The following is a 56,768-nucleotide window of genomic DNA, read 5'->3' as shown; positions in this document are numbered from 1 at the left end:
GACGACGTGGTGCCCATCGGCGCCGAGCCGCTGTTCTTCCTTGATTACGTTGCGATTGGCAAGCTGCGTGCCGAGCACGTGGCCAAGATCGTGGGCGGCATCGCCGAGGGCTGCCGCAAGAGCGGCTGCGCCCTCGTGGGCGGCGAGATGGCGGAGCACCCCGGCGTCATGGCCGAGGGCGACTACGACCTGGCAGGCTTTGTCGTGGGCGTGGTCGACCGGCCCAAGATGATTGGTCCCGACAAGGTGCGCGAGGGTGACGTGATCCTTGGCCTCCCGAGCTCGGGCATCCACTCCAACGGCTACTCGCTCGTGCGCAAGGTCGCCATTGAGGGCAGGACCGTGGAGGAGCTGGAGACGCCGCTTCCCGAGCTGGGCGGCGAGTCCCTCGCCGACGCCGTGATGCGTCCGACCACGATCTACGCCGGCGGCCTGCTCAAGGCGCTGCGCGCCGGCGCCCCCGTCCATGCGATGGCCCACATCACGGGCGGCGGCATCACCGAGAACCTGGACCGCGCCATGCCCGAGGGGCTCGATGCGCTCGTGTACCGTGGCGGCGAGGCCGGGCCGACATGGGACATTCCGCCCGTCATCACCTACATGGTCGACGCCGCCGAGCTCACCCTCGAGGAGGCGTACCGCACGTTCAACATGGGCGTCGGCATGAGCGTCATCTGCGCCGCCGAGGACAAGGACGCCGTGATGGCGGCGCTCGCGGACGCGGGGTTTGCGCCGTTCGTCATGGGTGAGGTGATTGCCGGCACGCCGGGCGAGAAGGGGAAGGTCGTGTACGACGATGAGCGTTAGGATTGGCGTTCTCATCTCCGGCAGCGGTACCAACCTGCAGGCGCTCATCGACCGCATCGCGGACGGCTCGCTCGACGCCTCCATCGAGCTTGTGGTGAGCTCGCGCCCGAGCGCCTATGGGCTCAAGCGCGCCGAGGCCGCTGGCATCCAGACGCTCACGCTCTCGAAGGATGTCTACGCCGACCCCGAGCAGGCCGACGAGATCATCGCCGCCGAGCTCAAGCGCCATGGCGTGGAGTATGTCATCATGGCGGGCTACATGCGCAAGGTGCACGACCCCATCCTGGCGTCGTTCCCCAACCGTGTGGTGAACCTGCATCCGGCATTGCTGCCGAGCTTCCCGGGCGCGCACGCGATTCAGGACGCCTACGATCGCGGCGTCAAGGTCACGGGGGTGACCGTGCATTTTGCGAACGCGGACTACGACGCGGGGCCCATCATCGCGCAGCGCGCGCTTCCGGTGGAGGAGGGCTGGTCGGTCGACGAGCTCGAGGAGCACATCCATGCGATCGAGCATGAGCTCTATCCCGAGGTCGTGGGCCTCATCTCCGTTGGTCGCGTCCACGTGCGGGATAACCTGACGGTTGCCATTGACCCGGCGTAGCGCGGGTTCTGGACTCTGTGGGGCGGGCCGTCGCCATGCTGGCGACGGCCCGTTTTTTGCGCAAACAGGCCCTTGGTGCGAAAGAAATGCCCACTGTTGCGCAGTCAGGCCCTTGGTGCGAAGCCTTTTTGAGAGAGGGGAAAAGATGGCGCTCTCGCTACCTGTGGAAATATAAACTCGAATCACTCGCTACCCGGCGTGCGGAGCAAATTGAGCCGGAAAGGCTCCGCACCAAGGGCCTGACTGCGCAGCGGGGTCGGACTATTTCGCACCAAGGGCCTGTTTGCGCAGGGCGCCGTCCGGCTACCGCCTCGCGAGCGTCACGACGGACTCTACGTGCTTGGTGTGCGGGAACATGTCGACCGGCACTACCCGCTCGATGAGATATCCCCGCTCGCGAAGCACCTCGAGGTCACGGGCCTGCGTTACCACGTTGCATGAGACGTACACCACGCGCGCGGGCGCGAGTGTCGTCACGCCATGTAGGAACTCGGGAGTGCTCCCCGCCCGCGGCGGGTCCATGATGACCGTATCAAAGCGGCCCGCCGTGCCCTCGCGCGTCATCCACTCGGTGGCGTCTTCAGCAATGAGGCGGCATCGCTCCGCCACGCCGTTGGCCTCGGCGTTCCTGCGCGCACATGCCACGGCGCCCGGGACCCGCTCAACGCCCGTGATCCGTGTCTCGCCGCCCCGCGCCGCGGCACAGATGCCAATCGTGCCCGTTCCGCAGTATGCGTCGAGCACGTTCTCCCCATCGGCGATGCCCTCGATTGCAAGCCGATAAAGCTCCTCGGTCTGCCGGGGGTTGGTCTGATAGAAGCTCGTGGGGCCAATCTCGAAGCGGCATCCCAGCAGCTCGTCGTACATGACGCCGGGGCCAAAGAGCGTGTGGCACCTCCGCCCCAGAATCGCGTTCGTCCTGCGGTCGTTCACGTTCTGCACGATGGTCGTGACCTCGGGACAGGCCGACCTCAGCTCGCCCACCAGCCGCTTGCGGTCCCGCAGCTCGTCCACGCGCGTCACCAGAACGAGCATCACGTCATCGGTCGCGTACCCGCAGCGCACGACGGCGTGGCGCAGCACGCCGGTGCCGCGATCCTCGTCATAGGGCGGGATGTGCATCCTCTCGGCCACTCGGGCAACGGCGTTCAGAATGCGTCGGGCGCGCGCGTCCTCGGCGAGGCAGTCCGCGCAGGGGACAATCCGATGCGTCCCCGCCGCATAGAAGCCGCTCAGCACGCGCCCGCGCGCCGCATGGGCAAATGGCGTCGCCGCCTTGTGGCGGTAGCGCAGCGGCTCGTCCATCCCGCGAATGGCCTCGAGCGAGCCGCCGTCTGCGCGGGCCATCTCCCCGAGGAGCCCCTCGACCTGCTCCTGCTTGCGCCTCAGCTGTATGGGGTAGGGGACCGCGAGCCACTCGCAGCCTCCGCACTCGCGCGCAATCGGGCAGGTGTACGTCTTGTATCCCATGCGGACCAGTATACCTGCCGTTTGCTGACTCGTCTCCACCGGGTCTTGCGCTGAGACCAATGTGATATCACAATGACCTCAGCGCACCGCGACCCACAGGGGGCCGCAGCGTCGTTGAAAGGAACGGAAATGACCGTAGAGAAGCAGGCCCGCGCCGCGTCAGGCTGGCCCATGCTCTTCATCACCCTCGCCGCCTACGCTGCCTCCATCTGGGGCATGGTCCAGGGCATCATCATCCTGGCCACGTCTGAGGAGGCCGGCGTCCCCGCACCCGTTACGGGTCCCGTGCTGCTCGTCGGCGGCATCGTGCTGCTCATCGTTGCCATCATCCTCAGCAGCGGCTTCTTCTCGCTCCAGCCGGGCCAGGCCCGCGTGCTCGTGCTCTTTGGCAACTACGTGGGCACCGTCCGCGACTCTGGCTTCTACTGGGCCAACCCCTTCTATAGCCACAGCCTGGGCTCGGATGGCACCGGCGCCTCCGTTGACATCAGCCTGGAGGAGGGCAACCCGTCCGTGAAGGCCGCCGCCGCAAAGGCCCTCTCCACCAAGGTCTCCCTGCGCGCCCGCACCCTCAACGGCGACCGCCTCAAGGTCAACGACAAGATGGGCAACCCCATCGAGATTGCGACCGTAGTGGTCTGGCACGTGGCCGACACCGCCAAGGCCCTCTTCGACGTGGACCACTATCCCAGCTACGTGGCCATGCAGACCGAGACCGCGCTGCGTCACGTGGCCAGCGTCTACGCCTACGACCACATGGAGGACGACGACGCCTCCAACCAGTCCATCACGCTGCGCTCCAACATCGAGGAGGTCTCCGCCACCCTTAAGGAGGAGCTCGACCGTCGCCTCGCCCCCGCCGGCGTCTCCGTGGACGACGCCCGCCTCACGCACCTGGCCTACGCGCCTGAGATCGCCCAGGCGATGCTGCGCCGCCAGCAGGCCGAGGCCATCATCGCCGCGCGCAAGAAGATCGTCGAGGGTGCGGTCTCCATGGTGGACATGGCCCTCAAGGAGCTCTCCGACGGCGGCGTGGTGGAGTTTGACGAGGACCGCAAGGCCGTGATGGCCTCCAACCTCATGGTCGTCCTCTGCGGCGAGTCCGAGGCCCAGCCCGTCCTCAACACCGGTTCCCTCTACCAGTAGGGCTCTGACGACGTGGCCGCGCGCAAGCAATATCCCCTGCGTATAGACCCCGAGGTCTGGGCTGCGGTGGAGCGCTGGGCCGCAGACGAGATGCGCTCCGCCAACGGGCAGGTCGAGTGGATCCTGCGCGACGCCCTGCGTCGCGCAGGCCGCCTGCCCAAGAAGGGCGAGAAGAACCCCGAGTCGTGACCTGACAAAGGCGATGACAAACGACCCTGTCGCCTTTGTCATCGCCTTTGTCAGGTCACCGCCCTCACCGTTCTTCTCGCCCGTTGCCCGATATGTGCGTAACGCCGCCCTCAAACGTGGGTAAGGTGAGTCACATCGTGCATAAACCCCGTCCAAGGGAGGCATCATGGCTGCAAAGGGAACGGAGAAGGTCAAGAACGTGGTCCTTGTGGGCCAAGGCGGCGTGGGCAAGACCATGCTGGCCGAGGCCATGCTTCACCTGACGGGGCGTACCACCCGTCTCGGCGGCCACGCCGGCACCAAGCCCACGCTTGACTACGACGGCGAGGAGGGGGAGCGCGGCTTCTCCATCTCCACCTCCATTGCCCCGATCATCTGGGAGGGTACGCGCCTGAACGTGCTCGACGCCCCGTGCTACCCCGACTTCGTGGGTGACGCCTACGCCGCCATGAGCGCCTGCGAGACCGCGCTCTTCATGGTCGACGCCGCCTCTGGCCCGGGCACCATCACCACCCGCCTGTGGTACGCGGCCGAGGAGCAGAGCCTCGCCCGCGCGCTCTTTGTCAACCGCATCGACCGCCCGGACGCGGACTTTGACGTGGCCATGGCCGCGCTCCAGGACCGCTTTGGCAACAGCCTCGCGCCCGTGACCATCCCGATGGGCTCCGGCGAGGCCTTCAAGGGCATCATCGACGTCGTCCACATGACGGCGCGCCACCTCGAGGGCGGCAAGCCCGTCGTTGAGGACGTCCCCGCCGAGTTCAAGGACGCCGCCGAGGCCGCCCGCGCGCAGCTCACCGAGCTCGTCGTGGAGGCGGATGACGAGATTATGATGAAGTACCTCGAGGGCGAGGAGGTCACGCAGGAGGAGCTCGAGAGCCTGCTGGCCAAGGCCATCCGCGACCGCGTCTTCGTCCCCGTCTTCGCCGGCAGCTGCGTGCGCGAGGAGGGCGTCATCTCCTTCATGGACGCCGCCGTGGCGTGGTTCCCCACCATGGCCGACTTTGGCCGCATCCCGCTCGTGAACGGCGAGCAGCTTGACATCTCCGAGGACGACGAGCGTCCCGTGGTCTTTGCGTTCAAGTCCCTCAACGACCCGCAGAACGGCCGCCTCTCCTTCCTCAAGGTCCTCGCCGGCACCGTCACGCCGGGCATGGAGCTCGCCAACGCCCGCACCCGCAAGTCCGAGCGCCTGGGCCACCTCTACCAGATGTGCGGCAAGGAGACCACCGACGTCCAGTCCGCAGCCGCTGGCGACATCGTGGTGGTTCCCAAGCTCGAGGCCATGACCGGCGACACGCTCTCCGTGACCGGCAAGGTCGAGGCGGCCGAGTTCCGCTTCCCCAACTCGCTCTACCGCATTGCCATCGAGCCCGACGCACGCGGCACCGAGGGCAAGCTCTACGCCTTCCTCGAGAAGTCCGCGGACGCCGACCCCACCCTCAAGGTGGAGCGCGACGAGGACACCGGCCAGACCGTCATCTCCGCCATCGGCGAGGCGCAGGTCAGCGTCCTTCTCGACCGTCTTGAGGACCGCGCGGGCATCACCGCCCACACCGTGGCGCTCAAGATTCCGTATCGCGAGACCATCCGTCGCGTGGCCTCCGCCCAGGGCCGCCACAAGAAGCAGACCGGCGGCGCCGGCCAGTACGGCGACTGCTGGCTGCGCATCGAGCCCAACCCGGGCGCCGGCTACGAGTTCGTGGACGAGGTCGTGGGCGGCCACATCCCGCGCGGCTTCATCCCGGCCATCGACAAGGGTGTCCAGGAGACCATGCGCGAGGGCGTGCTCGCCGGCTATCCCATGATCGACGTCAAGTGCGCCGTCTACGAGGGCTCCTACCACCCGGTCGACTCCAACGAGATGGCGTTCAAGACCGCCGCGCGCATCGGCTTCCAGAAGGCCGTCGCGCAGGCCGAGCCCGTGCTGCTCGAGCCCATGGCGCACCTCAAGATCACCGTGCCGGAGAGCTATGCCGGCTCCGTGATGGGCGACGTCTCCGCCTCCCGCGGCCGCGTCGAGGGCATGGAGGCCGGCACCGGCGCCACCGCCGGCGAGACCACCATCTCCGCCACCGTCCCGTACGCCGAGGTCACCGACTACGCCACCCGCCTGCGCTCGCTCTCCCGCGGCACCGGCGAGTTTGAGATGGAGGTCTCCGGCTACGAGCAGGTCCCGCACGACATCCAGCAGCGCCTGGCGGATGACTACGCCGCCCGCCGCGCCGCCGGCGAGAAGTAGCGCGCAAAAGGGACGGCCGCTTTTGCGCGCCCCACCATCGTGACCCCCACGCGGGCGGTCGGTTCCCCGGGGCCGACCGCCCGTTCTGCTAGGATTGAGGCCGTTCCGTCACAGCTCATCAATAGGAGGTAGCCATGCTCTCCGCAGTTCAGATCAAGCCGGATGTCTACTGGGTCGGCGCGCTCGACTGGAACGCGCGCGAGTTCCACGGGTACACCACCGAGGCCGGCATCACCTACAACGCCTATCTCATCCTGGACGAGAAGGTCACGCTCATCGACACCGCCAAGATTACCTTCAAGGACGAGCTCCTCGAGCGCATCTCCTCGGTGATCGACCCGTCCAAGATCGACGTGCTCATTGCCAACCACGTTGAGATGGACCACTCCGGATCCACCTCCGTGATCCACGAGCTCGCGCCCGGGGCGGAGATCTACTGTTCCGCGCCGCAGGGCGTCAAGAACATGACCGCGCACTTCGGCGACCTGGGCTACCACGGCGTCAAGACCGGCGACACCCTCTGCATTGGCAAGCGCACGCTGACCTTTGTGCAGACGCCCATGGTCCACTGGCCGGACAACATGGTCACCTATGACGCCTACGACAAGATCCTCTTCTCCAACGACGCCTTTGGCCAGCACTTTGCCAGCTCCGGCCGCTTTGACGACGAGAACGACATGTGCGAGGTCATGCACCAGGCGCGCAAGTACTACGCCAACATCGTGCAGCCGTACCGCGCGCAGGCCACCGCGGCCGTGAAGGCCGTGCGCGGCCTCGGCCCGGACGCGCTCGACATGATCTGCCCGGCGCACGGTGTGATCTGGCGCTCTCACGTGGAGGACATCCTCAAGGCGTACGAGGGCTTTGTCTCCGGCGAGGTGCGCGAGCGCGCCGTGGTGGTCTACGACTCCATGTGGCACTCCACCGAGAAGATCGCCCGCGCGCTCGTGGACGGCTTCCTTGCCGCCGGCATTCCGGCGCAGCTCATGGACCTCAAGGAGAACCACATCTCCAACGTCTTGGACGTGTTCCTGGACTGCAAGTACGTCTGCGTGGGCTCGCCTACGCTCAACAGCCAGATGCTGCCCACGGTGGCGAGCTTCCTCACGTACATGAAGGGCCTCTCGCCCAAAAACGAGAACCGCGTGGGCCTGGCGTTTGGCTCCTACGGCTGGGCGCCGATGGGTCCCAACAACGTGGCCAAGGAGCTCGAGGCCGCGGGCTTCCAGATGCCGGTGAAGACCATTGCCATCAACTGGATTCCCTCTGACGAGCAGCTCACCGCCGCGACCGAGGCCGTGAAGGAGCTCACGGCGTAGCAATCGCAGAAGCTGAGAAGAACGACCGCCCGGGCGCCCCGCACGTCCGGGCGGTTTTTTCTGGCATTCCCTTTTCAAATATAATATATTAAGAATACTTTATTAAAGAAAAGGGTGATGGCATGGCGGAACAGAAGCTGATCATTGGCTACCAAACGGCGCTCGACTTCTGGCGCGCGGCCCGCGTGGCCTCGTCCGACCTCCAGGAGCCTGAGGCGGTGGGGCGGACGTACGGCCGCCTGCCTCAGGACGTGGGCTCGCGCGCGCGGCGCGCCATCGAGCTGCTTGGCGCCGCCGCCCCGATAGACGTTGTTGCCCCCAAGAGGTCCGAGCGGGCAAGGAACCCGCTCGTGACCCCTCATTCCTGCTCCGCACCCATGTCTTTCCCCAATCTCTTCTATATAGATGACGACGTGGCCGTCTGCCGGATGCCGGTCGTCCTGGTGCAGCTCGCGTATGTGGCTTCCCTCGTGGACCTGGCGCGTATTGCCTATGAGATGACGGGGTCCTACGGGTTCGACGCGGCGGGCGAGCTCGTCAAGGACCTCCGCCCGCTCGTCGACCTCGGCGAGCTGAGGGGGTATGCCCTCTCAGGGCGCGCGATGCGCGTTCGCGGCGCCACGCGGGCCTGCCGCGCCCTGGAGCTTGTTGCGCCCAACTCAAACTCCCCGCGAGAGACGGACGTTGCCATCTCGCTCATGATGCCCCGCTCGATGGGCGGGTTCTTCATGCCGGGGTTTGCGATGAACCAGCCCATCAAGCTGTCCGGGCAGCTCGAGGCAATCGTTGGAACGGACACCCTCACGCCCGACTTCTATTGGCCGGACAAGAAGATGATCGTGGAGTACGAGAGCGACGAGTTTCACGCAAGCGCCCAGGCGATAGGCAGGGACGAGCGACGCCGCCGCGCCTTCGAGCGGGAGGGATATCACGTCATGAGGCTCATGAACGACGACCTCATGGCAAACGACCGGCTCAACAGCTTCATGACGCAGCTTGCGGAGGGCATGGGGCTGCGCCGTCGTCCGGCGTCTGAGGCCATGCTCGGGAGGCGGCGCGAACTGCGCGAGATGTTGTTCGGCCCCGTGAGCAAGGAGGTCGCCGACTGGGAGCGCGAGCATCCTTACGAGGGGGTTGTTCTCTGACCCTCGCATCGGTCGAGGACGCTCCGTGCGCAATCAGCCCCTTGGTGCGAAATGACGGCCTTCCGGTGCGCAGTCAGGCCCTTAGTGCGAAGGCCTTTTTGGCCTATGAGGCGATTCGGGGGCCGTAGGGGGCGAGCGGGTTCTGCAAAACGCCTGTTGGCGCGACGGCGCTACTCGTCTACCCCTCAAAAACCCTTCGCACCAAGGCGCCGACTGCGCAGCGCTGCTCAACTTTTTCGCACCAAGGGCCCAGCTGCGCAGACGCGACCGGGAGGGGGCTAAGCCTTCGGTAGCATCAGGTGCGCCCACACCCCGGACCTGCTAAAATCAGTCCATTGTGCCGATGACTCCATCGTCCCTGTCGGAGGCACGCATCTGACCCAGGACCAAGGAGGTCGCGCACAAGCGCATGGACGTAGCCATTAGTATTGTCGTCACGTTTCTGCTCACGCTCGCCAACGGGTATTTCTCCGCGTCGGAGCTGGCCGTCGTATCCGCAAAGAGAGCGATCCTCGAACCGGAGGCAGAGGAGGGCGACAAGCGTTCGCAGGCCGTCCTCAAGCTCTCCGCTGACTCGGGGCAGTTCCTCGCCACCATCCAGGTTGCCATCACGCTCGTCGGCTTTGCCTCCTCGGCCTTTGCCAGCACGAGCCTTTCCGATCCGCTCGGCGGATGGTTCATGAGCCTCGGCATGCCGGAGGCCATCGCCCAGCCGCTCGCCCCCGTCATCATCACGCTTGCCGTCTCCTACCTCTCCATCGTGGTCGGCGAGCTCGTCCCCAAGCGCATCGCGCTCGCGGACTCCGAGGGCGTGGCCAAGTCGGTCTCGGGCGTCATCCGCACGTTCATGCACGTCGCGCGCCCCTTCGTCTGGTTAACCTCCAAGTCCGCCAACGGCCTCTCCGCCCTCCTGGGCATCGCCTCCGCCGATGAGCGCGAGGGCGTCTCCGAGGAGGAGATCAAGTACATGGTGACGGACGCCGACGAGCTCTCCGACCAGGAGAAGTCTATGATCCACGAGGTCATCGACCTCGGCGACACCATCGCCCGCGAGGTCATGGTCCCGCGCGTGGACATGACGGCGATGGAGGACACCTCCACGCTCTCCGAGGTCCTCACCGTCATGCGCCGCACCGGCTACTCGCGCATCCCCATCTACCACGACTCCGTGGACCGCATCGTGGGCATCGCGCACATTAAGGACCTCATCAGCCCCATCCTCGACGACGGCCGCGGCGCAGACCCCGTTGCCGCGCATGTCCGCACGGCCGACTACGTGCCGGACACCAAGGACATCATCCCGCTGCTCTCCGAGATGCAGTCCAGCCACGACCAGATGGTCATCGTCGTTGACGAGTACGGCGGCACGGCCGGCATCATCACCGTCGAGGACATCGTTGAGGAGGTCGTCGGAGAGATCGAGGACGAGTTCGACCCTGACAACAAGTACCTCACCCAGCTCTCCGACCGCGAGTGGCTCGTCGACGGCCGCTTCTCCATCGATGACGCCATCGAGCTCGGCTGGCCCATCGAGGACAACGAGGAGTACGAGACCGTGGCCGGCTTCGTGCTCGAGCTCGCCGACAAGCTCCCGCGCCCCGGCGACGTCATCGAGAAGGACGGCTACCAGTTCCGCGTGCAGTCCATGCGCGGCCGCCGGCTCTCCATGCTCCGCGTCATCGCCCCCGAGCCGCCCGCCGAGGATGCCCCGGAGGACGCTGAGGGTGAGGAGAGCGTTGACTCGTCGAAGGAGTAGAACCTCCGCCGCCGAGTTTCACTACAATGGGTGAATCACAGTCGCCCGCGTCCGCCGCGGACCAAGGGAGGGAGCTCGATGGCCCAGCTCTTTGACATCCAGAAGGTGACGGTCGGCCCGAGGAACCTCGAGGCCGTGGTTGCCCTTGCCCCGAGCGCCCCCGTCATGACGAGCGATGACATCGAGGCCACGGCGCACGTGTTTGACCTGCTGCCCGGCCTCGTCGACCACGTCTGCCTGGGAGACTCCTCCGAGCGCTTCACCGAGGTGGCCGGGGACACGGAGCTCGCGCACCTGCTCGAGCACGTGACCGTCGAGCTCCTCGCCCAGACGGACATCGCCGGGGACATCTCGAGCGGCCGCACCACGCAAGTGGGGGACCGCCTCTATCAGATCACGCTGGCATGCCCGGATGACGTGCTCGTTGCCGGCGCGCTCTCGAGCGCGGTGTGGATTCTCCAGTGGGCCTTCTCCGGCGCCGGCGACCCGCGCCCGGACGTGGCCGCCACCGTCGAGGGCCTGGTCGCGCTCGTGGAAAGCCTGGGCGAGAAGGACGAGCAGCCCCAGGAGCCCGCAGCTTCTGCCGAGAAGGACGAGGAGCCCGCGACGCCCTCCGTTGAGGAGCAGCCTGTCGCGGCGCCTGCCCCGGCGCCTGCGGAGCCCGAGCCGTATCCCAGCCCCGAGCCGCTCCCCCTCGAAGAGGAGCCGGTCGAGATGGAGGAGCCGCTCGTGCCCGAGGGGGCGGGGGAGACCGGCATCCTCGAGCCGATTGCGGAGCCTGCGCCCGTTCTTATCGCCCCGGAGCCGGTTCAGGCTGAGCTCCAGCCTGAGTTCGCACCCGTACCTGCGGAGCCCGTGCCCGCGCCGGATCCGGAGCCCCAGCCTGAGGCGGAGGAACCGGAGCCCCAGCCCGAGGCCGAGACGGAGCCCGAGCCCGCCAAGCCCGCCGACCCCTGGGACTCCATCGACGCCCCTCGCCCGCACCTCGTCCGCTAGCAGCAACAGACGCAAGTCGGCGCAGCACGCGCGCCCCGCATAGCACAGACCGACAGGAGGAAGACATGAACAAGAAGACCGTTGGCTTTATCCTCGGCAGCATCGTGGGCGCCGGTGCCGGCGTCATCGCTGGCCTCATGCTGGCTCCCCGCTCCGGCGCCGAGAGCCGCGCCATGGCCGCCGATGCCATGAACGACGCGTGGGACTCCGCCGTTGACACCTACGAGCGCGGCGCCTCTGCCGTGAACGACAAGATCAACGACTTCCGCCCCACCGTCGATGCCAAGACCGACGAGCTCCGCGCCAAGGTCGACCTCGCCCGCGAGCGCATGGACCAGCTCCGCGAGTCCCTCTCCAACGCCGTCGCCGACGCGTCCTCCCAGGTGAGCGACGCCGTCTCCTCCGTGAGCGACCGCGTGGCCGCCATGGCCGAGGACGCCGCGCCCGAGTCCGCGCCCGCCGAGGCCGTGCACGTGGAGGTCGTCGACCCTGAGGACGACGACGAGATTCCCGCGGTCTAGGCGCTGCCCGTGCTCAAGGTAAGCCAGCTCGTCGGCCAGAAGGTCTTTCTCCCCAAGGCGCCCAAGACCCAGAAAGACGGCACCGTGACCGAGCGCTTCCAGCGCCTCGGCAAGGTCCACAACGCGGTCTTCTCGCCCGATGGGAGAAGCGTCGTGGGCCTGCTCGTCAAGCGGCCGGACGTCGTCGGCGTCATCAAGCGGGAGGACGCGTTCGTCGCGCTTGACTCCTTCAGGCTTGCGGAGGACGGTACCGTCACGGTGACCCGCCCGAAGGACGGCCTTGATGACGCTGCCATCCGGCGCCTTGGCCTCAACTGGGACGCCTGCATCATCTGGTCCGGCATGGACGTGCGCACCACGGACGGCAAGCCGCTCGGCTACGTCTCCGACGCGGAGTTCAGCGAGAGGACCGGCGAGGTCGTGCGCTTCTCCTCGACGGACGGCGGCATGGCGCACGCCCTTCTCGGCTCCTTTGTCATCACGCCTGATATGATGCGCGGGTATCGGGATGGCTATATGGTCGTGGACGCCGGCGGGCGTGCCGTGCCGCTTGAGGGCGGCCTCGCGGGCGCGGCCGGCGAGGGATACGCCCGCGCCAAGGTCAAGGGCGCCGAGGTGGGAAAGAAGGTCGGCGCTGCGGCGGGCGAGGCCGTGGACAAGGGCTCCTTTGCCCTGGGCAAGATGATCGGCAAGGCCCAGCGCACCATCAAGGACGCCACCGAGGAGGGCGATAAGAACGAGCCCGCCCCGCAGCCGCCTGCTGTTGAGGCTGCGGACGTCCAGGTGATCAAGCCTGCCGAGGGGCTGCCGGAGCATGCGGCTGAGGCCCCCGTCCAGGAGCGCCCCGCGCCGAAGACCTACCGTCCCGCTCCGGAGCGCCCCGCCGCCCCCGCCAAGAAGCCCGCGCCCATGAAGAAGCCCGCAAGCGCCGGTGACCAGGTGGCCCGCGCCGCAGGCAAGCAGCTCGGGGCCTTAGGCAAGATGTTCGGCTCCTTCAAGGACGAGTTCGACAGGGCAAGCAAGGGCGAGTAGCCGCACCCAGCCAGATTAGTGCGCACCTCAGTCATACCCGCTCGTGGACGTGCTTGCATGGCGCACGGGGGACTGGCTGGGGTGCATGCTGTTTGTCGATTGACTATCATCTTCCTCTAAGGCTCATCGGGGAGGGGGGTAGGTCATGAGTGACAACAAGAACCTGCCGGAGGACGCGCAGCCAACTGACGCGCAGGTGCCGCTCGACGAGCTTGCCTCCTCGCGCGCCGAGGGCATGCGTCCCTCCGTGGCCCCGCGCCGCCGTGCGCGCGACCGCTTTGAGACCGCCTTCCAGCAAGACCTCGAGCCCGATTCCCCCGCATCGGCACGTCGTGCCCGCCATATGAGCGCCGTCGAGCCCGCGGAAGACGGTGACTCCGGGCCCCGGACTCAGGACGAGCCCACCCCTGCGGGCGAGAAGAACGTCTCGTCGCGGCCCGAGCGCCGCCGGGTGCCCCTTGCCGCCAAGGTGCTCCTTGGCCTGATTGTCTGTCTGGGAATGGTTGCCGGTGCGGCGGCCCTTTGGGTGGGCGGCCTTGACAGCTCCATGCGCGTGAGCGACGACCAGCGCGCGGAGCTCGACGAGGCCCTCGCGGACCCCGCGCCTGCGGCTCAGGAGGTCCAGGGCAGCGTCTTCTACGCGCTCATCATCGGCTCGGACGCGCGCCAGGTGGACGTTGCCTCGCGCTCGGACGTTATCATGCTCGCTCGCGTGGACACCGCGCACGCAACCGTCACGCTCATCTCCATCCCGCGCGACACCATGATCAGTGCACAGGGAGGCGTCGAGAAGATCAACGCGCGCTACAACTACGGCCCCGCCGCCACGGTCAGGGCCGTGTCCGAGTTTGCCGGCGTGGACATCTCCCACTACGTGGAGGTCAACTTCGAGGGGCTGGAGCACGTGGTCGACGCTCTGGGCGGCGTGACCGTCACCATCCCCGAGGACATCCCCTCCGGCAACGGCGGGATGGCGTTCTCGGCGGGCGAGCAGACCCTCACCGGCGAGCAGGCCCTCGCCTACGCGCGCGAGCGCTACAACGTCTCTGGAGGCGACTTCGGCCGCGCCCAGGCCCAGCGCCAGATCGTGGAGGCCATCGTGCGCGAGGTGCTGGCCAGCAGCCCGGTGGAGCTTCCCGGCCTAGTGGGGCAGCTCGCGGAGTCCATCTCCACGGACCTCTCCGTCGCGGACATTGCCTCGTATGCCCTGGAGATCCAGCGTTCGGGCGCCGCGCTCACCATATATTCTGCGGCCACACCGAGCTACAGCCTCTCGCAGGGCGGCGTCTCCTACGTCGCGACCATGTACGACGAGTGGCGCGCCATGATGCAGCGCGTGGACGCGGGGCTCGACCCCAATGACGCGGCGGTCCAGGTGCCGGACGAGCAGCTCCAGAACGAGCGCCTCGGCGCGGCGACCAACGCCGCCGGCCCGCGGGACTACGCGGGGCTCGCCGCCTCTGCGGGGCTCACGACGGATGACGTTGCAAGCCTGGGATAGCCGCGTGCGACATACCCCGGGCCGCCATTCGCATAACTGATGCATTTATTTTTTTGTAAAGAAACGGTACGCATGTCCGGTTCTATACAAATGATATCGACCTCCCCCCTCCCCTAAGGCTAGAGTAAACTACTGTGGAAAATGGGGGAGGGGGTCGCTCATGTGGTGCTTCGCGCCCGGGCGGGCCCCGGCAGCGCGGCGGGGTGGTCCCGCCGCACGCGAGAAAGGAGACTGGGCCGCATGACCCTGCTCGAACTGCTTCAGCTGCTGAAGAAGCACCTCAGGCTGGTGATTGTGCTGCCTGTGGCGTGCGCGCTCGTCATGGGCGTGTACGCCTACGCGTTCATGGGCAACACCTACACCGCTTCCACAAGCATGTACGTCCTCGCTCAGGCCACGGAGTCCTCGAGCGGGAATCTCTCAACGGACCTCAACGCGTCTCAGATGATCTCAAACGACGTCTCCACGCTGCTCACCAGCGACCGCGTCAAAAACGAGACCGCGTCAGACCTTGGGCTTGAGAGCCTCAGCGGCTACGACATCTCCGTCGCCAGCGAGACCACGTCCCGCGTGGTGAGCCTGTCCGTCACCGGGCCTGACGCCCAGACTGCGGCGGACATCGCCAACACCATGGTGGAGAAGGTCTCCGCCATCGCCCGCGAGGTCATGAGCATCGAGAGCGTTAATGCTATCGACCAGGCCCAGGCGCCCGAGAGCCCCAGCGGCCCCAACCGCCCGCTCTACGTGGCCGTGGCCCTCATGGCCGGCCTCTTTGCGGCCGTTGCCATCGTGGTTATTGCTGACATGCTCAACACGCGCGTCTGCAGCCAGGAGGAGGTCGAGGAGCTCCTCGGCATCCCCGTGATCGGCCGCATCCCCGCCATGAAGGGAGGACGATAATGGCTAGGCGCTCCAACAGGGGGACGAGCGATACCGTCTTCCTCCAGAACGCGGTCAAGACGCTTGCCGCAAACATCCGCTTTGCGTCCGTGGACAACCCCATCAAGACCCTCGTGGTGACGTCTTCGATTCCCAACGAGGGCAAGTCCACCATCTCCATCGAGCTCGCCCGCGCCCTCGCGGCGGGCGGCAAGGAGGTCCTTATTGTCGAGGGAGACCTGCGCCGCCGCACCCTTGCCGGCATGCTCGGCGTGCACCCGCGCAATGGCATCTACGGCGTACTCTCCGGCCAGGTGGCGCTTGACGAGGCAGTGGTGACCGTGGGCGGCAAGTCCAGCCTCTGGTTCCTGGACGCCGAGCCCCACATCCCCAACCCGGTGGACATCTTCTCCTCGCGCCGCTTCCACCGCTTCGTGGACAGCCTGCGCCGCATGTACGACTACGTGATCTTTGACACGCCGCCGCTCTCCGCCTTTGTTGACGCGGCCGTGCTCGGATCGGTGGCGGACGGCACGCTGCTCGTGGTGCGCGAGGACTTTGTCAAGCGCGAGGACCTTGTCGCCGCCTACGACCAGCTCCGCAAGGCCGAGGCAAACGTCATCGGCACGGTGCTCAACTACTGCGACACCAAGCGCGGCGAGTATTACTACAACTACTACGAGCAGGGCGCGCCGCAGGCGGGCGAGAAGGGCCAGGACGCCCCGGTCATCAGCCGTGCGACGGCGGAGCCCGCGCCCAAGCCCAAGCCCGCGCCGGCGGCCCAGGGCTCCGGCCTGCGCCCCCTGCCGCAGGACGCCCGGATTGCCCCGGACAGCACGGCGCAGTTCCTCTCGGGCACGCACTACCAGCCCCGCGGCTACGAGGACGAGTAGCGTCAGGCAGCGTTGCCCGCCCAACCACGAGACGCGGAGAGGAGGACCACATGAGGGACATGCACTGCCACATTCTGCCCGGTGTCGATGACGGCGCCCAGAGCATGGACGAGAGCCTTGCCATGGTGGAGGCCGCCCGAGCCGCCGGCGTGACGAGCATCGTGTGTACGCCCCACGCGCGCAGCCCGTACTTCGACTACGACGCCATGTGGTCCGCCTTCCACGCCTTCGCGCCGCGCGCCCGCAAGATGGGCATGCCCGTCACCATGGGATTTGAGGTGGCGCACTCCAAGCTCATGCAGCTGGGCGTGGAGCGCTGGGCCGAGCGCCTGGCCTTCGAGGGCACGGGCGAGTTCCTGCTGGAGCTTGACTCCCGCTGCGCTGAGGGGGACTTCCAGCAGTACGAGCGCACCATTTACGAGCTGCAGGGCCTGGGGCTGGACGTGATCGTGGCGCATCCGGAGCGCTATCGGGCGGTTCAGCGAAACGTGGAGCTGGCCGCGCGCCTCGTGCGCCTGGGCTGCAAGCTGCAGGCGTCCGCGGACTTCATCGCCGGCGGGCGCCTGGGGCGCGAGAGGCGCCCCGCGAGAAAGCTCTTCGAGCGCAACCTCTACCGCTACATCGCGAGCGACGCGCATCGCCCTGAGCACTACCGCTACCTCGAGCGCGCGGTGCGCGAGTACCCGAGGAGGGGGGCGCACATGAGGGCGTAGCCGCGCTGGAACCCTCTCTTCCGGGCTCGCCCCAAGGTGGAACCCGGAAGAGGAGGCTCCGGCCTCCTGCCCGCGCAAGCGGGTGCGCATATCCGCAAGGCCAACAATCGTCGCCTAGGGCGCGTTGCTGAAAGGCTTACGGGGAATGAATACGTCGCTTACGGCGGGACGGGGGTCCCGGTGGCGAAGCATGCCGCTTCGCTGCCGACCCTGGGTTTCCCGCTTCTGCCTGTGCCAGGCGACTCCCGGAGGGGAGGCGCAGATGGCCCTTTACGTTATACAGGTTGTTGGCGGCAAGGAGCAGCACGTCTGCGACCTCGTCAACAAGCTGTTGAGTGACGGCATCAAGGAGTGCTTTATCCCGCGGCGCGAGGTCATGCGCCGCGTTGAGGGTAGCTGGATTAGCATCCGGGAGACGCTCTTTCCCGGATACCTTTTCGTAGAGACAGACAATATCCAACACGTGATGGAGCGCCTGGCACGCATCCCGGCGTTCACGCGCCTGCTGGGCGTAAGCGACGAGAAAGTCATTCCCCTGAGCCAAGACGAGGTCGCCTGGCTTACCGCGCTCATGCAGCCGCTCGACAAGGTGGTTGAGATGAGCGTGGGCGTCATAGAGGGCGACCAAGTCATCGTAACCGACGGGCCCCTCAAGGGTCACGAGGCACTCATCAGCAAGATCGACCGCCACAAGCGACTGGCCTTCCTGGACATGCGCATGTTCGGCAGGACCAAGACGATCAAGGTGGGGTTGGAGATTGTCAGAAAGAGCGCTTGAGGTCGAGGCACGCTTTGGCGAGAAGGACGTTGCGCCTTCGAGTGAGGCGGTTTTGAGGGACCTCTCGCATGCCGCGCAAAACGCAGAGAACACGCAGGAGTTCAGGCGCGTTTATGCTGCGGTGAGCCACACTCCCGGACTCACGGAGAGCGGCATCGCGGCGGATGTCCTATCCAGCCTATTGCCTGATGAGGGCGTAGTGGAGCTTCCGCGCGTGAAGCGCATCTCGGGAAGTCTTGGATATCGGTTTGTTAAGCGGGCATTCGATGTGTGCTCGTGCAGCGTTGCGCTCGTTCTGCTGGCTATCCCCATGGCCGTCATTGCCGTGAAGATTCGCAGGGAGTCTCCCGGGCCGGCCATCTATGCCCAGAGGCGCGTGGGGCTTAATGGCAGAGTTTTCAACCTCTACAAGTTCCGCTCCATGTATCAGGACGCCGAGGTACGCGGCGCCCAGTGGGCCAAGGACGAGGACCCGCGTGTTACGCCGCTCGGTCGATTTCTGCGCAACAAGCGCCTGGCTCCGGTAATAATAGGGACACCGGGCGACGGGGAGCCGACCAAATCCTTATCGCATCCAGTAAATTCCTCACTTGACCTGCACAAATGCGAGCGTCGCCCGGAACCTTTCCTGGTTGCGCAAACCCATTATACCAGCTTCCAATTCTTGTCTTTTGCCGTTTTCGGGGGTCTCGGGGCCGCCCGGGGACGGCGTCGCTGCGCCCGTGGCGCGGCTTCCCTCCGAGGCCTCAGGGCGGTGGCGTAGATGGCAGACAACGTGTCGGGAAAGGATGTCACAGCCGTGACGAGCGAGGGTGCTGACAACCCAATGACATCGAGCATCTTTCGTGGTGGTGTGACTGCAAGACTTAACAAGACTACTTTCAAGAAGCGGTATATGTACCGCTTCTTCAAGCGGGTATTTGACATTGTCTTCTCGGGCGTCGTCTGTCTCGTCGCTCTCGTGCCGGGTGCAGTGCTCTGCGTCGCCATCCGCCTTGATTCACCTGGTTCGCCTTTCTTCCGGCAGAGCCGCGTGGGCAAGGACGGTAAAGAGATCCGCATCTTCAAGTTCCGCTCAATGTATGCGGACGCGCACGAGCACCCAGAGAAGTACCTGGACGAGGACCAGCTCGCTCATTGGCTTCGCGAACAGAAGGTGGACGATGACCCGCGCATCACGCGCATCGGCCGCTTTCTGCGGTCCACCTCAATTGACGAGGTGCCCCAGTTCCTGAACGTGCTTCTGGGCGACATGTCCGTGGTGGGGCCACGTCCCGTCACGGAGGAGGAGACGCACGAGTTCGGCACGCGACGCGATTTCGTGCTCTCGGTGCGCCCCGGCATCACCGGGCTCTGGCAGGTGACGGAGCGTAACAACGCCACGTGGGAGAACGGCATGCGCCAAAGGCTCGAGCTTGCCTACGTTGAGCGCTGCGGCGTGCGCATGGATTTCGCGATCATTCTGAGAACTTTCGGTGCTATGTTCGGCAAGCACCGGACGGGGAGGTAAAAATGACCACTCCGTTGCGAGTCGCCCAGGTAATGGGCTATATGAACGGCGGCGGCGTCGAGTCTGTCGTCATGAACTACTACCGACACATCGACCGCACTAAAGTGCAGTTCGACTTTATCGTGTGTGAGAGATCAGAACATGTTCCCGCAGAGGAGATTGAGTCGCTTGGTGGTCGTCTGTTTCTCGTCCCTGAATACAAGGCGCTCCCCAATTTCATCAATAGGCTGATTGATCTTTTCCGCACTGAAGGTTGGCACATCGTTCACAGTCACTTGAACACGCTGTCGGTATTTCCGCTTTTTGCTGCGAAGCGTGCTGGCGTGCCCGTGCGTATAGCACACAGCCATTCAAGCCTTGGCGGCGGAGAGGGGGAGGGTGCGCGTGACGTAATCAAGTCTGTGCTAAGAAGATTCTCGAATATATACCCTACGCACCGCTTTGCCTGTGGGGACTTGGCGGGAAGCTGGCTGTTCCGCGGCGCTCCCTTTGAGATCGTTCCCAACGCCATAGACCTCGTCAGCTTCCGCTCGGACTCTGACGTTAGGAACAAAGTTAGGTCCGAGCTTGGGATTGCCGATAACACTTTCGTGGTCGGTCACATTGGACGAATGGTTCCTGTTAAAAATCACAGGAGGCTCCTCTCGATATTCTCGGTGCTCTCGGGGCTTTGCCCTAATTCGGTTTTGGTTCTTGTCGGCGATGGTGAACTGTCGGATGAGGTTAGAGAAGAGGCAGAAGAGCTTGGGCTGCAGGACAAAGTCCTCTTTCTAGGCCTGAGGCTGGACGCTGCGCGCCTATACCAGGCGTTCGATGTGTTCTGCCTGCCGAGCGCCTATGAGGGATTTCCAGTGGTGTCGGTTGAAAGCCAAGCTTCAGGGACTCCTATCCTTGCGTCTTCCGCCGTGAGCCGTGAGACGGCGATTACATCCCTTATGCAGTTTGAGTCACTGGAGTCACCGGATTTGACATGGGCGCGCCATCTTCTTGCCATGAAGGATGCTGCCCTCACGGAAGCTGACGCCAAGGCGCTGCTCTCTTATGACATAGACACGTCAGCGAGAAAGCTCGAGGAAGCTTATGCCTCCCTCTGCGAGGCAATTCCAGCAGTCGGAGATGATGCGGAATGAGCACTCCTCTTCGTGTTCTTCAGGTGCTCACAAGCCTTGATCGTGGCGGCATGGAGACGATGACCATGAACTACTACCGCCACATCGACCGCGAGCGCGTACAGTTCGACTTCTTGCTGCACCGCAGCAAGAAGGGGGACTACGAGGAGGAGGCTCGCTCCCTCGGAGCCCACGTGTTCCGCGTCCCTCGCCAGAACCCCCTCAGCCCGGGATACTGGCGCGCCCTCGGCGATTTCTTCTCCGATCATTCCTACAAGGTGGCACACGTGCAGCTCGATTGCCTTAGCGCTATTCCGCTCGCTGTGGCAAGGCGCCACGGGGTTCCCGTGAGGATCGCTCACTCGCACAACAGCCGTCAGGACCGGGATATCAAGTACCCGATGAAGATGCTCTGCAAGCGCTTCATTCGTCGGGAGGCCACCGACCTGTTCGCCTGTGGCGTCGAGGCGGGCAGGTGGATGTTCGGCACCGACGACTTCACGGTCGTGCGGAACGCCATCGACGTGGACGAGTACGCCTTCGACGGGACCAGGAGGGAGCGCACGAGGAGAGATCTCGGCGTTCCCGAAGGAACGCTCGTCATAGGCCACGTCGGCAGGTTCATGCCGCAGAAGAACCATGCGTTCATTCTCGATGCCTTTGCGGAGGTTTTGAGGCTCCGACCGGATGCGGTCCTGCTGCTCATCGGGGACGGCGAGCTGCGCGCGGAGCGAGAACAGCAGGCAGCTGATCTTGGCATTTCGGATTCGGTCAAGTTCCTCGGCGTTCGCACAGACGTGCCCGACCTGATGCAGGCGATGGACGTCTTCCTCATGCCCTCGCTCTACGAGGGGTTGCCCCTCGTGCTCGTGGAGGCACAGGCGGCGGGGCTTCCGTGCGTGCTCTCCGATTCGATCCCTATAGATTGCGATTTGGATGGGTCGAACGTCGCTCGCCTCTCTCTCGGTGATGATCTGAGGGAATGGGCGGGAGTGCTGATAAAGCAAATCAGCCACACGGAGCGCCAACTTGGAGCACGGATCGTACGCCAGGCTGGTTTCGACGTTGCAGATGTCGCGGCAAACCTTGAGGAGTTCTATCTGAGGAGAGCCGGGGTGGAACAATGAGCAGTGAACCGCTTGTAAGTGTCATAATTCCAGTTCTCGATGCCGAGAGGGTCATTGGAGACAGCGTCGCTTCGGCTCTGGGACAGACCTATCGCAACATCGAGGTCATCGTCGTGGATAACGGCTCCACCGATGGCACGTGCGCCGCGGTGAGCCTGCTTGCGCAGCAGGACGCGCGTGTGCGCCTTCTCGACTCTGGCCCCACCGGCGTCTCGCATGCCCGGAACATCGGGCTTGAGAATGCGAACGGCAGGTATGTTACGTTCTGTGACGCTGATGACCTTATGGAATCGAGTGCGGTTGCCGATCTTCTCGCCTTTGTAGAATCTACAGACATGGTTGCCGGAGGAATTGCATTCGATTCCATCGACGAGAATCGGAACGTGCTGTCTACGTCAATAAGACGAGTTGATGATCCGGTTAGTGCGCAGGGTGAAGGCCTTCGTGGTGTCTTCGAGTATCTCTGGGAGAGAAACTGCCTTCAAAGCTGCTGTTCAAAGCTCTATTCGCTCGAGTTCATTAAGAATAGCAATGTATGCTTCGACGAAGCCTTGAGCTCTTACGAGGACTTGGTGTTCAATCTAGACCTTCTGTCCCATGGAGCTAGATTCACGGCGGTTCCCGAGCTCTGCTACAGATACCTATGCGTACCGACGGGAACGAACTGGTCTAAATACAGAAAAGACAAAACCTGTCAGATGGAGTTCGTTGCCGAACGCGTCTCGAAGTTCTATAAGGAGACGCTACGAGATCCGGAGACGGCCGCCTGCATGCAGCACATAATCCAGTTCCTCGTGATCGCAGTTAATAACGCGCAGATGACACCAGGCGGCTGGGAGTCAATCAAGCGGGCGATAGCGGACGTATTCGTCAGAGGGGTCTTTCTTGCGGCTGCGGCTCAGGCATCGAGGTATCCAAACGTTTATTCGCGCTTGCTGGTTCGCTTAGGTGTAAGCCGGCACTACCGCGCCGTAGCCCTGCTCTCCATGATTAGAAACGCGATTAGGGATAGATATGTTGCGCGATAGAGGTCGGTCTTCATTACCCAAAAGTATTTCGGTGAGGAGCACAAGGTCAAAGATCGCGCCATTCCTTCTTGGGCTCTCAGTGTCAACAGGGGTAATCTACGCTCTGACTATTGGCAACACGCCCGTTTACGTCGGTTACTTTGTTGCTGCACTGCTACTTGTCGCTTTGCTCATCAGGAATTCAAAACTGGTCATTAGTGCCGTTTCCGCTATCGATAGCAGCATCTTGGTGTTCTTTGGCATAGCAGCGCTTTCTATAAGTTTCTCCCTCGCATATTGCATGGCGGGGCTGCTAAGTCTTGACGCTCCCATAATGGTGGTAAAAGGACTGTTCATCTTAGCGGCAGGTATTGCCATCTATGTTGCTGGAGTTACGCAGCGAAAAAATAGTGGCGCTATCTTTTGCGGTGTGGCAGTCGGAATTGTTGCCAACGCAGTGATTTCTTTTGCTGCGCAAATGGCGTATGACTCCGGTTCTGTCCTATCACTTATCTCCTTTTTTCCGCAGGACTCTTTTGTTGTACCGCTTAAATGGGGGACGCCAGAGCCAGTGGGAAGTCATGCAATATACGTGTTCAGGGCTCAGGGTCTCTTTCTGGAGGCATCACACCTTATGGTGTTCTTGGTAACCTGGGGCGTGTTATGCATCGCCAACCTGAGAAGCATATTAATGCGGGCTCTGGTTCTAGTCTGCGTCTGCTACATGGCTGCCGAAGCCCTGTCTCCCAATATAGCTGTCCTCATCCTTGAAGTAGCGTTGGCCCTGCTGTTTAGCAGGGCTGGAAAGCTTAAGAAGCGCCAGCGCACAACGGACAAGGTCATACCTTATTCGACCATCATCGCGTTTCTTGTGCTGATGTTTATAGGCTCTCTCGTGCTCATCTCGTTCGGGAGCGCCATCTCGGATGCTGCGAGCGCCGCGATGGAGTCCCTTACTGACCTCAACCCGTTCACATCTACCGATACGGGTACGACCGAGCGGTTCGATTCAATGATGTCCGCTCTCTCTGCCTTGCCGAACTACCCGTTGGGATCGGGATGGAATACGGAGAGCCTGGCTTTGATGTCCTGCTCAAATGGAACAGTGTACGCGTCCCACAGCTTTGCGCTGCGACTCTTAATCGAGCTTGGACCGTTGGGGCTTGCCACCTATTGCTGGGTCATCTTTCGGCACACCAAGGGCGCCTTTCAATCGTCGAAACATGGCCGCTTCGTTGCGGCTGCCATTGTCTGCATGGCGATCGCCCAGTTCATGAACGGCATCACCCTGCTTCCCTATGTCTGGTTGATTCTAGGCGTTGCAAGGGGTTTCGAGCTTGATCGGCAGGAGGCGTTTGAGGCCAAGGTGTCCACGAAGAGGAAATCTTTGGGCGAAAAGGATCTAGAGAGGTCATGCTAGTGAACGACAGCGTTGTGAAGCAAAAGAAAAAGGTCGGCATCCTTACCTTTCTGCACACCCTGAATTATGGCGCCATGCTGCAGGCTTACGCCCTTGAAACAGTTCTGCGGTCGGCCGGTTTCGACGTCGTGCAACTCGATTACAGAAACCCGAAAGTCGATGCCTTCGAGTTCAAGCATGCCACATCGCTGAAGGGGCGCCTCGCCAATCTGGTCCGCATGCCCGTCATCCGTCGCAAGGCCGCGAGGTTCGAGGAGTTCCGCCGCGCGCACGTGCCGTCCACCGTCCCTCTCTCACGAGAAGGCCTGATCGATGAGTGCGCATCTCTCGACTACGTCGTGGTGGGGAGCGACCAGGTGTGGAACGGGCTGGTCACGGGCTTCGACGCCACCTACTTCCTCGACTTCATCGGCGATGCAGGGAAGAAGAGGACGTATGCCGTGAGCATCGGCCAGGACCAGGTGCCCACCTCGACGGGGGTCGACTACGCGCACTTGCTGGAAGGCTTCCCATGTGTCCTCGTTCGCGAGAAGACCGCCTCCAGAGAGCTTGGGCTCATTTGCCCAGGTATGAGATTTGAGGTCGTGCTTGACCCCACGCTCCTGCTCGGCAGGGACGAGTGGCTCGGCTTAGCGGCCGAGAGCCAGGTGAGGCACGAGAGGCCGTACGTCTTCGTCTACGCCGTGGGTGAGACGAGGAACTCCGTCGCAGCGGCGAAGGAGATAGCCGGGAAGAGAGACCTCGAGGTCGTGGTGCTCCAGCAGAACGGGTTTCTGCCTATTCCGGGGGTGACGAACCTGCTCTCGATTTCCCCGACCGACTTCCTCTCATATATTGCGAACGCGGAGGCCGTGGTGACCTCGTCCTTCCATGGCACATGCCTTTCCATCCAGTTGGAGCGCGACTTCTTCGTGTCGTATGCGACGGATGGCGTGAAGAGGAACTCGCGCATGAGCGACCTTCTCGATGCTTGCGGACTTGAGAGAAGGACGCTGGCCGGATCGTTAACGGATGCTTCAAGCATTGATTGGGCGGAGGCGCGCGAGAAGCTGACAGCGATGAAGAGAGAGTCCCTGCGCCTGCTCTTTGCGTCCCTAAGGGGTGACAGAAGCTGATGGGGTCAAAACAAAAGCAGCTTTATGAAACGGATCGGGTTCGTTTTGGGAGGGAAAGGTTTGCACTGTTACGCGAGCCTGGCTTGCGATTCATGTGGGTATTCAGGCGGTGCAAGTCGTCGAAGAATCCGCTATGGACGATGCTTATGTACCGGATGAGGATGAAATATGGACTGGAGATCGGTCCACGCGTAGACATAGGGCCAGGGTTCTATATCGGCCATGCTTTCAACATCGCAATCAACCCCGCAGTCAAGATTGGAAATAATGTCAACATCCACAGGGGTGTCGTCATAGGGCAGGAGAACAGGGGTACACGGAAAGGCGTGCCCGTAATCGGTGACAGGGTATGGATTGGCATAAACGCAGCGATCGTGGGCAGGGTGAGCATCGGGTCTGACGTGATGATTGCGCCTAACTCGTTTGTGAATCGTGATGTGCCGGACCACTCAATCGTATTTGGAAACCCCTGCAAGGTGGTTCCGCGTGCTGACGCGACTAAGGGCTACATCGACAACATCGTGTAGTGCCTCTTTCGATGTCCTGCTCAGATTTGTACAGGTTGATTTCTATATGGAAAGTGCAGGAATGACCAAGGGAAAAGGTCGCTCGATTGCGTTCGTCAGTAACGCGATCAGCTCGCTGCTGTTGCAGGTAGTGAACATTGTCGTCGGGTTCGTTGTCCCCCACGCGCTGATAGGAACGTACGGGTCCGAGGTGAATGGCCTTGTCACATCGCTCACCCAGTTCGTGAGTTACATCCAGCTCGTCGAGGCCGGGATATCATCGGCGGCCGTGTTCCAGCTGTACTCGCCGATCGCCCGGGGGGACACCGTCGAGGCGAGCCGCGTAGTGTCCGCCGCGCGCACCTTCTATTACAAGTCCGGCGCGGCCTTCACCGCTCTCATGCTCGCGCTCGCGTGCCTCTACCCCGTGTTCGTGCAAGTGGAGGGCATTGGCTCGCCCGGCGTCTTCGTGCTGGTGCTTGCGCTCGGCGCTACGGGCTTCCTCGACTTCTTCACGCTCGCCAAGTACCGCGTGCTCCTCACGGCGACGCAGCGGAACTGGGTGATCCAGCTCGCCTCCATCGTCTACAAGGCTCTCTATACCGCCGTGGTCCTGGTCGGCACCTTCGCCGGCGTCTCGGTGGTCGCACTGTTCGTCATCGCCATCCTCCCCATAGTCGTCAGGACACTCATCCTGATCGCGTATGCGAGGAGGAGCTACCCTGATATCGATTTCTCCGCAGACGCCAAGGGGCTCAAGCTCGACCAGCGCTGGGATGCCTTCTTCCTCCAGGTCCTCGGCGCCGTGCAGTCTGGCGCTCCGACCATCATCGCGACGTTCGTGCTTGGTGACCTCTCGCTCGTGAGCGTATTTTCAGTGTATATGCTCGTTGCCAATGGCCTGCAGAACGCGATCAACTCGCTCAGCCAGGGGACGCAGGCGTCATTCGGGGATGTGATCGCACGCGGGCAGAGCGACGTGCTCAAGCACTCCTTCCGGGAGTTCCAGACGCTCACCTACGGTGTTACGGGCGTCGCCTGCGGCGTGGGCATCGCCCTTATCGTCCCGTTCGTGCGCCTCTACACCGCCGACATCGCGGACGTGGACTACATCTACCCGCTAGTGGGGGTGCTCGGCATGGCGAATGTGCTGCTCTACCACCTCAAGACCCCGCAGGGGCTGCTTGTCATCTCTGCCGGCAGGTACCGCGACACCAGGGTCCAGACGACGCTGCAGACCGTCATCCTGCTCGTCGGCTCCATCGCCCTCGGCGCGGCCTTCGGCATGCCCGGCATCCTCGCGGGAATGCTCCTGTCAAATCTCTATCGCGATATCGACTTAATGCTCTACATCCCGCGTGAGGTCACAAAGACCGCACCGAGCGAGACCCTCAAGTTCATGGTGCTTGCGGTGGCGGTCTGCGCGCTCGTCGCCGTGCCGTACTTTGTCGTCCAGCCGCCGTGCGCGGGGTGGCCCGAGTGGGCGCTCTCGGCCATCGTCCTCGCGCTGTGGGGGTGCCTGCTCACCTTGGCGCTCTACCGCGCGTTCGCCCGGGAGCAGCTGTCGGGGCTGCTCTCTCGCGCCAAGCGGCTCGTGGGCGCGAGATAGGAGGATGCCTTGCTCTACACCTGCGACCTGATCTGCTGGGGCGCCGCGTCCCCGGCCGCCTTCCACTCCTTCCTGTCCATGCTGGAGCGCCGCTCGGGGAGGCGCGTCACCTCATACGCGCACCGCGGGGCCGGGATGCGCCCGCACGGTTCCGAGATCGCGACCTACGCGGACGGCTCGGCGGGGTCCGGGACGACGGCGACGTCCGCATGGCGGCGCATCTGGTACGACCGCCTCTGCCGGGAGTCCTGCTACCGGTGCGGGCACCACTCGACCGAGCGCCCCGGCGACATCACCATCGGCGACTGGTGGGGGCTGAGGCGCTTCATGCCCGAGCTCGAGGACCCCTGGGGCGTGTCGTGCGCCGTCGCCAGCGCGCCGCGCGGCCTGGCGCTGCTGCGCGACTCGTCCGACGCGCTCGAGCCCGCGGCCACGCCGGTTGCCGACGTCGCGAACCCCGCGCAGCCCATGCTCGAGCATCTGCCCGAGCGCAAGGGGCGCGACGCCTTCTGGCCGGAGCTCTGCGCGGACGGCTTCGAGGCTGCCTGCCGCTCCGTGGGCGCGCTCGGTCCGGAGCGGGCGGCGAAGGAGCTCGTCAAGAGGGCCGCGGCCGCATTCAGGGGAGGCCCCGCGAAGGATTCCGACGCATCATCATCTGTGGGCAACGCATGGGAGGAGGTCCCAAAGGTGGACTTCGATGGGCTTGAGTCGCGCGGCGAGTACCCCGTCGCGTTCGCCGCGAGGAACCGCGACGACGGCGTGCGCCGCCGGAGCTCCTCGGGCGGCGTGTACCACGCGCTCGCATCGCACGTGATAGAAGACTTGGGCGGCGTGGTCTACGGCTGCGCCTTCGACGGGGACCTGCGGGCGGTGCACATCCGCTGCGAGACCATGGCGGAGGCCGAGCGCTGCATGGGGTCCAAGTACTCGCAGAGCGACATGGGGGACTCGATCGGAAGGGTTCGCGAGGACCTGGGCTCCGGGCGCGCCGTCCTCTTCACCGGGACGCCCTGCCAGGTGGCGGCCGTTCGCGCGGCATGCGCGAACCCCCCCGGGGGTGTCCTCATGACCGCCGACATCATATGCCACGGCGTGCCGTCCCCGGGGGTGTTCCAGGGGTGGCTCGCCGAGCTGGAGCGCGCCCGCGGCGCAAGGGTGATCCGCTACGAGCACCGGCCGAAGTCCATGGGCTGGGGGCACTTCGAGCGCGTCACGTGGGAGGGCGGCCATGCTGAGCAGGGCACGCGCCTCTCCGAGGCGTGGAAGCGCCTGTTCTACGGCAACCGGATGCTGCGCCCCTCGTGCTGCCGCTGCCCCTACACCGTGGCGGAGGGCCGCCCCGGCGACCTCACCATAGCCGACTTCTGGGGCGTTGGGGCCACGCCGCACGCGCGGGGGGACGACGGGGCCCTCGGCGTGTCGCTCGTGCTCGCCAACGGCCCGGCGGGGCTGCGCGCCCTATCGGAGCTCGACGTCGACTGCGAGCTCGCGACGATGGGCGAGGCGCTGCCCGGGAACCCCATGCTGGAGCGCCCGTCGGCCTTCGAGGGCGACCGCGACGAGCCCTGGCGCGAGCTCTACGGAGGCGGTCTGCTCGCCATGGCCAAGGGCGAGTGCTACCTGGTCTCGCCCGCCCGCGCCCTCGCGTCGCGCGCAAAGCGAGCCGTCAAGCGGATTCTCGGGAGGTGATCGGATGAGCAGGAACTTCACGCCGCGCAGGGGCTTCACGCCGCCGGACAACGCCCCGTACCGCTACCGAGACGGCTCTCAAGTCGATGCGTCCCCCGGCTACCACCCGCACGCCTCGACGCGCTTCCGGAACTGGGGCGCGGAGGTACCGCCCGCCGTCGCCAAGCGCGACCTGCCCAAGCTCTACCGCGACCGCTCGGAGTGCTGCGGCTGTACGGCGTGCGAGTTCGCCTGCCCTAGGGGCGCGATCTCCATGGAGCCCGACGAGGAGGGGTTCCTCTACCCGGTGGTTGACGCCGCCGTGTGCGTCCGCTGCGGCAGGTGCGAGGGTGCGTGCGCTTTCAAGGCGACTCTCGTGGACCGTTGGGAGCCGTGATTGTGAGCATTTTTGTCAGTAGGCGGTCTCGAAGCTCAAGTGCCATTGTCAAGCGTCTACCCTTGAGTCGTGATTGGACGATGCCCACGCTTATTCCTTTAGATTATCGAATTGTAGTAAAGTGATATAAATGCTTTGTTTCAATCGCGGCGGAACACCCAATAGCAGATAAGGTGACGTTGGATAGGGGATACATCTTTGGTTTGAAAGCTCGATGACAATGTGATCAGTATCGTATGAGCCGGTGCAAGCTCAAAAACTCCTGTGGTTTCATAAAGTCAACAATAAATTTGCTGTTAGTTTGAGATAAAAAAGGTATCTAGATGAATAAGAAACAGCTTATGTTGTTTCTCCTCAATTTCTGGAGAGTTGTTCCGTTTGCAGCCCTGTTTTCATGCTCGGGGGGGGGGTTACTCACTAATTCGAGAGGATGTGAACTATTGGGCGAAGCGCTATGGAATGAGTGAGCGTCTTTCGCTTGCGTTCAAGTTTTCGAATTTGATTATGACTTACCCAGAATTCAGAAATCTCATCGATATACGATTGAGCGCCGAGAACGATGTCATACGGGCCCTTTTCAGATTTTTCTTTCCATTGTTTCAAAGCCTTACAATCTACACGAAGGACATCGGCCATAGATTGTTTATACAGCATGGTAACGGCTCTGTTATTTCAGCAAAGTCTATTGGAGACGATTGTTGGATAAACCAGCAGGTTACTATCGGATACGGTTTCGCGGATGATCCGCCCGTAATTAAGGATGGCGCTCGAATATGCGCCGGGGCAAAGGTTATTGGAGATATCACCATTGGAAAGAATTCCATAATTGGAGCGAACGGTGTTGCTGTCAAGAGTGTTCCTGATGGTGAAGTTTGGGGTGGCGTGCCCGCAAAGAAGATAGGTGTTAATATCCACCCATTGTCAATGGATGATACCAATCTCTAAAAATGAGCCCAAATCAGAGGAGGCAATGTAATAACTGCCAATAGTTTTGTCTGTAAGGATCAGGGCGGTGTACGTTGATGCAGTTTGAGCTGTCGACACGAGCGGTTTGCTGGTCGGTTGACTATGAATAGAAATGGTGCGACCAGTCGAGTTGTTGGGAGTTACCTCGCCCACCTGATGGGGCGCGCGCTCTCGGGGCGCGAGTCGGAGTCGCTTCCCGACAGGCTCTCCGGGGAGAGCGTCGTCTCCTGCGCGCGGGACAACGGTGCTCTCTGGCTCGACGGCGTGCCCGACGACGTGCGCGCCCCCTGCAAACGCTTCTCGGACATGGTCGCGCTACACAACGTTCGCTACGAGGCGGAGCGAGTGGCGGTCTGCGCTGCGCTTCGCTTCGCGCCGAGGGCCTGAGCGTGCTTCCGCTCAAGGGGGCGAACCTCGTTGCGCGCTATCCCGACTACTTGATGCGCGAGGTGGGGGGGGACAACGATATCCTCTTCGGGCTGATCGACCTGAACGAGGATAGCACCTGCTTCAGCCGCATGGGCTTCGAAGAGGAGGCAGTGCAACTCCGCGAGCGCGCCCTGCGCGTCATGGAAGGGCTGGGCTACGTCTCTGTGCCAGTCGCCGAGGAGTGCCACTTGAACCTCGGCAAGGACCCCGGCCTCTGCTTCGAGCTGCACGACCGGCTCTTCTCCGACCGGTGGACGTTCGCCGGCTACTACCGCGACCCGCGGAGGCTCGCCCAGCCCATCGAAGGCGGCGCGGTCAGCTGCGGCGTGGGCATGGAGCTCGGGTTCCCGCCCGAAGACGAGTACGTGTACCTCATGCGCACGCGCGCAAGCACGCGCGGTACAAGGGCGTTGGCTTGCGAGCGCTGGCGGATATCATCGTCATGAACCAGTCATTCGGGGACTCCCTCGACCGCGACTACACCCGAGAGCAGCTCCTGGAGATGAGGATCCTCGGCTTCGCCGAGCTGATCGAGCGCCTCACGCGGGCCGACTATGACGGTACGGCACTCACCGAGGAGCAGCTTGAAACTGTCACGCACATGATGGAGTGCGGCGCCTATGACACCGAGACGGAGGGTGTGCATCCGCATTCGCCGTGCAGCAGGGGAAGGCTGCCGCTTGTGTCTCGCCGAGCTCCGGCGGTTTTTCTCGTTTGAAACGGTGAAGGGCTATGCCAAGTTCTCCGCTTTTGAGTGGTATAGTGGGCTACGTCCGTTCTTTTCTGTGTATAAATTACTTATCTTTATTTATCGGTTTCATCGGGATTCTCGTGCACAGCTCTTCAAACTCGCTGCTTTCTTCGGCAATAATAATATAAAATATTGAAGTTGATTACGCAATATGTATTATTGAGCTAATTCGCTTAGGGGCTTCTCCGCTGGCCGGACGGAGATTATACAAATAATGCTTTCAACTGGCAGAATTCTCTCACTACTGGTCTGGCTCATTGTGCGTTAACGAGCCGCTAGTCAGTTGGCAGGAAGGGCCGAGCATCATTTTGGTGCTCGGCCCTTCCTGTGTTTTGGTCTCCTGGTTGGCGCGCTACGGCTTTGCGGCACGGCAAAGGGGTCATCTCTTAAACGCTTCGAGCTTTATGACCTCTTTCTCTATCGTTACTTTATATGCTTTCTTGTTCGGAATCATCTGGAGCCGGTACATCCCGTCAAGATGCATGGTCCAATTGATGATTGACGAACGATTGCTCTTCATGAGCTCCATCTGCGCATCGGGGTCGGCAAGCAGCTCCCTCGACGATCCCGGCGCCATCTTGTTCATGATGGAGATCAGCTGCCTGATTCCCTCCTGCGATGCCTTGACCTCAAAGGCCCTCTTCAGCTTCGCGAAGATGTAGCCCAGGGCACGGAGCAGGTCCTCGTTGCCCGCGCACATGGCGCAGATTGCGATCACCGCGACGCACTGGATGTGGAAGAGCGAGTTCCTTCGCCTCCGGGCCTCCTGGAGCCCGTCGAAGGCGATTCCGAGCAGCGTCAGCGGACTGCGGCTGCCCATCGGCTCCCTCTCCAGGCGCGAGAGCTCCACGAACCACCTGAGCGATACGGCGACGACTGCTTGGTTTCCCAGCTGCTCGGGATGCTCCCTGACGGTAGTCTCGTGCTGCTTGACGAGCCTGTTGAAGCTGGCGACGGCGCGCTCGTCCCCGACCGGCCCCCTTGCCAATGCGTTCGTCACCTCGGCGCCTATGGCTGACGCGGTCTCGTAGGTCTTGTAGTCGTCCCCCGCGTAGTCAAGGTCCTGCAGCGCGCCCACGGCCGACTCGAACCGCGCCGCGTGGTCCGCGGAGGGTACAGCATTGTTGGTGAGCTGCCGGATGCTCGCCAGGGCGGACATCCGGTCGGCGCAGGCGCCGTCTATCTTTGATCTGTTGTCCTCGAGGGTCCGGTGCAGCTGCCACAGGTCCTTGTCGCTCTGCTTGACGTTGCCGCGCTTCAGGTCGAACTTGGCCATGTAGTACGTCAGGGCTGCCTCCGACTGCGCCCCGTAGCGCGAGGCTATTCCTCGGTCGAGGGCAGCCCGTATGATCGAGTCAACCTTCACCCCGCTGCAGTAGATCTCGCTGAGGGCTATCCATGAGCCCTGCTCGCCGGCTGCGCTCAGGAACTCGTCGCCGTCGGGGAGGTGTATCTGCCTCATGAGGAGGTCCATGGAGGCGGGGAGGGTTTCGGTGGCGAGCGGGTTGATCTCGGCAGACTCCTCCTCCCCCCTCATCCTCTGCGGCGTCGCCATGGCGATCATTCGAAGCGCTTCCTTGATCCTCGTCTCGTCGCCCTCACTGATGCTCGTTTTGCCGTAGAGCTGGATGGCGACCTCTTTGGCCATCGCGGCGAGCGCCTTCCTCCTCTCCTGCATCAGCCGGGCGTCGCCTGACTGCTGGGCGAGCTCTCCGAAGTCGCCCCATCCCCGTTCCTTCAAAAACTCCGTGATGCCCTTCGCCACGAGAGCGGGGTCGTATTCTGATGAATCCTCCCCGATCCGCAGGCCCGCATTGACCAGCGCGCAGAGCGCCTCGACGGTTCTCTCGTTGAAGGTGGCTTTTCTGGATTTGATGGCGTTGCGAAGCATGCTGCGGTAGGGCGTGGCAGCGCTCACTATGCGCCATTTCTCGGGCTCGATCATGATGGTTCCGAAGCACGCCCTGAGGATTTCCTCGAGAAGTCGAGCCGTGCCGCACGTCTCCTCTGATTCCTTGTCCATCTCACGGCCACCTCCCGCTTGCGAACCGATTTGAAACCGAGCCTCGCCCTTCTTTGATACCGCCGTTGAACTGCGCTGATGAGCTGCCGCAACTACGATCTTCTCATCCTTTGGGGACGGGGAGGCCAGGGCACCCGTCGGGTGCCCTGGCGGCGAACTCATCTGCTCTTGAAGGTTTTTGTCTGCCCGTTGTATCGATTCTAGCAGCGCGCGGGCCGTGGCGCTCGGTTCCTCCGGCGCCGAGGCAAGGCGCCGGAAGCCTGCGAGACGGAGGTCATCATGGGTCCTTAGAACATCGAACAGTAGCTAGTGCTTAGGCGCTCGAGAGCTCGAGCTCTAGCCAGGCAGGTGCGCGCAGCCTCCAGCAGGGAGGCCCCGTCGGCCGTCCATCGGCCGTTGCGCCCACCGATCGCCAGGCTGGGCCCGAGGATTCGTGCTGCGCGCACCTGCCTTCTCGTGAAAAGGGGCCGTCCCGCCTGGGCTGGAGAAAGCTCAGGTGCAAAGATGAAACAAGGCAAGGACGGCCGCTACCCGCACGAGAAGTCGATCGAGGGCGCTCGCAACTCCGTGAGGAGGAGGGCGGAGCGCGCCAGGGAGGAGGTCCGCGAGGTCTACGAGCACGGGGACGGGGGAGTGACCGTCGTGTACGAGACCCACGCCGTCCGGCTCGAGGGCGTCCGCCGCACGCTGATACCGTTGGACCTCGTCGAGGAGTACCCCATCGTCATGGAGTTCTCCAACGGCGACCGCACGCCGGCCCGCGGCTCTACCGATCGCGGGACGGGGCGCCCGGCCATCGAGGTAAAAGGGGATCTGAAGGACGTCAAGCACGAGGTGCTCCGGCGCGCCGCGTCGGGCACGGTCCGGGACGCGGACGGGGTGGTGCGCAAGCTCGTCCTGTACCCCGACGAGCTCGGAGAGGGGTCGTTCCGCTTCCGCCTGGAGTGGTGGGCGGGCTACCTCCGCGACCGCATAGACGCCAGGCGCGAGGGGTCGCTCCGCGCCGACCGCGGCGGCGTCACCGACCTCGAGTCCATCGTTGACGAGGCCGGCGGCCCCGCGGGCGGGCGCCTCGCCGCACCGGGCGGGGGCGCGTCCGCCGCGGGCGAGGCGGAGGAGGGGTACTCGTACTTCGAGCTGGTGGACGCCATCGAGAGCGTGCTCGCGGGCGCGAGCGAGCGGGACGCCTACATCTTCCGCCAGCACTTCTTCGAGGACCGCGAGTACAAGGACATAGCCGAGGACCTCGGCTGCGCCAACTCGACCGCGACCTACGCCATGAAGAAGCTGCTTCCCCTCGTGAGGGAGTGCCTCAGGGAGCTCGGGTACTAGGCGGCTCCAGACGACGGGCGGGGCCGTGCGCTAACTTGCACGGCCCCGCCCGTTCGCTTCGGTTCCTGCTCTTCTCCTGACTAGCGGTCCTCGCTCATGGAGGCGACCCGGCAGCAGGCGTACGCCGTGACGGTGCAGGCGCCCATGAGCATGCCGACGACGAACAGCGCGGCGCTGGCCATCTACCCCACCTCCCTTGCGAGCACGACCGTCCGGGAGTTCGCGGTCTGGTAGCTGCACGTGACGAAGGCCCACACCCGCCCGACGTCCTCGGGATGGTCGAGCACGACCTCGCACCTCTCGAGCCTCTCGTCGACGTAGGCCTGGAGCTCGGCGGCGTCCGCGAAGTCGGTGCGGACCCCCTCGCGGTCGGCGTCCAGGACGTCGGCGGCGAACACCTCGAGCTCCACGGTCCCCTCGCGCGTGTAGACGAGGATCGTGCGGTGGGTAGCGGCGAACGCCTCGTCGGCGTACTGCTCCAGGGGCCCGAACATCGTGCCGTCGCTCATGTGGTGGGCGTACACGATGACGAACGGGCTCCTCGTGCCGTCGCGGCATCCCGCGTCGACGTAGGGCGCGCCCCACACGGAGGCGTCGCCGTATATGTCATGGGTCAGGTAGTAGTCGGGGTCGTCCTCGTCGCCCTGGACGATCGGGTAGTCGACGGTGGTCCCCGGGACGCGCACCCACGCGACGACGGATTCCGGCAGCGCGCCCCAGTCGACGGGGGTGGGCTCCTCCTCGGGCGCGGGCGCGCCCGCCTCCTCCTCCACGAGCGGCACCTCGGCGACCTCGTAGGGGATGGTCTCCCTCGTGTACGACGCGACGAGGAACGCGAGGATCGCCGCCGCTGCCGCGAGGCAGCCTATTGCCACCACGGGCATCCTTCTCATCTCTCCTCCCTTGGCGAGGCGCCCCTCCCGGCCGTCGGTCGGAAGGGGCGCGGCTTTGCGGCATAGGTGCTACTCGGCGTCACCGTTCCTTCCGCGGGCCGCCCTCGCGCGGGAGCGGATCGCGAGGGCCGCGCCGCCGACGGACGCGACCGCCACCAGGGCGACGGCGCCCGCGACGAGCGGGTCGACCCCGCTAGGTGCGTCGGCACCCGTCTTCGCATAGGGCGACTCGGGCACCGAAGGGGTCTCCGGGTTGTCCACGACGACCGTCTGGCCCTCGTCGTCGATGTCCTGGTGAACGGCTACCACGTTGCCGCTCGCGTCGAGCACCTCCTCGAAGGCCACGAGCGCGGCGCCCTCCTCGACCTTGGAGGCGTCGAACTCGAAGGCCACCTCGACGGCGCCGTCCGACGCCTCGGGCGTGAACTCCGCCGTCGCGGTCACGGGGTTGTCCTCCGCGTCCTCGAGCGGCATGCCGGTCGCCTTGTCCATGACGGTGCCGTGCGCGGTGTATGCCTCGCCCGCGACGAGCCCCTTGTACTCGACCGTGTCGACGAGCCTCGCCGTCCCGTTCTCGACCGTGTGGTCGCCGTCGGCGGAATCGACGAGCGTGGTCCCGATCTCGACCACCGTGACGGACTGGCCCTCGTCTTCGATGTCCTCGTGAACGGCGAGGACGGTGCCTTGCGCGTCGAGCAGCCTCTCGAACACGACGAGGCGGTGTCCGCCGAGGCCGGCGGAGTCGAGGGAGAGCTCGACCGTCTGGGCGCACTCGGGGGCCTCGGGCGCGAACTCCGCCGTCGCGGTCACGGGATCGCCGTCGGCGCCCTTGACGGGCTCGCCGGTCTCTGCGTCCATGAGCGTCGCCTCGAGCGCGTAGCCCTCGCCGGGCGTCAGTCCCTTGAAGGAGACCTCGTCGGCGACGGCGACCTCGGGGCCCGTCACGAGCTTGTCGCCGTCGGCCGCGTCGCTCGCGGTGGTGCCGATGCCGACGAAGCGCACGGTCTGGCCGGAGTCCTCGATGTCCGCGTGGACCGCCACCTCGACGCCGTCCTTGGAAAGGCTCTCGAACGCCACGACGTCCTCGCCCGCGAGCAGGCTCGCGTCGAAGGTGAACTCGACGTCAACCGAGCCGTTGGTGTTCTCGGCGGTGAACTCCTTGGTGGCGGTCACGGGGCTGCCCTCGGCGTCGAGCAGCGGCTCGCCGGTGGACTTCACCATGAGGGTGCCCGTGAGGGTGTAGGTGCCGCCGAACTCGAGGTTCTCGTAGTGGACGGTGTCGGCGACCGTCGCCTTCTCGGCTGCCTGGGCGACCTGGTCGCCGTCGGAGGCGTCGGATGCCGTGGTGCCGATCTTCGGGCCCTCCTGGTCGTCGAGCGTCATCCAGACCTCCTCGGCGACGCCTGAGTCGCGCTCCACCCAGAAGGTCTTGGTGACGAGCTCGTATCCCTCGTTCGCCTCGCAGGGGAGCTCCTCGAGCGTGTACTCGCCGAAGGGCAGGGCGCCGAGCCCGTCGTCGGCGGGGGCGGCAGATCCGTCCTCGCCGAGCCCGAACCAGATCCCCGCCTCGGGGTCCATCATGTCGGACGTGATGGCCTCGGCCTCGAGCAGGCCGTCGTTGCCGTTGGTGTTCTCGGTGTGCTTGTTCCAGCCCGCCTCGGTCGATGCTTGGCCGTTGCGGTCGGTCACGAGCACGTGGGTCTCGCCGGTCGCTGTGTTGGTGATGGCGAAGGGGACCTGCAGGCTCTCGTTGGTGTCGTCGGCCTTCTTGGAGAGCTTGAGGTCGTTGCGCACGACCTGGTCGCGGAGCTCGAGGGCGCCGCCCTCGGCGTCCGCCGTGACGACGGCGCCGTCCTCGCGGACCTCGAAGGTCCTGGGCTCGCCGTCGGTGAGCAGGTAGGAATCGTTGGTCGCGGTCTCCTGGATGGTGTAGGTGCCGTACGGCAGCGCGTCGGGGGCGGTCTGCGCGGTGTAGGCGCCCGCCTCCTCGTCCCAGGCGGTCTCGATGGTCATGACCTCGTCGCCCGCGTGGAACCACTCGCCGCCCACCATGACGCCGTGCTCGCTGGCGTTCGTGATGGTGAGCTCGATGCCGGCGAGCGTGGTGCCCGCCCCGTCGGGGGTGTGCCCGTTTCCGCCGATCGCCTCGGACGCGCCGAGCTCGGCGTCGGACTTGACGACCCGGACGCCGCCCGCGGCCACCTCGTTGAGCTCGCCCTCCTCGAGGAGGAACTCGCTCACCTCGCCGTCCCCGCGCACCTGGAACTGCTTCTCGATCGCGCCCTCCGGGGTGTAGCCCTCGGGCGCCTTGGTCTCGCGCACGAGGTAGGTGCCGTACGGGAGCAGCCTGTCGGCCGTCCTCGCCACGTAGGCGTCGAGGTCCGCGTCGTACTCGGTGGCGATGGTGACGACGGGGTCCCCGGGGGCGATCGACTCGCCGTCCCCGATGGCCCCGTCGGCGTCCAGGTCGACGCAGACGCGCCCGGCGCTCGCGTTGTAGACGGTGAACTCGGCGCCCGCGAGGGAGGCGTCGCCCTGCGCGTAGTTGTGGTAGGAGCCGTCGCCGCCGGTGCCGTCCTCGTCGAAGAGCAGCGCGTCGCCCTTGGCGACCGCGACGCCGCCGAGCGCCGGGGTCTGGACGTAGCCCAGGGAGCCCTCGAACGCGTTGGAGAACGTCGCCTGCGTGCTCGTGGGGGAGAGCTGGTCGGTCGCCGTCACCTCGATGGTCTGCGTGGCGTCCTCGGGGATCACGCAGCCCTGCGGGGCCTCGACCTCCGTGACGGCGTACGTGCCGAGCTGCAGCACGTACGAGCCGTCGACGACGTCAAGCGGGTCGCCCTCCACGAAGCAGCCGTCATCGACCCTCATCGAAACCCTGCCGTCGGGGCCCGTGCGGTAGACGCCGGACTTGCCGTTGGGGTAGTCGATGCGGAACTTGGCCCTCTCGAAGGAGGCGTCGCCCTCGGGGGCGGCCTGGCCGTCGCGGGCGAGCTTGACGACGGAGACGCCGATGGGGAAGTACTGCTTGTCCTCGGCGGACGAGACGGACTTGTCGCCGTCGAGCTCGACGCGCTGGACGGTCGGGTCGAGCGCGTAGCCCTCGGGCGCCCTCGTCTCCTTCACCCAGTAGGTGCCGGGGTCGAGCCCCTCGGCCGTGCCGGTGAAGCCCGAGCCGCTCGCGGCCACGGTGATGGCCGCCACCTCCTCGGTGCAGGCCTCGTCGGCGTACACGCCGTACCGCGCGCCCTCGAGGCTCGCGGCGTAGGCGCCGTTGCCCTCGGTGTCCAGCGCTATGGCGTCGCCGGCGCTCTTGTCCACCGTCAGGTCGAAGCCGTGGGACACGGCGACCGAGGCGTAGTAGAGGTCGCCGACGACCTTGCCCTTGATGGGGCCGATCGTGCAGGCGGGCGGGGTGGCGTGGAACATCAGGTCCTCGCCGTTGCCCTCGCCCCAGTAGATGCCCACGTGGCTGGCCGCGCCGCCCAGGGGCACGTCGCCGGAGGACTTCTCCCACACGAACAGGATGTCGCCCTTGGCGGGCCTGCTCGCGAGCAGGTCCTCCTTGCTGCTGAACACCCGGACGTCGCAGTTCGCGAACGCCCAGGTGTAGAGGGTCTCGGTGTTGGGCAGGCAGTTCTCGTCGGCGTGGCGCGGCCGCATGTCGTGGCGCAGCGTCGAGTCGGCGACGCCGGCCTCGTTGATGAGCGCGTAGCTCACGAACGTCGAGCAGTCCATGCCGGCGCCGGGTCCTGCCTCGCGGTCGTCCATGGTGTAGGGCGTCCCCAGGTACCTGTCCTTGTGCGCCTCGAGGTTGGCGACGAAGGCCTCGGGGTCGAACCCGAGCCTCTCGGCGAACGTGACGCCCCTGCCGGACTCGTACGCCGGCTCCCCGGCCTGCGCGAGCGCGGGGGCCGCCCCGGCGAGCAGCGTGGCCGCCGCCAGCAGGAGCGCGAGCGCGCACCGCAGGATCTTCTCGGGCGCGTGCGCCCGTGTCTTGTCGTTCATGCTTCCCTCCGATCTAGTTGGGCACGTCGCGCGAGGCCTGCCGCGCGCCCCCGCGCCCGAGCGAGTCGGCCCCGTCGCGCGCGGCGCCCGCGCGCTCCCTGAGGCTGCGCCCCTGGGCGTGCTGCTGCGCCCACGCGCGCCGGGCCTCCGTCAGGGCGTCCTTTATCTGCTGCGGCCTTACGCGAAGCTCCTCGCGCGCCGGCTCCCCGTCGTCCCCGAGCACCACGTTGTCCTCGGCGTCGCGGGCGACGCGGGTGAGCCTGACCTCGCGGTCGGCGAGCAGCGGCACGACGCGCTGGTCCTCGTCGAACCTGCTCCGGTCGACGAACAGGGGGCTGAACCTGAAGCCCCCGACGGGCCTGCCGTCGATCACCGTGTCCGACGGCAGGGTCACGGAGTTGAGCGTCCTCTCCTCGCCGGTCGCCCGGTCGACGTAGGGGACGCCCTCCCTCACGAAGCTCTTGTGGAAGGACAGGTAGACCTTCCCTCCTCCTTCTGATCCCATCTGCTTCTCCTCTCCTCTCTCTGCCTTGCGGGCCGCGCTCCGCGGCGCCGCTCTCGCCCCCTTCCCGCGCCGCGCCCACATGGGGAGGGCCCGCCTCCACCTGTGAGGTGGGGACGGGCCCTCCGGTTTCGAGTGGGTTGGGCGCTCTGGTCAGCCGCCCATGACGTCGCGCGCCCAGGCGCCGCTCTTGACGAGGCTCAGGATGAGCAGGACGCACATCGCGAGGTACTGCAGCGCGTAGGAGAGCCCGCCCACCACCGAGCCGACGGGCGTGCCGGTGCCGGCGGACACCGCGTTGAGGCCCGACAGGACGATGGGGAAGCTCACCAGCACGACGAGGATCACGACGCCCGCGATGCAGACCCCGGCGAAGTTCCTGAGGAATCCGATCCCGAGCTGCCTCGTCTCGTCGAGCGCGAGCAGGCTCAGGGGTATGGGGGCGAAGCAGGCGTAGACGTAGATCTGCACGCAGCGCGCCCAGCTGACGACCAGGGCGACCACGTAGGCGACGATCACCACGAGCCAGCTCACCACGGCGACGAGCATCATCGCGACCAGCGAGGGCACGTCGTCCTCCTGGGTGACGAGGCTCACCTCGCTCAGGTCGAGCTGGGACCCCGCGCCGAAAAGGGCGATGATCCGCTCTATGGCAAGGCGCGTCACCTCGTACACCGCCTGGCAGAGCTCGAAGCTGTGCTGTATGAGGAACAGGAACACAGCGAAGAACACCAGCAGGAGCACGACCTCCCTGACCGCCGGCATGGACTGGCTGCCCTCCATGCGCTGGCTGATCTTTATGAGCTGCGCGGTGAACACGAACGACAGGATCCCACAGCCTATGGGCAGGATGGCGTTCTCCCACGCGCCGTAGGCGATGTCGTACATGCTGATCCCGCCGGCGTTCCCCAGCATCTGGTCGAACCCCTCGGAGAGGATGCCGTCGTAGCCGATGGAGGCGAGCACCTGCACCTGCCCCGAGAAGATCCAGTTGCAGATGCCGCGGAGCTGCTCGCAGAGCCAGGCGTTGATGTCCTCGGCGATGCCGGCGTAGGCGGGCCGCGGGAAGAGCAGCGCCGCGAGTACCACCGCGAACGAGGCCGCTGCCGCCGCGAGGGGGAGCCTGGCCGTGCGCCGGCGTGCGGGCGCCGTCCCCGGCGCCGGGTTCCGTTTCGTCATGGCGGGCCTCCTAGAGAACCGTGAACGCGCCGTCGGCCCACTGGACGGTGACGATCGTCGAGGCGTTGTCGTCGAGGTGGAAGGTCGCCGAGACCATGCCGCTCGCGAGGTCGAGGAAGACCTCGCCGTCGAAGGAGGCGCTCGACGCCTGCGGGCTGCGCCGGGCGGCGTAGGCCCCGATCGCGGCCCTGAGCGCGCCCTCGTCGCCGCCCACGAGCTCGAGGTAGCGCTCGTCGAGCCCGGTGACCTCGAAGGGGCCGCCCCCGCCCTCGCTCGCCACGTAGCTCGGCGCGGCCGAGAAGGCGTCGGACGCCACGGCCGCGGGCTCCCCGTCCTCGAGCGTCACGACGAGGGTCGCCGCCGAGCCGTCCTCCAGGGTCAGAGTGACGATCGCCTGCCCGTCGGCCTCGGCCTCGTCGGCCGCGGAGTAGGCGAGCGCGCTCACCGTACCGTCCCCCGTGCTCTCGACCAGCGACCGGTCGGTGACCTGGAGGGTGGCGCCGCTGCCGTCCTCCGCGACCCACGACGTGCCCGCCGCCGCCTCGAGCGTCGACTCCGCGGCCTCGGCGGGGCCCGCCTGCTGCTGCGCCTGCTCGGGCGCCGGCCCTCCCGCGCCCTGGCCCGCTCCCGCGGGGCCCGCCGCGGCGCAGCGCGCGATGGTCGAGGCGAGCAGGACGACGAGCGCCCCTGCCGCGGCGACGGCGATGACCTTGCTCCTCTTGCCGTTCTTCCTCATCTTTTGTCTCCCTTCTATCCGGTGTGCCTGAGCGCGCAGGTGAACGAGCTGATCCCGGTCGACATCTTGCAGACGTCCCCCGGCTTGGGCTCGTGGATGTAGCGGTCGCCGCCTATGTAGATGGCGACGTGCCCGGGGCGGTAGAGGATGTCCCCGGGGCGCGCCTGCGAGAGGGGGAGGGCGGTGAGCTCCCTTCGCTGGTCCTCGGTGTAGTGGCTGATCTGGATGCCCGCCTGGCGGTAGCAGTACTGCGTGAGGCCGCTGCAGTCGAGCCCGACCCCGGGGGTCGAGCCTCCCCACACGTAGGGGACGCCGAGCTGGCTGTACGCCGCCTGCACGATCGCGTCACCCGCCCCGCCGCCGCTCTCCCAGTCCTCGACGCTCATGCCGTCGAAGCGGTAGAGGCCGTAGGTCGCCATGATGCCCTTGAGCGTCTCGACGTAGTCGGAGCTGGTGGCGTACCCGGCGTCCTTGAGGCCCTCGGCCATGAGGTCCGAGTCCTTCTCCTCGATCGCCTCCCTGATGAGCGCGTTGTCCCGGTAGCGCGGGCTCTGGAGCAGGACCCTGCTGCGGAAGACGACGCAGTCGCGCGGCGACGCGAAGCTCGTGAAGTCGGCGGTCACGGTCACGTGCTGCCCGCCGTACTCCTCGCCGGTCTGCCAGCTCGACTTCCCCGTCACCTCGGGGCACCCCGCGAAGCTCGGCGACCACTTGATGCCGAACAGGTTGTTGTCCCGCTCGGCGAGGCCCGAGAGGTGGTCCCCGACGCCCGACTCGCAGATGATCTGGGCGATGGTGCACCCCGCCGGGTGCCCGTACTCCTCCTGGCACTCGAGGGCGGCCTCCACCATCTCGTAGGTGACGTAGGGCGGCAGGCCCTCGAGGGAGGCCTTGGAGGCCTCGTTCGTCCAGAAGCCGAAGAGCGCCCCGACGAGGCTCGAGAGCATGACCACGGCGAGCACCGCGGCGAGGGCTCCGGCGAGCACGCCCGCGAGGGGCGCGGCGATGGAGGAGAGGGCCGCCGCCACGGCGCCGGCCGCCTTCCCCCTCGCCGCCGAGGATGCCGCCGGCCTCCCGAGCCGGGCGGCGGCGGACCGTGACGCCGCCCAGTTGCGGCGCCGCTGGGCCGAGCGCATGACCGGCCGGCCTCCCTTCCCGCGCCCCCTTCGCGCCGAGCCGCCGGCCTTCTTCCCCCGTCCCCGGGCGGTCGCGCGCGGGTGCGGGACGTTGTTCGAATTGGCGGCTTTCGCCGATACGCCCCGGGCGGTCGCGCGCGGGTGCGGGGCGGCCGCGCCCCGGCTCCCCGAGCGGCGTCGGGTGGGCGCCGTCCCCGCCGGGCCCTCCCCGGGCGCATGGGCGGGGGCTCCGGGGGCCTCCTCCCGGGCGCGCGCCGAGCCGCCCCTCCGCGCCCCGGGCGTCGCCGCCGACCGCCGTCCGTGCTCCCGCGGCGCGCCCTCGCGCTCCGGGCGGCTCGCGTCCCCCTTCCTCGGGGTCGCCCGGCGCGAGCGGGCGCCCGCCGCCGCGCGGGCGGCGCGGTAGGGCCCGGAGACGCCCTCGAGCTCGTCCGAGTCGGCCAGCTCCTCCACGGCGGCGTCCGCGGCCGGCCCCGCGAGGCGCGGGAGGGCGCGGCGCGGCTGGGGGGAGGCCGCCGCCCTCGCGCCCCGCCTCATGCCGAACGTCCCGCCCCCTGCGGACTCGAACGTGTCCCGCCCCGCGTCGAACTCCTCGGTGGAGCTGAAGCCCGCCTTGCGGCGCCCCGCGCTACGGTCGTCCATCTTCGGCACCCGCGCGCTTGATGGCGGCGATCTCGTCCGCCTTCGTGTTCCAGAGGTCGTAGAGCCTGCCGTGCGGCCAGTCGTCGACGATGGGCACCCGCGCGGCGCCTGCGATGAGCAGCCCCTCGCCCGGCTTGACGCTGTCGTCGATGTACCCGAGCTCCTGCTCGGACAGGTTGAGCAGCTCCCGCCACTTCTCCCCGTCGGTGAGCGACTGCTTGAACAGCATGAGGAAGTCGCTGTTGAGGATCAGGGTGCGCCCCTGCGGGTTGTCGAGCAGGTAGGTGGCGTTCTGCGTGATCCCCGTCGCGATGAGCCCGAACTTGCGCCCCTCCGCCCACAGCCGCGAGAGGTACCCGATGGTGGCGGGGTGGCCGAAGAGGCCCTGGACCTCGTCCACGTAGAGCCAGGTCGTCACGCCACGCTCGAAGTTGCGGTACATGCGGTTGCGGATGAACTCGAGGGCGGCGACCATGGCGAACGCGAGCATGCTGTCGGGCAGGTCGCGGAAGCTGAAGCACGTCATGGGGGCGTCGAACTCGACGTTGCTGGGGTGGTTGAAGATCGAGAGGGCGCCCTCGACGTAGCGCTCCAGCCGCAGCGCCACGAAGCGGGCCTCGGGCTCCGGCTGGCGCACGAGCTCGTCGTGGACGTCGCCGATGAGCAGCTCGCGCCCCTCCGCGCGGGCGCGGGCGAGGGCGGCGCCGAAGCAGCGGCTCACGATGGAGCGCTCGGCGTCCGTCTGGCGCTCGTCGCCGTCGGCCATGGAGGCGCCGCACAGCGCGATGAGCGCCTCGGTCTTCGACGCCGCCTGGAGCTGCTCCGCCTGGTGGGAGACGTCCGCCATCCCCATGGGGTTGAGGTGGTTGCCCGAGTCGGGGGAGAGGCGGACGTGCCGCCCGCCGCAGGCCTCGGTGATGGGGCCGAACTCCTGGGCGGGGTCGAGGATGATGATCTCGTCTTCCGGGTACGCGAGCCTGGTGTTCGTGATCTCGCGCTTGGTCTGGAAGCTCTTGCCGCTTCCGGGCTTGCCGCCGACGAACCCCATGGGGCTCGCGAGCCTCTTGCGGTTGGCGATGACGAGGTTGAGCGAGTGGCGGTTCTGGCCGTAGTAGCCGCCGCCCTCCTCGTTGAGCTCGAGGGTGGCGAACGGGCTCTGGATGGCTATCTCGTCGGTGAGCATGTAGCGCTCCACGTCGACCTCGCTCGTCCCCAGCGGCAGGGCGGAGTTCAGGCCCTCGCGCTGCCGGTAGTGCAGCGGCGCGAGCTCGATCCCGTTGGCCTGGGCGGTCGAGACGAGGCGCCCGACCCGGTCCTCGAGCTCCTCGCGGGACGGCGCGTAGGTCATCGCCACGCCGCAGTAGCGGAACAGGCGCTGGCTGTCGTCCTTGAGGCGCTCGAACATGTCCTGCGCCTCGTCGCGCGTGTAGCGCAGCTCGGCGGGGAGCAGGGTGTAGTCGTAGCCCCTCTTGACGGCGCTCATCTGGTCCTCCACGACCTCCTTGTCGATCCAGTTGAGGCGCTGCTTGACGAAGCCGATGGCCTTGTTCTGCTCGAGCGCGCGCACGTGGGTCGAGATGACGAGGGGGATCGGCAGGTCGACCATGTCGGCGAGGCACCGGTCCGACAGGTTGCTCTCGAACCGGCGGAACGCGAGCACCTGGAACCACGTGCCGTCCATGGTGAAGGCCGAGGCGGAGCCCTGCGGCTTGAAGTCGATGAGGTTCGGGGCCACGAGGTCCTTCGTCGTGGTGCCCCGGTGCGCCGCGACCTCCGACCAGTCGACGGGGAGCGGGGGCTCGGCGGGCCTGAGCATCGAGCGCAGGAGCCCCGCGCGCTCGGCGCCGTCGAGCGGGGAGAGGTCGCTCCTGATCCCCGTGAGCACGCCGGAGGCCATCGAGCGCATCCGGGCGAGCGCGGGGACGGCGTGCTCCGCGTCCGGGGCGTCCACGGCGAAGGTTATGTAGCGCTCGCGCACGAGGTTAGAGACGCCCTCGCGCATCTTCGCGTTGAGGACGTCGTTGTACTCATCGGCCAGCGGCCCGGTCGGGTCGTCGCGGACCTCGAAGAAGGTGCGGTTGCCGATCTCGGACTCGTGGATGGGGCGCGTGACGAGGGTCGTCTGCATGGAGACCTCGGGCGTGAGGCCGTTGTAGAGCATGCGCATGCGCTTGCACACCGCCGCCTGGGCCTCGTCGCTCGCCGACTGGTAGCTGATGTCGCCGAAGCGGTAGGTCCTGCTGTACCTGCCGAGGTCGTTCATCGCGACTCCGTCGCGGAAGAGCGCGAGGTAGGACACGGCGTCCGCGGTCCTCGCCCTGCGCCTCCCCCTCTCCGGCGCCCTCCTCCGCTCCCGCCTCTTCTCCTCAGCGGGCCTGTAGTGCTTGGGCTTCTCCCGCCTGAAGGGTGGGCGCATAGTCCTCACCGACCTTTCTCATGAGCTTCCTGAACTTCCTCCGGGTCACCGACGGCCTCGCGGCCGCGGCGGCAGGGCCGGGGGCCTCCTGCGAGGGGGACCGGTAGACGAGGGTCCCGTCCGCGGTCAGGTGCCGGAGCGCGAGCGGGACGAAGCGCTCGGGGCGCATCCCCCTGGGCCTCCAGAACCCGAGCAGCCAGAACGGCATCGACGAGGCCATGACGGGCAGGCTCGCGTCCGCCACGGGGACCCCCAGGCAGAGGTGGCAGGCCGCCGCCGAGGCGAGGGACGCGGCGACGCCCGCGGCGATGCAGGCGACCATGCGAGCCGAGAGCTTCCCGACGACCTTCTCCTCGTACTCCCCGATGTCCTTGTGGACGTAGGTGTGCTGCATGCCGGCCCCCTCAGCTCGGCATCCAGCTCGTGTCGAGCTGGCCGAAGTAGACCGCGGCGGCGATGATGATCGCGCCGCCGGCGATGGTCGCGATGGCGCTCGCCAGCTGCGCGCCCCCGCCGCCGGTCTCCGAGCGGATGGCGATGCCGAGGCTTACCGCGCCCCACACGACGACGAAGCCGCCGAGGAAGGTCACGCAGCCGCTGACGAGGCTGATGATGTTTGCGAGCATTGGCTTACCCCCTTGCCCTTCGCGGGGCCCGCCGCCCCGGCGGCGGCGGGTCCCCTCCTGACAAGGGGTCGCCGGCGCGCGGCCATTTCGAGCCGCCGCCGTGCGCGACCTCGCCCCAGCGCGGGTGCCTGTCTGCCGCGTACTTGTCGTCGATGACGGGGTCGGACCCGCTGAACAGGACGATGGCCTTCCCGCGTGGCAGCCGCCCCGCCTCGCTCGCCTGGATGAGGTCGCGCTCCAGCCTCCCGCGGTTCCTCGTGGTCGAGCCGGAGGCGCCCCGCGTGACGTTCCAGGTCTCCGAGTCGACGGTCTCCTTGCCGACCATCTCGCTCACCATCCTGTTGGTCTGGGTCGACTTGCCGCCGAGGTAGAGGACGACGTCGCAGTTGTCGACGATGATCTGCGCCTCCTGCTCCCCGTAGCGCGCCTCGAGCTGGGCGACGGACTGGAGCATGATCGACATCGAGATGTTGCGCGAGCGGACGGTGGTGATGACGTGGTCCATCTGGCTGAGGCGCCCCAGGTTGTAGAACTCGTCGCACATCAGGTGCAGCGGGCGGGGGAGCTCGCCGCCGTGCTCGCGGTCCGCCTTGGCCGTGCAGACGTGGATCGTCTGCCAGACCATCATCGACATGAGGAAGCTGAACGCGTCGGTCGTGTCGTCGGTCTCGGCGAACAGGACGCGCTTGCGCCCGGCCTCCCCGAAGCGGTCGAGGCCGACCTCGTCGCGCATGGTGAGCTCGCGCATCTCGGGGACCATCATCGACTGGAGGCGGGAGTTCGCGGAGATGATGACCGACTTCAGGGTCTTGCCGGCTGCGGCCTTGAGGAGGGTCCAGCTGAGCAGCGCGATGTCGTCCTCGGGCGCCTTGGGCTCGGCCACGCTCACCCACTCGAACGAGCGCGCCGCGCGCCCCTTGAAGTCGCGGCGCCCCCTGCGCGCGGGCGCGGCGGGGGCCTCCCTCTCAACGAGCATGGTCCCGTCGGCGATCTCTCGCATGAGCAGCTCGTAGGGGCTCGCGAACGACTCGTCCTCCTCGCTCGCCTGCGCGAGGCTGAGCAGCGTGACGAGCCCGTTGAGGTTGCGGTCCTCCTCGGGGCAGTGGAACACGAGGTAGCTCACCTGCGAGAGGAGCAGGAGCACCGTCGTGTTGGTCCAGAACGCCTCCTCCGCCTTCGCGTCCTCGCCGTTGGTCACGGAGATGAACGCCTGCACCCACTCGATGACGTCCACGGGGGTCCTGAGGTAGGCGAGCGTGTTGTAGCGGGCGGACCGCGATGGGTCCTTGGTCGAGAACACCACGACCTCGTAGCCGTGGGCGGCGAACATGCCCCCGAGGTCCCTGGAGAGCGTCCCCTTGGTGTCGGTGATGAGGAAGTCCTGGTTTGCCTGCAGCGCGTTGGGCATCACGTACGAGAACGTCTTGCCGCTGCCGGTGCCCCCTATGACGAGGACGTTCTTGGCGCGCCTCCACTCCCTCTTGAGGCGCGACTGGTCGACGGCGAGCCCGACGCGGCGCGTGAGGATGATGTTGTTGTCCGGGTCCCTCGTGTCAGAGAACCTCCTCGCCGCCTCGGCCGGCGGGAGCCACCGGGCGCTTCCGTGCTCCTCGCCCTGGCGGAAGTTGCCGCCGGCGAGCACGGCCCGGCTCCAGGCGAGCCACACGGCGACCGCGCACACCGCCCCGGCGAGGAGGGGCCCTTGGCCCGGCGTGACGGGGCCGTGCGCGGCGACGTAGGCGGGCAGCGCCGCGAGGGCGGGGGCGAGGTTTCCCGTCCAGGAGCCCCCGAGCGAGGCGAAGCAGGCGGCGTAGGAGTCGCCCGCCGCGAAGGCGAGGGCGGAGGCGGCGGCCACCGCGGCGAGCGCCGCCGGGGAGGTGGCCCTCATCACGACCGCCCCCTCTCGAGGCTCTCGGCGCGCTCCGGCTCCCGCCCGGCGCGGCCCGCCCTCTCGGGGGCCTCGGCGTAGCGCCTGACCGTCCGCACGCGGTCCCGCAGGCTCCGGTCCGTCCGGGGGTCGCCTCCGTCCCGCTCCGCCTCCTCCGCCTCGCGGGCGCGCCCGACGGCCCTGACCGCCTGCTCGTGGGCCGCCTCCACCTTCTCGGCGAGGCTGCCGAGGGAGTCCGCGAGCCCCCGCGCGTCGCCCGTGCGGAACAGGAGGCGCCGCTCCCCGGTGCGCCCGTCCTCGAACCACTCGTGCGCGATGCCGCGCGCGTCGAGCTCGGCGTCGATGGCTGCGCGCACGTCATCCCACCCCTCGACGCTCGCGAGGTCGCGGACGTCGAGCTTCGCCCACCCGTTCCGCTCCTCGCCCTGCGGGGCGCCGTCGCCGGGCGAGACCCTCTCCTGGGCGTCGCGCAGCGCGCGGGCGAGCCCCGCCGAGCTCTCCCGCGCGTGCAGGCGCCCCCGCTCGATCATGATCCGTATGCTCCATTCCAGCAGCTTGTCGCCAGCGTCGTCGCCGAAGTCGTCGGCCATGCCCGGTCTCTCCCTTCCGTCTCCTGTCAGCTGTCTCTGCGGGGGCTACCTTCGCCGGCGCCCTTGACCTCGAGCCAGTGCTCCCGGGCGTCGACGTCCCGCTTGAGGAACATGTACGCGAACCAGCGGTCCCATAGCTCGCCCCGGCGGTCCTCCGAGCGGAGGTGGTCCTGGTAGAGCTCGGACGCCCTCGCGTCGATCCCGTCGAGCGCGTATCGGGCGTACACGTCCTCGGGGCGGGCGTCGCGCGTGAGCTCCCTCACCCGCTTGGCGCGCTCCCGGGCCGCGGCGGCCCTCGCCCTGGCGGCGAGGGCCCGGTAGCCCTCCGGGTTGTTCGGGTCGAGGAAGCTCGCGAGCTCGGGGTAGAAGCGCCCCTTCCCCTCCCTGGCGGGGTGCAGGCCCTCCCAGTCCCTGAGCGCCCGCGCGATGTCCTGGGCCCTCACGCCCTCCTCGTAGAGGGGCCTGTAGAGGGCGAGCGCCTCGGCGCGGTCGCGCGCGTACGGGTAGCAGCGGAGGACCTCGTGGAAGGCCCCCTCGATCCCCTCGCCGCGGCACGCCGGTGCGCCCCCGCCTTTGGTATGCGTGTCTAACCCTGTTCTATTGGGTGAGGCGCGCTCAGGGCACCCCTGAGGTCTCTTCAGGGGTGGGGGTGAGGCGGCTTCAGGGGAGCCCCCTGCGCGGGGTGAGGCGGCTTCAGGGGTCGCCGCGCCCCCGCAGCGGGCTATCGCCTCCGCGACCGGGCCCGGCACGGCGACGTACATGTTCGTCGTCCTCCCGCGCCACCTGTGCTCGCCGACGCAGTCGATGAGGCCCCTCCTCTCGAGCGCGTGCACGACGTCGATCGCGTGCCGCTCCGAGCAGCCGGCGCGGTGGGCCGTCATCGCGTTGCTGCCGTAGTAGCAGCCGCCCTTCCCCTGGCTGTAGGAGTACACGAGCGCGTAGACCGCCAGCTCGACCCCCTTCAGGGCGAGGCCGTTCCGGCTGCTCATGAACTCGAAGATGCAGTAGAAGCTCTCGGGCGGCACCCTCGGCGCCGCCCAGCTCTCCTTCTCTGGCATGGGGCCTCCTTCTCCCGTTCCGTCGCGCTCCCGCGCGTCCCAGGGGTCGTCGCGCGCCGCCCCTTTTCGAGGCCGCCGCCGGGCGGCGAGCGCCCGCAGCTTTCGAAAACGCGGCCTCCGCCGCGACCACCGGGGCGAGGGCCGGGGCCGAGGAGGGCCCCGGAACGGGAGAGGAGGTGCGTGGGCATGGGCGAGACGAGCGGGAAGAGGGACCTGGCGGACGTCGTCATCCCCGCCGGCCTGTCCGCGGAGGAGCGCGCCGCCAGCTTCGTCGAGCAGGTGGGGAGCCCCTACGAGTTCGAGAGCCACGGCGTGAGGGTCCGCATCAGCTTCGCGGGGCAGATCCCCATAGAGGACGCGGTCGCCCGAGTCCTGGGGCTGGGGACCGAGTGAGGCGCCGGGCCGCCGCGCGCCCGGGCTGTGCTAGAATCTCGTCGAGGAAAAACTGGACGACGGTTTTGGTCGGCTCTCCGGGCGCGCCTGGTCGCGCGCCGTCAGAGGAGGGCCGATTTTTCATGCCAAGAACCAAGGGAAGGGCCGTCCGCCTGGGCAGCTACGCGCGCCTGTCGCGCGGGGACGACTCGGACGGCGTGTCCGGGAGCATCGTCAACCAGCAGCAGATAATCCGGCAGTACTGCGAGAGGAGCCCCGAGGACCTGAGGATAGTCCGCGAGTACGCCGACGACGGGGTCTCGGGCACCACCTACGACCGCGAGGGGTGGAGGGCGCTCATGTCGGACCTCGAGTCCGGCGTCATCGAGGGCTTCGTCGTCAAGGACTCGAGTCGGTTCGGGCGCAACTCCATCGAGAGCGGGCTGCTTCTGGAGAAGGAGTTCCCGAGGATGAACGGCGGCAGGGGCGTGCGCGTCATCATGATCTCGGAGGGCTACGACTCCGCCTCGAGCGACCCCTACACCTCGAGCATCATGCTCGCCTTCCGCGGGATGCTCAACGAGAACGTCAGCCGCGACACCTCCGTCAAGACCCGCGCGGGCCTCCACGCGAAGATGCAGCGCGGCGAGAGGGCGTGCGCCTTCGCGCCGTACGGCTACGCCGACGACCCCGAGGGGCGCGGGCACCTGGTCGTCGACGGGCCGGCGGCCTCCAACGTCAGGAGGATATTCGCCATGAAGCTCGACGGGATGTCGCCCCAGGCGATCGCCGACGAGCTCAACCGCCTGGGCGAGCCGTGCCCGGGCGCGTACAAGCGGGAGCGCGGGGCGCGCCTCGCGATGCCCTTCGCCGGCGCCGACGGCCCACGGTGGCGCCCGGTCACCGTGGCGCGGATACTCTCCAACGAGGTGTACGCCGGAACGATGGTCCAGGGGAGGACCTACACCCCCAGCTTCCGCAGCAGGAAGACGCTCCCGCGCGCCCCCGAGGAGTGGTTCCGCAAGGAGGGGGCGCACGAGGCGATCGTGAGCCGCCACGAGTTCGAGCTGGTCCAGGACCTCATGGCGAGGGACACCCGGACCGCCCCCGGGTCGCGGGTCGTCGCCCTGTTCAGCGGCATCGCGTACTGCGCCGACTGCGGGCAGCAGATGCTCATCCGGACGGGCCGCAACGGCAACCGCTACCTCACCTGCTCGACCAACAAGCGAGACGCGCGCCGCTGCAGCTCGCACCTGTTCAACGAGGCGCGCCTCCGCGCGATCGTCGCGGAGGCCGCCCAGGCACTGGTCGACGTGAGCGTCGACACCTCGCGGTTCGTGGCGTCACACAGGGACGAGCTCGTGCGCGAGCGGACGGCCGACGTCGACCGCCGCATAGACGACGCGCGAAGGAGGCAGGAGCGGGCGCTCCACTTCCGCCACGGCCTCGTCGACGACCTCGAGGCCGGGGTAATCACCAAGGAGGAGTATGGCCTGTTCGCCTCCGCCTACGTCTCGAGGATCGAGGAGGCGCGCTCGGCGGTGCTCGAGCTCGAGGCGGAGCGGGAGCGGGTCGCGGACCTCGTGACGGAGGCGGAGGCCGCCCTGGAGCGGTTCGCGGCGAGCGGGAGCATCGGCGAGCTCACCAGGCGCAAGGTCGTCGAGCTCGTCGAGCGCGTCGACATCCACGAGGACAAGTCGGTCGAGGTCCGCTTCCGCGTCCAGGACGTGATGGAGCGCGCGGGCGTCGCGTTCGCGGAGGGGGGATCCCGATGAGGGCGGAGGGCAGGGCGCTCAGGGCGGCCATCTACGCGAGCGCGTCGAACTGGGCGCCGCTGACGCGCCCCGACGTCCCGCTCGCGGAGCAGTCCAGGAGGTGCAGGGAGGCGATAGACGCCGACCCGACGCTCAGGCGCGCGGCGACCTACCGCAACCGCTACGCGAACGGCGAGGCGGGCGACTACCGGCGCCTCGTCGAGGACGCCGTCAACCGGAGGTTCGACTGCCTCGTCGTGTGCGGGGGCAACCGGCTGGGCCCCTCGGAGCGGGCCGCCTTCTTCCTGGTCGGGCGCTTCCTCGTGCCGGCGGGCTTCCGCGTCGTCGACGTGGCGGAGGGCTGGGATACGGAGGCCTCGGGCGGGAGGGCGTACGCGTTCCACCTGCGCGGGATGTCGAGGGCCGAGAGACGGGCGGAGAGGAGGTCCGAGCATGGCGCGCAAGAGCAGGAGGACTGACGCCCCGGCGACCGCGCCCGCGGCGAGGGCGAAGGTGTGCCGGGTGGGCGTCTACGCCCGCACCAGCAAGAGCTACGGCGACGACGGAAGCAGCATCGGGAACCAGAAGCGCATCGTCGCCGACCACGTCGGGGGGCTGCCGGACGCCGTGGTGGCCGGGTACTACGTCGACGACGGGGCGACGGGCACCAACCAGGACCGGGAGGCGTTCCAGCGCATGGTCGACGACCTCCGGGCCGGCAGGATCGACGGCGTGGCGGCCAAGGACGCCAGCCGCCTCGGGCGCGACTACGTCGAGTGCCAGACCTTCATCAGGGAGACCCTGCCCGCGCTCGGCGCCCGGCTCATCCTCGTGGCGGACGGGGTTGACAGCAAGGACGGCGCGTCCCCCGACGGGTTCGGGATGGACGTCAAGAGCCTCCTGAACTCCCTGTACAGCCGCGACCTCAGCAGGAAGATCCACGCCATCTTCGAGGCGGCGCGCCGGAGGGGCCCCATCGTCCTCGGGAACGTCCCGTACGGGTACCTGCGCGACCCCGCCGACGCGCACCACCTGGTCCCCGACCCCGAGACCGCGCCCCACGTGCGCGAGATGTTCCGCATGAAGCTCGCCGGCGCGCCCAACGCCGAGATCGCGCGGCGCCTCGAGGAGGCTGGCGCGCCGACCGCGGGGAGGGTGAAGTACGACCGCGCGGGCAAGCGGGCGACGAGCAAGGACTCCAGGCGCTGGCACGCCCGCAACGTCAACCGGATGCTCGCCAACCCCGTCTACGCGGGGCGGGTGGCCATGGGCAAGTGGACCCAGAAGCTCTACCTCGGCATACCGCACGAGAGGAACTCCCCCGAGGAGTGGCTCGTCGTGGAGGGGGCGCACGAGCCCCTGGTCGACCCCGTCGACTTCGACAGGCTGCAGCGCGAGCACGAGGAGAGGGTCGCGAGGCGCAGGGAGGCCCTCGCCGCCACCGAGAGGATCAGGGAGCTGCACCCCGACCGGCTCGCCGGGAAGGTGCGCTGCGGCGTCTGCGGGGCCTCCATGCACATCTGCCGCTGGGTCGAGGACGGCGTGTTCTGGGGCGCCGAGTACATGTGCGGCAGGAACGACGCCGGCGAGGGCGGCGGCAGGCACCGCGTCGCCGTGCCGCTGGTGGAGACCGTGTGCATGGACGTCATCCGCAGCCAGGTCGAGCAGCGCGTCGCGCTGGACGAGCTCGTCGCCTCGAGGGCCGCCGACGGCACGCTTGCGCGGCGGCTCGCCGAGGCGGCCGCGTCCCTGGCGGAGGCGGACGCCGAGATCGGCGAGATCGAGGAGAAGGCCGTCCAGCTCAAGGCCGAGCACTCGCGCGGCGAGGTCTCCTCGGCCGACTATCGGCGCATCGAGCGCATCCTCTGGTCGAGGCTCGAGGCCGCGAGGTCTCGGCGGTCAGAGGCGGGGGCGCGCCGCGGACTGCTCGCGTCCCTCTCCGAGGGAGGGGCCGGGGCCGTCCTCGGCGAGGCGGGGCGCCTCCTCGGCAGCTTCAGCAAGGAGCTCGCGGACGCCGCCGTCGAGTCGGTCACCCTCGAGGGCGACGGCTCCCTCTCGGTGCGCCTGCGGTTCACCGACGCCTACCGAAAGGCCGAGACGATACGGGAGGCCCTGTCATGATCGCGCTCTACTGCAGGCTCTCGGTCGCCGACGGGACCGAGGGCGAGTCCGACTCCATAGCGAACCAGCGGCTGCTCCTCGCGGACTTCGTCGCCTCGCGCGACGACCTCGCGGGCGAGGGTCACCTGTTCTTCGTGGACGACGGCATCAGCGGCACCCACGCCGAGAACCGCCCCGCCCTCCAGAGGATGCTGGCCATGTGCCGGGAGGGGCGGATCAGCACGGTCGTGGTGAAGGACCTCTCGAGGCTCAGCCGCGACGGGCTCTACTGCGTGGGGCTCGTCGAGGACGAGCTGCCCTCGCTCGGGGTCCGCGTCATCGCGGTCACGGACAACTACGACTCCAGGCGCGACGGCAAGAGCCCCGCCGCCAGCACCGAGCTCGGCTTCCGGGCGATTATGAACTCGTGGTACTCCAGGGACCTCTCGCGCAAGGTGACCCAGTCCATAGAGAGCGAGCGCGCGGGCGGGACGAACCTCAACACGGTCCCGTTCGGCTACCGCAAGGGGAGGGGCGAGCGGGCCTGCGAGGTCGACGAGGAGGGCGCGGCGGTGGTCCGGAGGATCTTCGGGCTCGCGTGCGAGGGACTCGACCAGGGGGCGATCGCCGCCGCGCTCAACGAGGAGGGCGCCGTCACCCCTCACAACCTCAGGGCCCTCAGGAACCCGGGAGGCAAGCTCGCGCCCAAGCCGAACCAGCGATGGACGGGCACGATGGTGAAGACCGTGGTGCGCAACCCCCACTACAAGGGGACCCTCGTCCTCGGCAAGAGCAAGAGGGTCGAGATGGGCCTCGGGGCGTCCCGCCCGACGGACCCGTCGGAGCGCCGGGTCTTCGAGGGCGCCCACGAGGCGGTCGTGGACGCCGGCACGTGGGAGCGCGCGCAGGCGTCCATGCGCGACACGCGCTGCGGCGGGAGGAGGGAGCCTCTCGGCCACCTGTTCTCAGGGCTCGTCTTCTGCCCCCACTGCGGGGCGGCGGTGTCCTTCAGGAGCGGGAGGCAGGCGCCCGTCGAGCGCTACACGGCCTACTGCGGGTGCTTCCCGGAGCCGCCCTCCATCTCGCTCGCGGACCTCTCCGACGCCGTCGGGTGCGTGCTCCGCGCGCACGCCGACCTGGCGCTCGGGCTCTCGGGCGCGATCGCCGCCGCCGAGGCCGCGCCGGAGAGGGCCGAGGGGCTGAGGGCCGAGCTCGCGAGCCTCTCCGCGCGGAAGCTCCGGGCCTACGAGGCGTACCGCGCGGGCGGGACGGGACCGGACGCGCTCTCCGCGGCGCTCGGGGCGATCCGCCGCAAGGAGGCCTCCGCGCGCCATGCGCTCGAGCTCGTCGAGGCGGAGGCGGGGCGGCGGGCGCCGGACCTCGCGGAGGCCGCCCGGGCGCTCGAGATAGCACGGCGCCTCGGGAGGCGCGGGGTCACGCGCGAGGCGCTCGTGGCGCTCGTGGAGCGCATCGAGCTCATGGGCGACGACGACGTGCGCATCACGCTCAGGTACGCCGACCTGTTCGAGCGGCTGCGCCGAGGCCCCTAGGCGGGGGGCGCCCCCCGCGCGGGCGCCCAAGGGCGAGCCCTTGGGGATCCCCGTCCGACCTCCGCGCCGGTCGGGCCGCACCTCCCGGCTCAGGCGCCGCCTGGGCTGTGGCGCGCGGGCCCCTCGGCTCCGCCCCCCCGCACGACATCCCCACAAACGCGCCCCGCGCGTTGGATGCGGATGCCGCCGACGGCTTCGTGCAGGAGCCCTCCGCCTCCGGGCACGCGCGCCCGGAGGCAATCAACGGATGCAGGCGGGGCCTGCATCCGGCGGTCCCGACGAGGCGCGAGGAGGGACATATGGGAGCTGTCAGGGACCTGGCGGACGTTGAGGTTGACGCGAGCCTGCCGGTGGACGAGCGCAT

52 protein-coding genes (2 of these 52 cut by a window edge) are annotated in these 56,768 nt (G+C 66.8%); 38 read left to right on the top strand and 14 right to left on the bottom strand.

What is annotated here, in order from left to right; translation table 11 throughout:
* Nucleotides 1–807, top strand: partial view of a phosphoribosylformylglycinamidine cyclo-ligase gene (gene purM, locus H6A23_RS06135; RefSeq protein WP_204831317.1) — the 3' portion only. 285 nt of this gene lie to the left of the window's left edge; the window shows 807 of its 1,092 coding nt (coding positions 286–1,092); its start codon lies off the left edge, out of view; it ends in the stop codon at nucleotides 805–807.
* Nucleotides 797–1,411, top strand: a complete 615-nt coding sequence (gene purN, locus H6A23_RS06130) for a phosphoribosylglycinamide formyltransferase (RefSeq protein ID WP_204831316.1) — start codon at nucleotides 797–799, stop codon at nucleotides 1,409–1,411. Before purM ends, purN begins: the two co-directional genes overlap by 11 nt.
* Before the next feature lie 303 nt (nucleotides 1,412–1,714).
* On the opposite strand, the gene rlmD is transcribed toward purN, so the two are convergent.
* On the bottom strand, nucleotides 1,715–2,881 hold the full coding sequence (gene rlmD / locus H6A23_RS06125) for a 23S rRNA (uracil(1939)-C(5))-methyltransferase RlmD (RefSeq protein WP_204831315.1): 1,167 nt from the start codon (nucleotides 2,879–2,881) through the stop codon (nucleotides 1,715–1,717).
* A 129-nt stretch (nucleotides 2,882–3,010) separates the two neighbouring features.
* Between rlmD and H6A23_RS06120 the strand changes: the two genes are divergently transcribed.
* The 29 genes from H6A23_RS06120 to H6A23_RS05980 all read left to right on the top strand — a co-directional run bounded on the left by H6A23_RS06120 (nucleotide 3,011) and on the right by H6A23_RS05980 (nucleotide 31,572).
* Nucleotides 3,011–4,027 (top strand): SPFH domain-containing protein, encoded by a 1,017-nt coding sequence (locus H6A23_RS06120; RefSeq protein ID WP_204831314.1) that lies wholly within the window; start codon nucleotides 3,011–3,013, stop codon nucleotides 4,025–4,027.
* A gap of 12 nt (nucleotides 4,028–4,039) precedes the next feature.
* Nucleotides 4,040–4,216: an Arc family DNA binding domain-containing protein gene (locus tag H6A23_RS06115; protein ID WP_204831313.1), complete on the top strand. Its 177-nt coding sequence runs from the start codon at nucleotides 4,040–4,042 to the stop codon at nucleotides 4,214–4,216.
* A 166-nt stretch (nucleotides 4,217–4,382) separates the two neighbouring features.
* Nucleotides 4,383–6,458, top strand: coding sequence for an elongation factor G (locus H6A23_RS06110; RefSeq protein ID WP_204831312.1), 2,076 nt, complete (start codon nucleotides 4,383–4,385; stop codon nucleotides 6,456–6,458).
* A gap of 134 nt (nucleotides 6,459–6,592) precedes the next feature.
* A complete protein-coding gene (locus H6A23_RS06105) occupies nucleotides 6,593–7,777 on the top strand; it encodes an FprA family A-type flavoprotein (RefSeq protein ID WP_204831311.1) in 1,185 nt (394 codons plus the stop codon).
* 122 nt (nucleotides 7,778–7,899) lie between these two features.
* Nucleotides 7,900–8,922, top strand: coding sequence for a DUF559 domain-containing protein (locus tag H6A23_RS06100; RefSeq protein ID WP_204831310.1), 1,023 nt, complete (start codon nucleotides 7,900–7,902; stop codon nucleotides 8,920–8,922).
* A 409-nt stretch (nucleotides 8,923–9,331) separates the two neighbouring features.
* Nucleotides 9,332–10,678 (top strand): hemolysin family protein, encoded by a 1,347-nt coding sequence (locus tag H6A23_RS06095; protein ID WP_204831309.1) that lies wholly within the window; start codon nucleotides 9,332–9,334, stop codon nucleotides 10,676–10,678.
* 78 nt (nucleotides 10,679–10,756) lie between these two features.
* Nucleotides 10,757–11,674, top strand: a complete 918-nt coding sequence (locus tag H6A23_RS06090; RefSeq protein WP_204831308.1) for a cyanophycin synthetase family protein — start codon at nucleotides 10,757–10,759, stop codon at nucleotides 11,672–11,674.
* Between the two features lie 65 nt (nucleotides 11,675–11,739).
* Nucleotides 11,740–12,195: a YtxH domain-containing protein gene (locus tag H6A23_RS06085; protein ID WP_204831307.1), complete on the top strand. Its 456-nt coding sequence runs from the start codon at nucleotides 11,740–11,742 to the stop codon at nucleotides 12,193–12,195.
* 9 nt (nucleotides 12,196–12,204) lie between these two features.
* Nucleotides 12,205–13,227, top strand: coding sequence for a PRC-barrel domain containing protein (locus H6A23_RS06080; RefSeq protein WP_204831306.1), 1,023 nt, complete (start codon nucleotides 12,205–12,207; stop codon nucleotides 13,225–13,227).
* A gap of 145 nt (nucleotides 13,228–13,372) precedes the next feature.
* Entirely contained in the window at nucleotides 13,373–14,728 is a 1,356-nt protein-coding gene (locus H6A23_RS06075; RefSeq protein ID WP_286165851.1) for an LCP family protein, read from the top strand.
* A 240-nt stretch (nucleotides 14,729–14,968) separates the two neighbouring features.
* Nucleotides 14,969–15,628, top strand: coding sequence for a YveK family protein (locus tag H6A23_RS06070; RefSeq protein ID WP_204831305.1), 660 nt, complete (start codon nucleotides 14,969–14,971; stop codon nucleotides 15,626–15,628).
* Entirely contained in the window at nucleotides 15,628–16,500 is an 873-nt protein-coding gene (locus H6A23_RS06065; protein ID WP_167930489.1) for a CpsD/CapB family tyrosine-protein kinase, read from the top strand. Before H6A23_RS06070 ends, H6A23_RS06065 begins: the two co-directional genes overlap by 1 nt.
* Before the next feature lie 50 nt (nucleotides 16,501–16,550).
* Nucleotides 16,551–17,213: a CpsB/CapC family capsule biosynthesis tyrosine phosphatase gene (locus H6A23_RS06060; protein WP_167930490.1), complete on the top strand. Its 663-nt coding sequence runs from the start codon at nucleotides 16,551–16,553 to the stop codon at nucleotides 17,211–17,213.
* A gap of 262 nt (nucleotides 17,214–17,475) precedes the next feature.
* Complete coding sequence (loaP, locus tag H6A23_RS06055; RefSeq protein ID WP_204831304.1) at nucleotides 17,476–17,991, top strand: antiterminator LoaP; 516 nt, start codon at nucleotides 17,476–17,478, stop codon at nucleotides 17,989–17,991.
* The gene (locus H6A23_RS06050) at nucleotides 17,972–18,754 is read left to right on the top strand and encodes a sugar transferase (RefSeq protein ID WP_204831303.1); all 783 of its coding nucleotides are present in this window, start codon (nucleotides 17,972–17,974) and stop codon (nucleotides 18,752–18,754) included. Before loaP ends, H6A23_RS06050 begins: the two co-directional genes overlap by 20 nt.
* Nucleotides 18,755–19,501, top strand: a complete 747-nt coding sequence (locus tag H6A23_RS06045; RefSeq protein WP_286165850.1) for a sugar transferase — start codon at nucleotides 18,755–18,757, stop codon at nucleotides 19,499–19,501.
* Nucleotides 19,502–19,503: 2 nt separating this feature from the next.
* Complete coding sequence (locus tag H6A23_RS06040) at nucleotides 19,504–20,631, top strand: glycosyltransferase family 1 protein (RefSeq protein WP_204831302.1); 1,128 nt, start codon at nucleotides 19,504–19,506, stop codon at nucleotides 20,629–20,631.
* Entirely contained in the window at nucleotides 20,628–21,737 is a 1,110-nt protein-coding gene (locus H6A23_RS06035) for a glycosyltransferase family 1 protein (protein ID WP_353653024.1), read from the top strand. Before H6A23_RS06040 ends, H6A23_RS06035 begins: the two co-directional genes overlap by 4 nt.
* On the top strand, nucleotides 21,734–22,765 hold the full coding sequence (locus H6A23_RS06030; protein ID WP_204831300.1) for a glycosyltransferase family 2 protein: 1,032 nt from the start codon (nucleotides 21,734–21,736) through the stop codon (nucleotides 22,763–22,765). The genes H6A23_RS06035 and H6A23_RS06030 overlap by 4 nt, the downstream gene beginning before the upstream one ends.
* Before the next feature lie 31 nt (nucleotides 22,766–22,796).
* Entirely contained in the window at nucleotides 22,797–24,164 is a 1,368-nt protein-coding gene (locus tag H6A23_RS11695) for an O-antigen ligase family protein (protein WP_204831299.1), read from the top strand.
* A complete protein-coding gene (locus tag H6A23_RS06020; RefSeq protein ID WP_204831298.1) occupies nucleotides 24,158–25,279 on the top strand; it encodes a polysaccharide pyruvyl transferase family protein in 1,122 nt (373 codons plus the stop codon). Before H6A23_RS11695 ends, H6A23_RS06020 begins: the two co-directional genes overlap by 7 nt.
* Nucleotides 25,280–25,425: 146 nt before the next feature.
* Nucleotides 25,426–25,806, top strand: a complete 381-nt coding sequence (locus H6A23_RS06015) for a serine O-acetyltransferase (protein WP_204831297.1) — start codon at nucleotides 25,426–25,428, stop codon at nucleotides 25,804–25,806.
* Between the two features lie 190 nt (nucleotides 25,807–25,996).
* Complete coding sequence (locus H6A23_RS06010) at nucleotides 25,997–27,394, top strand: hypothetical protein (RefSeq protein ID WP_204831296.1); 1,398 nt, start codon at nucleotides 25,997–25,999, stop codon at nucleotides 27,392–27,394.
* A 9-nt stretch (nucleotides 27,395–27,403) separates the two neighbouring features.
* On the top strand, nucleotides 27,404–29,083 hold the full coding sequence (locus H6A23_RS06005; RefSeq protein WP_204831295.1) for a Coenzyme F420 hydrogenase/dehydrogenase, beta subunit C-terminal domain: 1,680 nt from the start codon (nucleotides 27,404–27,406) through the stop codon (nucleotides 29,081–29,083).
* Between the two features lie 4 nt (nucleotides 29,084–29,087).
* Nucleotides 29,088–29,459 (top strand): NADH-quinone oxidoreductase subunit I, encoded by a 372-nt coding sequence (locus H6A23_RS06000; RefSeq protein ID WP_204831294.1) that lies wholly within the window; start codon nucleotides 29,088–29,090, stop codon nucleotides 29,457–29,459.
* Between the two features lie 432 nt (nucleotides 29,460–29,891).
* Nucleotides 29,892–30,404, top strand: a complete 513-nt coding sequence (locus H6A23_RS05995; protein WP_204831293.1) for a serine O-acetyltransferase — start codon at nucleotides 29,892–29,894, stop codon at nucleotides 30,402–30,404.
* Between the two features lie 123 nt (nucleotides 30,405–30,527).
* Nucleotides 30,528–30,812 (top strand): hypothetical protein, encoded by a 285-nt coding sequence (locus tag H6A23_RS05990; protein ID WP_204831292.1) that lies wholly within the window; start codon nucleotides 30,528–30,530, stop codon nucleotides 30,810–30,812.
* Between the two features lie 2 nt (nucleotides 30,813–30,814).
* Entirely contained in the window at nucleotides 30,815–31,300 is a 486-nt protein-coding gene (locus H6A23_RS05985; protein ID WP_204831291.1) for a nucleotidyltransferase family protein, read from the top strand.
* Nucleotides 31,297–31,572: a hypothetical protein gene (locus H6A23_RS05980; protein WP_204831290.1), complete on the top strand. Its 276-nt coding sequence runs from the start codon at nucleotides 31,297–31,299 to the stop codon at nucleotides 31,570–31,572. Before H6A23_RS05985 ends, H6A23_RS05980 begins: the two co-directional genes overlap by 4 nt.
* Nucleotides 31,573–31,984: 412 nt before the next feature.
* On the opposite strand, the gene H6A23_RS05975 is transcribed toward H6A23_RS05980, so the two are convergent.
* On the bottom strand, nucleotides 31,985–33,628 hold the full coding sequence (locus H6A23_RS05975; RefSeq protein ID WP_204831289.1) for a hypothetical protein: 1,644 nt from the start codon (nucleotides 33,626–33,628) through the stop codon (nucleotides 31,985–31,987).
* Between the two features lie 504 nt (nucleotides 33,629–34,132).
* Between H6A23_RS05975 and H6A23_RS05970 the strand changes: the two genes are divergently transcribed.
* Nucleotides 34,133–34,960: a hypothetical protein gene (locus H6A23_RS05970; protein ID WP_204831288.1), complete on the top strand. Its 828-nt coding sequence runs from the start codon at nucleotides 34,133–34,135 to the stop codon at nucleotides 34,958–34,960.
* Nucleotides 34,961–35,142: 182 nt separating this feature from the next.
* Here the strand turns inward: H6A23_RS05970 and H6A23_RS05965 are convergent, their stop codons facing one another.
* The 12 genes from H6A23_RS05965 to H6A23_RS05910 all read right to left on the bottom strand — a co-directional run bounded on the left by H6A23_RS05965 (nucleotide 35,143) and on the right by H6A23_RS05910 (nucleotide 50,628).
* Entirely contained in the window at nucleotides 35,143–35,853 is a 711-nt protein-coding gene (locus H6A23_RS05965; RefSeq protein ID WP_286165849.1) for a class B sortase, read from the bottom strand.
* A gap of 69 nt (nucleotides 35,854–35,922) precedes the next feature.
* Nucleotides 35,923–39,858, bottom strand: a complete 3,936-nt coding sequence (locus H6A23_RS05960; RefSeq protein ID WP_204831287.1) for a VaFE repeat-containing surface-anchored protein — start codon at nucleotides 39,856–39,858, stop codon at nucleotides 35,923–35,925.
* A 13-nt stretch (nucleotides 39,859–39,871) separates the two neighbouring features.
* The gene (locus tag H6A23_RS05955; RefSeq protein ID WP_204831286.1) at nucleotides 39,872–40,363 is read right to left on the bottom strand and encodes a DNA gyrase; all 492 of its coding nucleotides are present in this window, start codon (nucleotides 40,361–40,363) and stop codon (nucleotides 39,872–39,874) included.
* 150 nt (nucleotides 40,364–40,513) lie between these two features.
* Nucleotides 40,514–41,539 carry a conjugal transfer protein TrbL gene (locus H6A23_RS05950; protein WP_286165848.1) on the bottom strand — a complete coding sequence of 342 codons (1,026 nt, stop codon included), beginning with the start codon at nucleotides 41,537–41,539 and terminating at the stop codon, nucleotides 40,514–40,516.
* Nucleotides 41,540–41,549: 10 nt separating this feature from the next.
* Nucleotides 41,550–42,275, bottom strand: a complete 726-nt coding sequence (locus tag H6A23_RS05945; protein ID WP_204831285.1) for a hypothetical protein — start codon at nucleotides 42,273–42,275, stop codon at nucleotides 41,550–41,552.
* A gap of 14 nt (nucleotides 42,276–42,289) precedes the next feature.
* Nucleotides 42,290–44,050 (bottom strand): glucosaminidase domain-containing protein, encoded by a 1,761-nt coding sequence (locus H6A23_RS05940; RefSeq protein ID WP_204831284.1) that lies wholly within the window; start codon nucleotides 44,048–44,050, stop codon nucleotides 42,290–42,292.
* Entirely contained in the window at nucleotides 44,037–46,349 is a 2,313-nt protein-coding gene (locus H6A23_RS05935) for a VirB4-like conjugal transfer ATPase, CD1110 family (RefSeq protein ID WP_204831283.1), read from the bottom strand. Before H6A23_RS05935 ends, H6A23_RS05940 begins: the two co-directional genes overlap by 14 nt.
* 67 nt (nucleotides 46,350–46,416) lie before the next feature.
* Nucleotides 46,417–46,860, bottom strand: coding sequence for a PrgI family protein (locus H6A23_RS05930; RefSeq protein WP_204831282.1), 444 nt, complete (start codon nucleotides 46,858–46,860; stop codon nucleotides 46,417–46,419).
* 10 nt (nucleotides 46,861–46,870) lie between these two features.
* Complete coding sequence (locus tag H6A23_RS05925) at nucleotides 46,871–47,092, bottom strand: hypothetical protein (RefSeq protein ID WP_009304287.1); 222 nt, start codon at nucleotides 47,090–47,092, stop codon at nucleotides 46,871–46,873.
* Nucleotides 47,093–47,096: 4 nt separating this feature from the next.
* On the bottom strand, nucleotides 47,097–48,980 hold the full coding sequence (locus H6A23_RS05920; RefSeq protein ID WP_286165857.1) for a VirD4-like conjugal transfer protein, CD1115 family: 1,884 nt from the start codon (nucleotides 48,978–48,980) through the stop codon (nucleotides 47,097–47,099).
* Complete coding sequence (locus H6A23_RS05915) at nucleotides 48,980–49,570, bottom strand: hypothetical protein (RefSeq protein ID WP_204831280.1); 591 nt, start codon at nucleotides 49,568–49,570, stop codon at nucleotides 48,980–48,982. The genes H6A23_RS05920 and H6A23_RS05915 overlap by 1 nt, the downstream gene beginning before the upstream one ends.
* 26 nt (nucleotides 49,571–49,596) lie before the next feature.
* Nucleotides 49,597–50,628 carry a hypothetical protein gene (locus H6A23_RS05910; protein ID WP_204831279.1) on the bottom strand — a complete coding sequence of 344 codons (1,032 nt, stop codon included), beginning with the start codon at nucleotides 50,626–50,628 and terminating at the stop codon, nucleotides 49,597–49,599.
* 186 nt (nucleotides 50,629–50,814) lie between these two features.
* On the opposite strand from H6A23_RS05910, the gene H6A23_RS05905 reads away from it, so the two are divergent.
* The 6 genes from H6A23_RS05905 to H6A23_RS05880 form a co-directional block, all read left to right on the top strand.
* A complete protein-coding gene (locus H6A23_RS05905) occupies nucleotides 50,815–51,021 on the top strand; it encodes a DUF6870 family protein (RefSeq protein ID WP_204831278.1) in 207 nt (68 codons plus the stop codon).
* A 122-nt stretch (nucleotides 51,022–51,143) separates the two neighbouring features.
* Nucleotides 51,144–52,775, top strand: a complete 1,632-nt coding sequence (locus H6A23_RS05900; protein ID WP_204831277.1) for a recombinase family protein — start codon at nucleotides 51,144–51,146, stop codon at nucleotides 52,773–52,775.
* Nucleotides 52,772–53,233, top strand: a complete 462-nt coding sequence (locus H6A23_RS05895) for a recombinase family protein (RefSeq protein ID WP_204831276.1) — start codon at nucleotides 52,772–52,774, stop codon at nucleotides 53,231–53,233. Before H6A23_RS05900 ends, H6A23_RS05895 begins: the two co-directional genes overlap by 4 nt.
* Entirely contained in the window at nucleotides 53,208–54,875 is a 1,668-nt protein-coding gene (locus H6A23_RS05890) for a recombinase family protein (protein WP_204831275.1), read from the top strand. Before H6A23_RS05895 ends, H6A23_RS05890 begins: the two co-directional genes overlap by 26 nt.
* Nucleotides 54,872–56,404 carry a recombinase family protein gene (locus H6A23_RS05885; RefSeq protein WP_204831274.1) on the top strand — a complete coding sequence of 511 codons (1,533 nt, stop codon included), beginning with the start codon at nucleotides 54,872–54,874 and terminating at the stop codon, nucleotides 56,402–56,404. Before H6A23_RS05890 ends, H6A23_RS05885 begins: the two co-directional genes overlap by 4 nt.
* A gap of 299 nt (nucleotides 56,405–56,703) precedes the next feature.
* Nucleotides 56,704–56,768: the 5' portion of a DUF6870 family protein gene (locus tag H6A23_RS05880; RefSeq protein ID WP_204831273.1), read on the top strand. Its footprint extends 187 nt past the window's final position; the window shows 65 of its 252 coding nt (coding positions 1–65); the start codon lies at nucleotides 56,704–56,706; the stop codon falls past the right edge of the window.

Origin of the sequence: Olsenella uli (assembly GCF_016900775.1) — a bacterium.
Classification (GTDB): domain Bacteria; phylum Actinomycetota; class Coriobacteriia; order Coriobacteriales; family Atopobiaceae; genus Thermophilibacter; species Thermophilibacter uli_A.
Note: the sequence above shows the minus strand (reverse complement) of the source record. Positions and strands in the feature narration are given on the sequence as shown.

Excerpts from the sequence above, each read along its gene's own strand:
- H6A23_RS06000 (WP_204831294.1), top strand. The coding sequence starts at position 29,088 with ATGAGCAGGAACTTCACGCCGCGCAGGGGCTTCACGCCGCCGGACAAC.
- H6A23_RS05965 (WP_286165849.1), bottom strand. The coding sequence starts at position 35,853 with ATGAGAAGGATGCCCGTGGTGGCAATAGGCTGCCTCGCGGCAGCGGCG.
- H6A23_RS05950 (WP_286165848.1), bottom strand. The coding sequence starts at position 41,539 with ATGACGAAACGGAACCCGGCGCCGGGGACGGCGCCCGCACGCCGGCGC.
- H6A23_RS05980 (WP_204831290.1), top strand. The coding sequence starts at position 31,297 with ATGAACCAGTCATTCGGGGACTCCCTCGACCGCGACTACACCCGAGAG.
- H6A23_RS06015 (WP_204831297.1), top strand. The coding sequence starts at position 25,426 with ATGTACCGGATGAGGATGAAATATGGACTGGAGATCGGTCCACGCGTA.
- H6A23_RS05915 (WP_204831280.1), bottom strand. The coding sequence starts at position 49,570 with ATGGCCGACGACTTCGGCGACGACGCTGGCGACAAGCTGCTGGAATGG.
- H6A23_RS06040 (WP_204831302.1), top strand. The coding sequence starts at position 19,504 with ATGACCACTCCGTTGCGAGTCGCCCAGGTAATGGGCTATATGAACGGC.
- H6A23_RS06120 (WP_204831314.1), top strand. The coding sequence starts at position 3,011 with ATGACCGTAGAGAAGCAGGCCCGCGCCGCGTCAGGCTGGCCCATGCTC.
- H6A23_RS06105 (WP_204831311.1), top strand. The coding sequence starts at position 6,593 with ATGCTCTCCGCAGTTCAGATCAAGCCGGATGTCTACTGGGTCGGCGCG.
- H6A23_RS05905 (WP_204831278.1), top strand. The coding sequence starts at position 50,815 with ATGGGCGAGACGAGCGGGAAGAGGGACCTGGCGGACGTCGTCATCCCC.
- H6A23_RS06020 (WP_204831298.1), top strand. The coding sequence starts at position 24,158 with ATGCTAGTGAACGACAGCGTTGTGAAGCAAAAGAAAAAGGTCGGCATC.
- rlmD (WP_204831315.1), bottom strand. The coding sequence starts at position 2,881 with ATGGGATACAAGACGTACACCTGCCCGATTGCGCGCGAGTGCGGAGGC.
- H6A23_RS06035 (WP_353653024.1), top strand. The coding sequence starts at position 20,628 with ATGAGCACTCCTCTTCGTGTTCTTCAGGTGCTCACAAGCCTTGATCGT.
- H6A23_RS05885 (WP_204831274.1), top strand. The coding sequence starts at position 54,872 with ATGATCGCGCTCTACTGCAGGCTCTCGGTCGCCGACGGGACCGAGGGC.
- H6A23_RS06030 (WP_204831300.1), top strand. The coding sequence starts at position 21,734 with ATGAGCAGTGAACCGCTTGTAAGTGTCATAATTCCAGTTCTCGATGCC.
- H6A23_RS05925 (WP_009304287.1), bottom strand. The coding sequence starts at position 47,092 with ATGCTCGCAAACATCATCAGCCTCGTCAGCGGCTGCGTGACCTTCCTC.
- H6A23_RS05975 (WP_204831289.1), bottom strand. The coding sequence starts at position 33,628 with ATGGACAAGGAATCAGAGGAGACGTGCGGCACGGCTCGACTTCTCGAG.
- H6A23_RS06100 (WP_204831310.1), top strand. The coding sequence starts at position 7,900 with ATGGCGGAACAGAAGCTGATCATTGGCTACCAAACGGCGCTCGACTTC.
- H6A23_RS05970 (WP_204831288.1), top strand. The coding sequence starts at position 34,133 with ATGAAACAAGGCAAGGACGGCCGCTACCCGCACGAGAAGTCGATCGAG.
- H6A23_RS05920 (WP_286165857.1), bottom strand. The coding sequence starts at position 48,980 with ATGAGGGCCACCTCCCCGGCGGCGCTCGCCGCGGTGGCCGCCGCCTCC.
- H6A23_RS06060 (WP_167930490.1), top strand. The coding sequence starts at position 16,551 with ATGAGGGACATGCACTGCCACATTCTGCCCGGTGTCGATGACGGCGCC.
- H6A23_RS05990 (WP_204831292.1), top strand. The coding sequence starts at position 30,528 with ATGAATAGAAATGGTGCGACCAGTCGAGTTGTTGGGAGTTACCTCGCC.
- H6A23_RS06085 (WP_204831307.1), top strand. The coding sequence starts at position 11,740 with ATGAACAAGAAGACCGTTGGCTTTATCCTCGGCAGCATCGTGGGCGCC.
- H6A23_RS06045 (WP_286165850.1), top strand. The coding sequence starts at position 18,755 with ATGGCAGACAACGTGTCGGGAAAGGATGTCACAGCCGTGACGAGCGAG.
- H6A23_RS05910 (WP_204831279.1), bottom strand. The coding sequence starts at position 50,628 with ATGCCAGAGAAGGAGAGCTGGGCGGCGCCGAGGGTGCCGCCCGAGAGC.
- H6A23_RS05960 (WP_204831287.1), bottom strand. The coding sequence starts at position 39,858 with ATGAACGACAAGACACGGGCGCACGCGCCCGAGAAGATCCTGCGGTGC.
- H6A23_RS06090 (WP_204831308.1), top strand. The coding sequence starts at position 10,757 with ATGGCCCAGCTCTTTGACATCCAGAAGGTGACGGTCGGCCCGAGGAAC.
- H6A23_RS05940 (WP_204831284.1), bottom strand. The coding sequence starts at position 44,050 with ATGGACGACCGTAGCGCGGGGCGCCGCAAGGCGGGCTTCAGCTCCACC.
- H6A23_RS06095 (WP_204831309.1), top strand. The coding sequence starts at position 9,332 with ATGGACGTAGCCATTAGTATTGTCGTCACGTTTCTGCTCACGCTCGCC.
- H6A23_RS06110 (WP_204831312.1), top strand. The coding sequence starts at position 4,383 with ATGGCTGCAAAGGGAACGGAGAAGGTCAAGAACGTGGTCCTTGTGGGC.
- H6A23_RS05930 (WP_204831282.1), bottom strand. The coding sequence starts at position 46,860 with ATGCAGCACACCTACGTCCACAAGGACATCGGGGAGTACGAGGAGAAG.
- loaP (WP_204831304.1), top strand. The coding sequence starts at position 17,476 with ATGGCCCTTTACGTTATACAGGTTGTTGGCGGCAAGGAGCAGCACGTC.
- H6A23_RS06070 (WP_204831305.1), top strand. The coding sequence starts at position 14,969 with ATGACCCTGCTCGAACTGCTTCAGCTGCTGAAGAAGCACCTCAGGCTG.
- H6A23_RS05955 (WP_204831286.1), bottom strand. The coding sequence starts at position 40,363 with ATGGGATCAGAAGGAGGAGGGAAGGTCTACCTGTCCTTCCACAAGAGC.
- H6A23_RS06075 (WP_286165851.1), top strand. The coding sequence starts at position 13,373 with ATGAGTGACAACAAGAACCTGCCGGAGGACGCGCAGCCAACTGACGCG.
- H6A23_RS05895 (WP_204831276.1), top strand. The coding sequence starts at position 52,772 with ATGAGGGCGGAGGGCAGGGCGCTCAGGGCGGCCATCTACGCGAGCGCG.
- H6A23_RS05900 (WP_204831277.1), top strand. The coding sequence starts at position 51,144 with ATGCCAAGAACCAAGGGAAGGGCCGTCCGCCTGGGCAGCTACGCGCGC.
- H6A23_RS06065 (WP_167930489.1), top strand. The coding sequence starts at position 15,628 with ATGGCTAGGCGCTCCAACAGGGGGACGAGCGATACCGTCTTCCTCCAG.
- H6A23_RS05945 (WP_204831285.1), bottom strand. The coding sequence starts at position 42,275 with ATGAGGAAGAACGGCAAGAGGAGCAAGGTCATCGCCGTCGCCGCGGCA.
- H6A23_RS05890 (WP_204831275.1), top strand. The coding sequence starts at position 53,208 with ATGGCGCGCAAGAGCAGGAGGACTGACGCCCCGGCGACCGCGCCCGCG.
- purN (WP_204831316.1), top strand. The coding sequence starts at position 797 with ATGAGCGTTAGGATTGGCGTTCTCATCTCCGGCAGCGGTACCAACCTG.